Source organism: Paenibacillus tengchongensis (assembly GCF_008973665.1).
Taxonomy (GTDB): Bacteria; Bacillota; Bacilli; order Paenibacillales; family Paenibacillaceae; genus Paenibacillus_AQ; species Paenibacillus_AQ tengchongensis.
Window position 1 is genome coordinate 57672 of the sequence record NZ_WACP01000003.1, and the last position, 57671, is coordinate 115342.

Sequence of the window (57671 nt, forward strand, 5' to 3'; positions counted from 1 at the left end):
GCTCCGCAGCATCCGGCGGTTTCTCCTCTCCCGTGAAGGAGGCCTCCCAGGCCTGTGCAGCCGCGCCGCTGTAGGCGGCGGGGAAGCTGACGCCAAGCGCCATGCGGCTGGCGATCTCTTCCCGGAGCCGGCTGTTCTCGCGAGCCAGGAATTGGGCCAGCGGGCGCAGCTGCTCCAGGCTACCGGCTTCCGAGCCGAAGCAGAGGCTGTCCACGACGCCGGTAGCGGCCAGCAGGGAGACGGCGCCGAAGGCGAACCATTCTGCCGGTTGCACCGCGTAGGCGACCGGCAGCTCAATAACGAGGTCGGCGCCCATGTGCAGCGCCATCTCGGTGCGAGCCCGCTTGCTGACGGCGGCGGGCTCGCCGCGCTGGGTGAACGGCCCGCTCATGACGACGATGACGCTGTCAGCGCCGGATAAGCTTTTGGCCTCCCGGAAATGGTGGACATGCCCGTTGTGTAACGGGTTATATTCTGCGATAATGCCTAGTGTACTCAATGAATGCCTCACTCCGGTTTTGTCATCAGGACAGTTTTGTAGCTCTATCATAAATTGTCCGCGGATTTGAAACAATATCAAGGGAAAATGATTGACAAAGTCCGGTAATAATAGGTATAATAAATTTTGTTTGTTTGGAGTGATGATGTTGAAGATTCACTTTCGCAAGATAGCAAACGCCGACGGGCCTCTTCACTTCCATGAAACACTGGATGTAAGCGAGTTTGTCAAAGGGCGTAAGGATATTGTTGCCGTTGCACCGCTCTCAGTGGACCTTAATGCGCTGCCCGCGGATACCGATCAGGTGAACGTGGTGGGGAAGCTGACAGGAAGCGCGGACATGCTGTGTTCGCGTTGCCTAACCGAGGTTAAGACGAAGCTTGATATTCCTTTTGCTGAGACTTACCAGTGGCTGAAACAGCCCGCTCCTTCCGAGGAAGATGAAGATGAGGATATCATCTACATTGAGGATGAGACTGTGGAGCTCACTCCGTTCGTGGAGGAACATTTCGTACTGCACTTGCCGGATTCGGTATTGTGCAAGGCAGACTGTCTTGGTCTTTGTCACACATGCGGACAAAATTTGAACGAAGGCACCTGCAGTTGCGACAACACAGTGATCGATCCAAGATTCGCTGCGTTGAAAGGACTCTTTACCAAGCAAGACGACTGAGAACAAACTCCGCTGAAAGCGCGGGTTAACAAGAAACCAGGAGGTGTTAACACATGGCAGTACCTCAACGTAGAACGTCCAAGACACGCCGTGACAAACGTCGTACTCACTTCAAGCTCGCAGTTCCGGGCATGGTGAAATGCGAACAATGCGGCGAGCTGAAGCTTGCTCACCACGTATGCAAAGTTTGCGGAACGTACAAAGCAAGAGAGATCATCAAACAATAGTCTTCATACAGAAATACCACTTCATCTTTGGATGGGGTGGTATTTTTTTTGTATCCCTAAAAAGACGGCATTTCCTCCAATTCCGTGCGGCAGACCTTCTTTCGCCCGTCCAACCGCTCGCGGGAGGTAAAGGGCCTGTGGTACGTGGGCGGAACCACCCACCACGGAGGCGGAACGCCTGTCGTCTCCCTGTCCGGAAGGCTGGTCGGGGAGCGGATTGCAGGGCGGTGATTAATCCGGCAGCAGGATACGGCATGCGGTGCGGCTGCGCGAGAGATGGCAGCGGCGCCGTATTCCTTTTTGTACGGATAAAACCTTAAGTGAAAGGGGATTCTTACCGGATAACCCGGCCCTGTGTCGGACGGAAGAAAGACAAAGCTTTATTTTTGCGCCGCCATCCTTTATACTACATATTAGTACCTGGTTCTAAAACGGTGGTAAGCTATGATTGAGCTAATTAATGCTATTAATCCAAGATTATTTACAGCGGCCATTTCGATGGCCGATTGCTTTGTTGGCAACAGCCAGGAGGTGAGCCGCCATAGAGCGGATGTCCAAGAAAGAGCGTCAGCAGCAGCTGCTGCGAATCATCGACGGCAATCCGTTTGTGACTGACCGGGAATTGACCCGGCAGCTCAAGGTAAGCATCCAGACGATCCGGCTTGACCGCCTGGAGCTGGGGATTCCGGAGCTGCGCGAACGGATGAAGCAGATGGCGGAGCATACGTATGATCAGGTCCGCTCCCTGCCGGCGGATGAAGTGGTCGGCGAGATTGTCGATCTCCAGCTGGACAAGAGCGGAATTTCTATATTTGACATCCGCGAGGAGCATGTATTTTCCAGAAATGGAATTGCCCGCGGTCATTATGTATTCGGTCAGGCCAACTCGCTGGCGGTCGCGGTCATCAACGATGAAATCGCTCTGACGGCGTCGGCCGAGATCCGTTTTGTGCGCATGGTGCGGCTGGGAGAGAAATGCATTGCCAAAGCGCAGGTGCGCTCACTGGCCGGCCGGGGCGGCAAGGCGGAAGTGGATGTGTTCACTTACGTAGGGGAAGAGTTGGTGTTTCAGGGCCACTTTATCGTGTACCGGTCCGCAAACGAAGATCACAGCGAAGGAGGAATCCGCAGTGCTGATCGCCATTGATGCCATGGGCGGAGATCACGCGCCGGAGAGCAATGTGGAAGGCGCTCTTTCCGCAGCCGCGGAATGGAAGGATACACAGATTGTACTGGTGGGCGATGAAGCGCGGCTGACGCCGCTGCTGGCGAACAAGCCCTCCAATGTAACGGTGCGGCATGCATCCGAAGTCATTGGCGGGGATGAAGAGCCGGTAAAGGCTGTCCGCCGCAAGAAGGACTCATCGATGGTCGTCGCCGGGCGCATGGTGCGCGAGGGTGAGGCCGAAGCGATGATCTCCTCAGGCAACACCGGTGCGCTGATGACGACGGGACTGCTCGTCGTGGGCAGAATGGAAGGCATTGAGCGTCCGGCGCTGGCGCCCATGATTCCGACGCTTGACGATGTCGGCGTGCTCGCGCTCGATCTCGGGGCGAATATGGATGCAAAGCCCCAGCATCTGGCACAATACGCGCTGATGGGCAGCATCTACCGCAGCAAGGTGCACGGTATTGCCAGGCCCCGCGTCGGACTGCTGAATGTCGGCGCGGAGCCGGGCAAGGGCAATGAGCTGACGAAGGAGGCTTATCCGCTGCTTGAGGCCATGCAGGGCATCCATTTTGTCGGCAATGTCGAAGCGCGCGATGTGCTGACCGGAGCCTGCGATGTGCTGGTCTGCGACGGGTTTGCCGGCAATATTCTGCTGAAGACGCTGGAAGGAACGGCGGGAGCCATGTTCTCCCTGCTGAAGGAGCAGTTCTCCCGTTCCCTCAAAACAAAGCTGGGCGCAGCGATGCTGATGCCTGAGCTGAGAGCCCTGAAGGGTAAACTGGATTATAAGGAACACGGCGGCGCGCCGCTGCTCGGCCTTAGCGGGCTGGTCGTCAAAGGCCATGGTTCATCCGACGGCAATGCCGTCAAGAATGCGGTCAGACAGGCGCGGCTTGCGCTGCAGTCGGGTCTGGTCACCGGCATATCCAAGGAAATTAGCGGGAAGTGAGTGAAAATATGAACAGTCTGCGGCCCATCGGAATTATCGGGACCGGCAAATATGTGCCGGAAAGAATATTAACCAACAGCGATTTGGAAAAAATGGTGGAGACGAACGACGAATGGATCGTCAGCCGTACCGGGATCCGTGAACGGCATATCGCCGCCGAGCATGAGGCGACTTCGGACCTGGCTTATCAGGCTGCGATCAAAGCACTGGATTCGGCCGGCATGAAGGCCGAGGATCTGGAGCTGATCATCGTGGCGACGATTACTCCGGACACCTCGTTCCCGTCGACCGCCTGCATCCTGCAGGACAAGCTCGGCGCCAAAGGTGCAGCGGCATTCGATCTGTCTGCCGCATGCTCCGGCTTTGTATACAGTCTGGCTACAGCTACCAGCTTCCTGCAGACCGGAATGTACAACAATGCGCTGATCATCGGGGCGGATACCCTTTCGCGCATTACCGACTATACTGACCGTAACACCTGTGTGCTCTTCGGAGACGGAGCAGGAGCGGTTGTGCTCGGCGAGGTGCCGCAGGGCAGAGGCTTCAAGTCATTTGACCTCGGTGCGGAAGGCGCCGGCGGCAGCCTGCTGAAGCTGGAAGCGGGCGGCTCCCGCCTGCCGGCTTCTCAGCAGACTCTGGAAGAGAAGAAGCACTTCATTTATATGAACGGCCGCGAGGTGTTTAAATTCGCGGTGCGTGTAATGGGAACTGCTACGGAACGTGTGCTTGAAAAAGCAGGGCTGGACAAGACCGACATCGACCTGTTCGTACCGCACCAGGCGAATATCCGCATCATTCAATCGGCGATGCAGCGCCTGGAGCTGTCGGAGGACAAATGCGTGATCAATGTTGACCGTTATGCGAATACCTCGGCGGCATCGATTCCGCTGGCGCTTGTAGAAGCGGCGGAAGAGGGACGGATGAAGGAAGGCGACACCGTGCTGATGGTCGGCTTCGGCGGCGGTCTCACCTGGGGAGCTTCCGTTCTGGTTTGGTAAGGAAATACAGTGTCTGACAGAGATACAACGCCCGGGTGACGGAGACTTGTTGCGGCGCCCGGAGCGTTCAGGATAGGGGTTGCTGTGTATGGGTAAAATTGCATATATTTTTCCGGGCCAGGGTGCGCAAAGCGTCGGCATGGGTAAGGATGTGTATGACGCACTACCGGTGAGCCACGATGTGTTCGCCAAGGGCGACGAAGCGCTGGGCTTCGGGCTGAGCCGGCTGATCTTTGAGGGGCCTGACAGTGAGCTGAAGCAGACGGTGAACACCCAGCCAGCCCTCGTAACGGCTAGCGTCGCTTATTTGCAGGCGCTCGGTGATCAGGCGGGCAAGCCTGATTATGTCGCGGGCCACAGCCTGGGCGAATACAGCGCCCTGGTTGCTGCCGGCGTGCTGCGCTACGAGGATGCCGTCCGGCTGGTCCGCCTTCGCGGACAGTTCATGGAGGAAGCGGTGCCCGGCGGGCAGGGAGCCATGGCAGCTGTCCTTGGTGCCGACCGTGAAGCTCTATCCGCTCTGTGCCGGAATATTACGGAGAGCGGTCACTCGGTGGAGCTGGCGAATGTCAATTGTCCGGGACAGATCGTCGTTTCCGGGACGCTGCCGGGCGTAAATGCGGTGGTTGAACGCGTCAAGGAAGCTGGTGCCAAGCGGGCGATTCCGCTGGAGGTGAGCGGCCCGTTCCATTCTTCCTTAATGAAGGAAGCGGCTGAGCGGCTGGCAGTAGAGCTGGACAAGGTGGAGTTCAGCGCACCGTCTGTACCGGTGATCGCCAATGTTACCGCCGCGCCCGTAACCGATCCGGAAGAAATCCGCGCGCTGCTGGTCCGCCAAGTATATTCGCCTGTACTCTGGCAGGATACTGTGGAGTGGCTGATTGCCGCCGGCGTCGATACCTTCGTAGAGATCGGCTCCGGTGCCGTATTGACTGGCCTGGTGCGTAAGGTCGACAAGCATGTCAAGACGGTGACCATAAACAGTCTTGACAGTGTGCAAGCGGGCTGGTAACAGATATGGGCTGCTAGAGACAGCCCTGCGAATGAGCGAAAGGAGAGAGCGGGATGTTCTCAGCTTTAAAAGGCCAAACGGCCCTCGTCACCGGCGGTTCCCGCGGCATCGGCCGCAGTATTGCGTTGGCCCTGGCTGCACAGGGTGTGAAGGTGGCGGTGAATTATGCAGGAAGCGAGGCGGCTGCGCAGGAGACCGTGGCCCGCATCGCGGAGCTTGGCTCGGAGGGCATCGCGCTGAAGGGCAATGTCGGCAATTCTGCCGAAGCCGAAGCGTTGGTGAAGGAAGTGCTGAATACGTGGGGCAGAATTGATATTCTGGTCAACAATGCGGGCATTACCCGCGACAACCTCATTATGCGGATGAAGGAAGAAGAGTTCGACCAGGTGATTGAGACCAACCTCAAGGGCGTGTTCAACTGCCTGAAGGCCGCTACCCGTCCGATGATGAAGCAGCGCTACGGCCGCATCATCAACATTTCTTCGGTGGTCGGCATCACCGGCAATCCCGGACAGGCCAACTATTCGGCCGCCAAAGCCGGCATATTCGGCCTGACCAAGTCGGCTGCCCGGGAGCTGGCTTCCCGCGGCATTACTGTGAACTGTATTGCTCCAGGCTTCATTGATACCGATATGACCCGCGAATTGTCCGATGATGTCCGCAGCGAGCTGGTTAAGGGGATTCCCCTGGCCCGGCTTGGGCGTACGGAGGATATTGCCAACGCGGCTGTGTTCCTGGCCTCTGAAGGGGCCGCCTACATGACCGGCCAAACGCTACATGTGGACGGCGGAATGTACATGTAAGGCTAATAAGTGCCTGCAATGCTTAGGGGAAAAGGGGTATGGAGCGGGCCGGAAAGCGTTTTTGGCGCTCTATGGTATTTTGACTTCATATCTCGTATAATACCAAAAGAGGAGGTGAACCGGATGTCCGATGTATTGGAGCGTGTAAAACGCATTGTCATCGACCGTTTAGGTGCTGATGAAGCTGAGGTAACCTTAGAAGCGTCTTTCAAAGATGATTTAGGTGCTGATTCGCTGGATGTAGTTGAATTGGTAATGGAATTGGAAGATGAATTCGACATGGAAATCTCTGATGAAGATGCAGAGAAAATTACGACCGTGGGTGAAGTTGTGAAGTACATACAATCTCATACCTAGTGTCCTATGATTGGGAGTCCCGTTCCTGCTAGGGCGGGACTTCTCCTCATTTTCAGCGCCTTTTACCGGAACAGAGTTACCCGCTTGATCAACTTAATGGGGAAAATAACGGCAGCATAGTCCGATACCGGACGGCTGCTGTAGTTTATATAGATCGGCCACAGCTTTTGTTTACCGCTTTTTTATTGCAGTTACAGCTATCGATGAGGTGATAATGTTTGAGTCATAGAGTGGTTATTACAGGTATGGGAGTATTGACATCGCTGGGCAAAGACCTGGAGACGTTCTGGGACAGCCTGATGAGCGGCAAGTCCGGTGTATCGTCGATCGAAGCCTTTGATGTCAGCGAATATCCGACACAGATCGCCGCTTCGGTCAAGGATTTTGATCCGGAAGAGCTGTTCGGCCGCAAGGAAGCGCGCAAGATGGACCGCTTCGTGCAGTTTGCGCTGGCTGCAGGCCAGGAAGCGCTGCAGGACAGCGGGCTGGTGGTTGGAGAGAATGTCGAGGCCGAGCGTATCGGCGTATCGGTGGGCTCAGGCATCGGCGGGCTGGGAACCTGGGAGGATAATCATAACCTTCTGCTCGAGAAAGGCCCGAAACGTGTCAGCCCGTTCTTCATTCCGATGATGATCGCCAACATGGGCTCCGGCCAGCTGTCGATCAGCCTGGGAGCCAAGGGCCCGAACACCACGACGGTAACGGCCTGTGCCACAGGCAGCCATTCGATCGGTGAGTCGTTCCGGCTGATCCAGCGCGGCGACGCCGACGCAATGATCTGCGGCGGCTCGGAAGCGACGATCCGCCCGACCGGGATGGCCGGCTTCTGCGCGATGCGCGCGATGTCCACGCGCAACGACGAGCCGGAGAAAGCCAGCCGCCCGTTCGATACCGGCCGTGACGGCTTTGTCATGGGCGAGGGCGCCGGTATTCTGATTCTGGAATCGCTGGAGCATGCACAGCAGCGCGGTGCGAAGATTTATGCTGAAGTGATCGGCTACGGCCTGAGCGCTGACGCCCATCACATGACCGAGCCCGATCCTGACGGTGCGGCGCGCTGTATGAAGATGGCGATCCGCGACGCCGGAATTGCTCCGGAAGAGATCGACTACATCAATGCGCACGGTACTTCGACTCCTGTCGGCGACAAGTCGGAAACGGCTGCAGTGAAGAAGGCGCTGGGCGACCATGCCTACAAGGTTGCCGTAAGCTCCACGAAGTCCATGACCGGCCATTTGCTGGGCGCCGCCGGCGGTGTGGAAGCCATTATCTGCGGTCTTACGCTGCAGAAGGGAATGATTGCGCCAACGATCAATTTGGACAATCAGGACCCGGAATGCGATCTGGATTATGTGCCGAATGTGCCGCGGCAAGCGGAAGTTAACATTGCCATGTCCAACTCCTTCGGCTTCGGCGGGCATAACGCTACGGTAATTCTCAAAAAATTCAATCAGTAAGGGGAGAGTGCGGTGAAAGGAGACCTGAAGCAGCTACAAAACCACCTTCACATCCAATTTCACGATCCTGCTCTTCTGAAGCAAGCCTTTACCCACGCATCTTATGTCAACGAACACCGGTTCAATCAGCACCAGGACAACGAGCGGCTGGAATTTCTCGGCGATGCGGTCCTGGAGCTGACGGTGTCCGAGTATCTGTACAATTTGCTGCCGGACAGGCCGGAAGGCGAGCTGACCAAGCTGCGGGCCGCCATTGTGTGCGAGCCCTCGCTGGTCAAATTCGCGGAAAGCCTCGGCTTCGGCAAATATGTGCTGCTGGGCAAGGGGGAGGAACTCACGGGCGGACGTACCCGCCCGGCCTTGCTGGCCGATGTGTTCGAATCCTTCGTGGGAGCGCTTTACCTGGATCAGGGTCTGGAAACGGTGCGCAAATTTCTGGATGAGTATATTTTTCCGCTGGTGGAGACCGACGGCAAGCTGCAGATGCAGATCAGCGACTTCAAGACAGAGCTGCAAGAGCTGATTCAGCATCACGGGATGGGCACGCTGGAGTACCGGATTATCGAAGAACGGGGCCCTGCGCATGAACGGGAATTCGTCTCGGAGGTATACATGGGCAGCCGTTCGCTCGGCAAGGGCAACGGACGCTCCAAGAAAGAAGCAGAACAGCGGGCAGCAGCAGCAGCGCTGCTGCGTCTGAAAGAAGACGGAGCCTGAAGAAGAGGCATTCGTTATATAACGCATGCGGAGGAGAGCAGCAAGTGGTCTGAAGCGCCGGATGGTGCAGGCGGAGTCAGACCTTTGCTGCTCTTTTTCGGGACCGTTGTCGTTTGGCTTCGTCCGTCCCCGGAGGACTATTCTAGGGGTACGGACGCTGTGGTATAATGGGGCAGAGGTGAATAAACAGATATGTTTTTGAAACGGATCGAACTAGCCGGCTTTAAATCATTCGCCGATAAGACGGAGATGGAGTTTGTACGCGGCATTACGGCGGTAGTAGGCCCGAACGGCAGCGGCAAAAGCAATATTTCCGACGGAATCCGCTGGGTGCTGGGCGAGCAGAGTGCCAAGTCGCTGCGCGGCGGCAAGATGGAGGATATTATTTTTGCCGGCAGCGATGCGCGCAAAGCGGTCAACTACGGCGAAGTGTCGCTGACCCTCGACAACGAGGATCATGCCCTGCCGCTGGATTTCAGCGAAGTGACAGTGACGCGCCGTGTCCACCGCAGCGGGGACAGCGAATATTTAATCAACAAGCAGGCCTGCAGGCTGAAGGATATCACGGAATTGTTCATGGATACCGGGATTGGCCGTGAAGCCTATTCCATCATCGGACAAGGCCGGATTGAGGAGATCCTCAGTACCCGGTCCGAGGACCGGCGCGGTATTTTTGAAGAGGCCTCAGGTATTGTGAAATATAAATCGCGCAAAAGGGATGCCGGACGCAAGCTTGAGGAAACCGAGCAGAACCTGCTGCGCATTCATGATTTAATCAGCGAGCTGGAAGACCAGGTCGGTCCGCTTAAGGACCAGTCCGAGAAGGCCATCCGCTATAAAGCGCTGAGGGAACAGCTCAAGCAGCTGGAGATATCCGTCTATGTGCACCAGATTGAAGGGATACATACGGCTTGGCAGGAGGGCAACGCAAAGCTGGAGACCTTGAAGGTCGAACAGCTTGAGCTCTCGACGGTTGTCTCGGCGCATGACGCGAAGCTGGAGAGCGGCCGGGCGGAGCTGCGGACACTGGAGGAGCGGGTCGAGAAGCTGCAGGAGCAATTGCTGCGCTACAGCGAAGCTACGGAGAAGAGCGAAGGCTACGGCGAGGTCTTGAAGGAACGCAAGCGCAACCTGGAAAATAACCGCGAGCAGCTGTTGCTTACGCTCGGTTCGGTGGGCGAACGCTCCGAAGGCCGCCAGCGGGAGCTGGCGGAGCTGGAGCGGAAGCTGGAGGATTCGCGCAGGTCGCTGGAGACGCTGCGCAGCGAGCTTGCCGCCGAGGAAACGCGTCTCGAAGGCGTTAGCGGCGGGATCAGCCAGAGCAAGGAGGAGTCGCTGAAGAGCGGGCTGCTGGAGCTGATGAACCAGATGGCCCAGGCGCGCAATGAGATCCGTTATGCCGATCAGCAGAAGGAGAACCTGGAACGGCGTATGAGCCGCAGCAAGGAAGAGAGCGGCAAATGGACGGCCCGGCTGGCGGAGCTGTCGGCGGCCCGGAAAGGGCTGCAGGAGCGGATTGCCGTGCTCGGGCAGGAGATCGGTACGCTCCGCAACGCGTACATTACGGAAAGCGAACAGACCAGCAAACGCCAGAAGCTGCTGGAGGAGACGCAGACGGGCCTGCGCAAATGGGAGCAGAAGCGTGAGGCACAGGTGTCCCGCCATGAGACGATGAAGGAAATGCAGGATGATTTCGACGGGTTTATGCTGGGCGTCAAAGAAGTGCTCAAGGCCGCGCGCAAAGCGCAGCTCAGCGGGGTGCACGGCGCCGTCGCCGAGCTGATTGCGGTGCCGGAGAAGCTGGAGCTGGCCGTTGAAACGGCGCTCGGCGCTTCGCTGCAGCATGTGGTCATGGAGAACGAGGCCGTGTCCAGACAGGCGATCGCTTTTCTGAAGCAGCGCCAGCTCGGGCGCGCGACCTTCCTGCCGCTGGATGTCATCCGGCCGCGGCAGATTACCGGCAGCGACCGCAGCATGGTCGAAGGCGCCGACGGTTTTGTCGGCATCGGCTCCGATCTGGTCAGCTATGACGAGCGTTATGCCAGCATTGTCGGCAGCCTGCTCGGCAATCTGATTGTGGCCGAGACGCTGGAGCAGGCCAACCGGATCGCCGCCAGATGCCAGTACCGTTACCGTGTGGTCACGCTGGAAGGCGATATCGTCAACGCCGGCGGTTCGATGACCGGCGGCAGCCAGCACAAAAAGAACAACAGCCTGCTCAGCCGTAAGCGTCAGCTCGATCAGCTGGCTGGAGAGATTACAGATACCGAGCAGCAGATCGCCAAGCTGAAGCAGGGCATCGGACGGCTGCGCGACGAACAGAACAGCGCAGCCGAGAAGCTGGAGCAGCTGCGCCATGACGGGGACGAGAAACGCCTCGAAGAGCAGCGCGTCTCCGGCGATCTGAAGCAGCTGGACCAGGAGCTGCGCCATGTCCAGGAGCAGGTGGACGGCGCAGGCGCGGAGCACAGCGGCTTCGAGAGCGAGCTGCGCGCGCTGGAAGAAAGCCGGGCCCAGGCGGCCGGCGAGCTGGTGCGGCTGGAAGGGGAAGAGAAGGCCGCGCATGAGGCGATCCGCCAGGCGGAATCCGACCGCAAGGCCAGCGAATCGGCCAAGGAAGAGCTGCAGGGCAAGCTGACCGGGATGAAGGTCGCGGAGGGCAAGCTGGACCAGGAGATTTTCTCCCTGGAAGAGCAGCTCCGCCGGATGCGGAATGAAGCCGGCTCCCAGGAGAAGGAGCTGCGCCAGAGCCGCAGCCTGCTGATGACCATCGAGCAGGACCTGGAAGAGAATGCGCGTGAAGCTGTGAAGCAGCGGGAAGACCTGAACGGCTTCCGGCTGAAGAAGGATGAGACGGCAGGCGCGCTGGATCTGGCCCGCGCCGACCGGACGGCGCTGACACGCAAGCTAGAGCTGGCGGAAGGCGAGACCAAGGACCAGCGGCAGGCGCTGCGTGTGGTCGAGGACAAGCTGCGCGCAACCGAGGTGTCCGTCGGCCGGCTCGATGTCGAGCTGGACAATATCCTGCGCAAGCTGAGCGACGACTATGAGCTGAGCTATGAGCTGGCCAAGCAGCGCTATCCGGTGCCTGAGGACGTTCCGGCCGCGCAGCTGGAGGTGCAGCGCCTCAAGCGCAGCATCTCTGCGCTCGGCGAGGTGAACCTGGGCGCGATTGAAGAGTATCAGCGCGTTCATGAACGCTACACCTTCCTCAGCAGCCAGAAGGATGACCTGGTGGAAGCGAAGACAACGCTCTATCAAGTAATCCGCGAGATGGAGGACGAAATGTCCAAGCGCTTCAAGCAGACCTTCGATGCGATCCGCAAGGAATTTGGCACAGTATTCACCAAGCTGTTCGGCGGTGGCCGTGCCGATCTGATGCTGCTCGATCCGGAGCATATGCTTGATACAGGCATCGACATCGTCGCCCAGCCGCCGGGCAAGAAGCTGCAGAACCTGCAGCTGCTCTCCGGCGGCGAGCGCGCTTTGACCGCCATGGCGCTGCTGTTTGCCATTCTGCAGGTGAAGCCGGTGCCGTTCTGCGTGCTGGATGAAGTGGAAGCGGCGCTGGATGAAGCGAACGTTGTCCGCTTCGCCCAATACCTGCGCGAGTTCTCCGAGCAGACGCAGTTTATCGTTGTAACGCACCGCAAAGGCACGATGGAGGAAGCCGATGTGCTATACGGCGTGACGATGGAGGAAGGCGGCGTGTCCAAGCTCGTATCGGTCAAGCTGGAGGATGAGGAAGCGGAAATCGCCTGAGCCTGGTCCCGGGAGTTATTAAATGTTATTAATGAGGGAACGGGTGGGGGAAATCCGGTGCAGCCGGTGAGCCTCCATCCTGATCTTTGTGAATGTTAGGGTGTAAGAAACTATAGTGCAGCAAGCAGGTATGAAATAAGGGCAAAAGCTGCCTCTAATTACTGCGGGTTCCAGTGTGACCGGGGAATAGAGGCAAAAGCTACCTCTAATTTCACGGAAATTGCCTGTTATCCTGAATTCTGTAGATTTAGAGGTGGAAAATGCCACTAATCAACTGAAATGGTCTTTATGCTGAAATTAGTGGCAGAAAACACCTCTATTTAGGCAAAGGGTAACTGTGCAGTAATCAGGAGCGGGTCGGGTAGTATGCACCCGGATTACAGAGTATAGTTTGCACCAGAGTATAGCTGGCATCTGCATTCCAGAGTATAGTTTAAGACCTCAGTAAAGTTGGCACCATTCCAATATAGTTTGGACCACTGCATAGGCTGCACCCGCATTCCATTGCATACCCGCCGAGTTCCCGTCACTATAAAGCATGTTATATACCCATTAGGAGGAGCCCAATGAGTTTTTTTCGTAAATTGAAGGAAAGCATCTCCGGCAAGACGGAGAGTGTAACGAAGCAGTTCCGCGAAGGCCTGGAGAAGACGCGCAAAGGCTTTGTGGAGAAGGTCTCCGACCTGATTATCCGCCGCAAAAAGATCGATGAAGAATTCTACGAGGAGCTGGAGGAGATTCTGATCGGCGCCGATGTAGGCGTCAGTACGGTCATGAACCTCGTCGAAGATCTGCGCGCCGAAGTGAAGCAGCAGCGGATCGAGGATGCCGCCGAGCTGCGGCCGATTCTCTCGCGCAAGCTGATGGAGCTGCTGCGCGGCGATGACGACAACAGCCTGAAGGAGAACCCGGACGGCATTACGGTTATCCTGTTCGTAGGCGTCAACGGGGTCGGCAAGACGACGACCATCGGCAAGCTTGCCCACCGCTACAAGCAGCAGGGCAAGAAGGTGCTGCTCGCCGCCGGCGATACGTTCCGGGCCGGAGCGATCGAGCAGCTTGAGGTTTGGGGCCAGCGCGCCGGCGTGGATGTCATCAAGCAGCAAGCCGGCTCTGATCCGGCTGCGGTCATGTTCGATGCGGTGCAGGCAGCCAAGCAGCGCGGTGTCGATGTGCTGCTGTGCGATACGGCCGGCCGCCTGCAGAACAAGACCAATCTGATGGAAGAGCTGAACAAGATCTTCCGCGTCATCCAGCGCGAGATTCCAAGCGCACCGCATGAGGTGCTGATGGTGCTCGATGCAACGACAGGACAGAATGCGCTGACACAGGCCAAGCTGTTCGGCGAGAAGAGCGGCGTTACCGGTCTTGTGCTGACCAAGCTGGACGGTACGGCCAAGGGCGGCATCGTGGTGGCGATCCGCCAGGAAATGAACCTGCCGGTGAAGCTCGTCGGCCTCGGCGAGAAAATGGAGGATCTGCAGCCTTTCGATTCCGAACAATTCGTCCACGCTTTGTTTGCGGGAATGATTGCTGACGAGGAGAGCGGCGAAGAGCAGGGCTAAGCCTCCTTCGAGCTTCGAGCCTGTGCGGAACGGACAAAGCCTCTGTTACAACCAGAGCCAACAATATAACCAGCAGAGGCCGATTTCGCGTCAAGCGGACCGGCCGGCAAGCCCGCAGTGAACCAGGTTTCGCTGCGGGCTTTTTTCAATATTGTTTATACAATATCATTATATGAAAAATTCACAAAAGGAACCAGTACTGCTTGTCAGCCCGCGCGCATACAATCTTTGTGTGTGCAACAGCTTGCTCCGAAACCCCCGATTGCACCTCCGCGAGAAAGGAAGCGATTCCAAATATGTGGGATGGTTCATAAACTCCATTTTGCTGTTATATATATTGACATAAATAATTATGTTTACGTATTATGAAACTAGTTAAAGAACTTTTTCACGGTTCGTTTCCAAATAATATTTCTTTGTGGTCAGGTAAGTTCACACAATATGATCCGAAAGGAGTCGGGCTCATGTCCAAACTTGATCCTTTGCCCGGTCTCGCTCCGTATCCGCTGCAGCATTATTTTGATGAAATGTATGCTGACGAACGGAGTGTCCGGCCGCACTACACCCATGTGAACCGCATGTTTTCCGGGATGAGCCCCGAGGAGCTGCAGGGTAAGCACAAGCTGATGCAGCGCCGAATGATGGAAGAAGGAATTACCTTTACGCTGTACAATCCGGCTCAGGATCACCCGATGGAGCGCACGATTCCTTTCGATATGATTCCGCGGATCATCCCGAAGGGCGAATGGGAGATGCTTGAAGCCGGAATTATTCAGCGCATCACCGCCCTTAATCTGTTCATACACGATATCTATCACGAGCAATACATCGTCAAGGACGGGATTGTGCCGCGGCGCATGATAATCTCCAACTGTTACTTCCGCCCGGAAATGGCCGGGCTGCGCGTACCGGGCGGAGCGTACATTACGACCTCGGGGATCGATCTGATCCGCCACCGCGACGGGGAATATTACGTGTTGGAGGATAATCTCCGTACACCTTCAGGATTCTCCTATCTATTTAAAGGGCGTTCACTGATGAATCAGCTGTTCCCGGAGCTGGCCTTTGCCAGCTCCATCCGGGATGTGGACCACAGCCTGAACCGCTTCTTGTCTGTACTGCGCAGCCTGTCGCCTTCGCGGACGAAGGATCCGGTCATTGCGCTGCTTACGCCGGGAGAGTACAACTCCGCTTATTATGAGCATGCTTTTCTGGCCCAGCAAATGGGGATCTATCTGGTCGAAGGCCGCGATCTCGTCGTTCAGGATCATAAAATTTACCTCCGTGAAATGAACCGCCTGCGCAGGGTGGATGTGCTCTATCGCAGACTGGACGATGATTATATCGATCCGCTGGCCTTTCAGCCGAATTCGCTGCTGGGCGTGGCAGGACTGATGAATGCGTACCGTGCAGGCAACATCGCCATCGCAAATGCGCCGGGGACGGGAGTAGCCGATGATAAGGCCATGTATGTCTATGTGCCGGATATGATCCGCTACTATCTTAATGAGGAGCCGATTCTGGGCAATGTGCCGACCTATCTGCTCGGCAGGCGGGAGGAGCGGCAATATGTACTGGAGCATCTGGAGGAGATGGTTGTCAAAGAAACCTCATTATCCGGCGGATACGGGATGCTGATCGGCAGCGAAGCGACCAAGGAGGAGCTGGCGGATTTCCGGCTTAAAATATTGGCCGATCCCGAGCGGTATATCGCCCAGCCGATTATGATGCTGTCGCGGGCTCCGGTATTAACGGAAGGGTCCATGGCGCCGCGCCATATCGATCTGCGCGCCTTCGTGCTGATGGGCGCCGACCGCAAACCGCATGTCATCCCCGGGGGACTAACGCGTGTTGCTATGAAGGAAGGATCGCTGGTGGTCAATTCCTCCCAGGGCGGAGGCGTCAAGGATACGTGGGTAATGGCTTAGATTACAGAAGCTTCAACAGATCTGACGAGGCGGCTCAACGGCAACGGCAGCACAAAGTTTAAGCGAAGGGGTGGCGGAAATGCTGAATCGCAATGCGGAGGCTTTGTTTTGGATTGGACGGTATATCGAGCGGGCAGAGAATCATGCGCGGCTGATCGACGTGCACTATCATATCCAGCAGGAGGAGGATTATCAGGCAGAGGGCCATAAGTGGTCCCGACTGATCGATGCCCTGGGTGTCAGAAGCGAATATTTGCAGCAGTTTGAGAGCTTTGCCGAGCAGGACGTATTATCTTTTATCACGCTCGATCTCGGCAATGCCAACTCCCTGTTCTCCTGCGTGCATCAGGCGCGGAACAATCTGCGGACCCTGCGGCAGCATCTGCCAAGCGAACTGTGGGACATGGTGAACAGCTTCAATCTGTGGCTGGGAGATCAGTCGGTGGCGGATATAATGAGCGGACCGCATCAGTTCTACCGGCAGGTCAAGGAGCGGACGGCGATGTTCCTCGGGGCGGAGCAATCGGTGATGCTGCGGGGGAATGAGTGGCATTTTATCGAGAGCGGGCGGTTTCTGGAACGGGCGGAGAACACGGTGCGGATTCTGCAGGCGGCCATCATGTACTGTAAGGACAAAGAAACCCAGTCGGTGTATACCCAGCTCCAGGCTGTGCTGAAATCGGTCAGCGGCTATCAGGCGTTCCGGCGGTACTATGCGGATGCCATGTCCCCGGAGTGCATTCTCGAATTTATGATCACGAACAGCGCCTTCCCGCGTTCGATCCGCTTCTCGTTCCATAAGCTGGAGGAGCATCTGGCCCGCCTGGAGCTGGACAGCTCCGAGAAAGGCTCGGGTCATGAGAAGGTCATCCGTCAGGCGGGTAAGCTCAAAGCAGAGCTGGATTATATGGAAAAGGAAGAAATGTCCGGAGATGTCGTCGATGGACTCCTGCAATCCCTGATGCTGTCCTGCCAGCGGCTGGGAAAGACGATGGAGGGTGCTTTTTTTCACCGTGAAGGAGTACGCCTATGAAAATTCAGATCAACCACACCACCACCTATACCTATCCCGAACCGGTCACGGACAGTGTCAATGAAATCCGGCTGACGCCGCGCACCAACTACCGCCAATCCTGCTATCATCATGAGGTGGAGATCTCTCCGCCCGCCCACCTGCTGACCTACGAGGATTTCTTCGGCAACCGCGTCCATGCCTATTCGGTCAACAAGCCGCATACGGAAATGGTAATCCATACGAAGGCGACAGTGGTTACACTGGACAAAGCCCAAGGCGCCGATTTGCCGCGGCTTCCGCTGGAGGAGCAGATGGCGGTGCTGAACGACGAGAAATTCCAGAACCGCTATATTGAGTTCATTTTGCCCACCCGGTATACGGAAGTGACACCGGAGCTGGTGGAGTTCGCTTCGCAGCATCCTTTTGATGAGGCGGAAGATATGTATGAATGGACCAGGAAGCTCTCCTCGACGATCTATGAGCAGTTCACTTATGATCCTGAAGCTACCAGCGTCAATACCACGGTCAAAAAAGCGCTGAAGCTCAAACGCGGCGTTTGCCAGGATTACGCCCACCTGATGATTGCGGTCTGCCGCAGCGTCGGTCTGCCTTCCCGTTATGTGAGCGGTTATCACTTCGTAGGTGATCTCCAGGGCGGCAATGCCGATTTCGAGCAGGCTTCCCATGCCTGGGTGGAGACGCATATCCCCGGAACGGGCTGGCTGGGCTTTGACCCGACCAACAATATGGAGGTCAACTGGCGTTATGTCAAGCTAGGACATGGCCGGGATTATAAGGATATCGTGCCGGTCAAGGGCGTATACCGCGGCGTGGCGGGCACGCTGGACGTAAAGGTTGATGTCAGACGGCTGGATGCCTAGCGGGTGGACGATGCGGAGAGTGTATAGGCTGGATGAACTGCTCCTGGCGGAATATAAATTCTGGACCCCTGATTATAACCGGCAGGGAAATGGGTAATCTTGAAACAGACCCTAAAAATGGAGTATGTGGAAGGAGCGTGTACCTATGAGTCCAAATACAGCCAAAAAGCAGCGATATATCGGAAAAACAGCGATTATTACAGGTGCAGGCTCGGGAATCGGCAGAGCGACTGCCATCCAGATGGCCCGTGAAGGGGCAAATGTTGCCCTGTTCGATCTGGTGAACGAACGCACTGCCGTGCTGGCCCGGCAGCTGAATAAGCTGCGCGAGAATTGTGCGCTGGCCATCGATGTCGATACTTCGGATGCCGGGCGGATGGAGGAGGCGGTACGCCGGACGGTCGAGCACTTCGGCGGCATCGATGTCGTCTTCGCCAATGCGGGGATCAATGGCGTTGTCGGACCGATCGAGGAGCTGAGTGTCAGTGACTGGGAACGGACGCTGAACGTCAATCTGACCGGAACCTTCTTGACCCTGAAGTATACCATTCCCCATTTAAAAGCCAAAGGCAAGGGAAGCATCATCATTACGAGCTCCATCAACGGCAATTACAGATTTACCAGCTTCGGCTGGTCGCCTTACAGTACAACCAAGGCGGGGCAGGTTGCCTTTGCCAAGATGGCTGCACTGGAGTTGGCCAAATTCAAAATTCGCGTCAACGTCATCTGTCCGGGGGCCATCTCCACGAACATTGACGAGAGCACGGAGTTCAGCGAAGAAGTCGAAGACATTGTCATCCCGATTGAATTCCCGCAAGGGGCACAGCCGCTGGCTGACGGTCCGGGCAAGCCGGAGAATGTGGCCGATCTGGTCGCGTTCCTTGGCTCCGAGGAGTCCGTCCATATTACGGGAGCGCAGATTGTCATCGACGGTGCCGAATCGCTGCTGTCATAAGTTAATCGTCTAATTTTGTATCAGGAGCTGTACCGTCAGTCATCAACTGGCTGTTTGGGGCAGCTCCTTCGGCATTTCAGGAAGAATTCGCGCGGCTTATTTAAAAAAAGTACTTAGGCGTCGCTGCTGAAAATAAAACATCAGGAGTTTCTTATTCGGATTGAGGCTGTCCGCTTCATTGCATATAATGTAGGTACCACCCTTCGGGGAGATCGTTAAGGGAGGCCGCGATGAACGAGAGCACATTTGACGAACCATTATTTGCAAGCTTGAAGCCGGGCTTAACCTCGTTTTGTTACCGGATGCTAGGCTCCATGGACGATGCGGACGATGCCGTTCAGGAGACGAGTATTCGGGTCTGGCAGAGCGGGAGCACGTTCAGACAGGATTCCTCGTTCAAAACCTGGGTCTATCGGATTGCCTCCAACCTGTGCTTGGACAAGCTAAGACAATCCAAACGCCGTGCGCTTCCCGTTGACCTGTCCGACCCGGCCGTCGCCATCGTCGAGCCGCGCGACACGCTGCCGGACTCTGCCTGGATCTGGCCGTCTACCGACTTTGGCGGCAATCCGGAGGATCGGCTCGTCCGCAGAGATACCCTTCAACTGTGCTTCATCGCTCTCCTGCAGAGCTTGCCTCCGCGGCAGCGCGCGGTGCTAATTCTGAAGGATGTATTTGAATGGTCCTCCAGGCAGATCGCTGAAACGTTGGCGATGTCGCCTGCAGCGGTGAACAGCGCCTTGCAAAGAGCCCGAGTGACAATGGACCGGGCGCAGCTTCGCTCGGATGAGCTCAGCAGCATGGACGTTCAACCGGAGCGGCAGCTACTGTCCCGGTATGTGGAGGCCTTCGAGCAATTCGATATTGCCGCGCTCGTCGCGTTGTTCCACGAGGAGGGCTGCATGTCGATGCCGCCCTTTGAGATGTGGATCCGCGGCAAGGAGGATTTGTCCGCCTTCTATGCGCTTACTCGCTGGCATTGCGAAGGTTCGCGATTGGTGCCCACTACGGTTAATGGCGGTTATCCGGCGTTGGCCCAGTATATGCCGGACAAGGAGGGCTCTGGCCTGGTACCCTGGGGCATCCACGTCATCGAAACCAAAGAAAATCTAATTTTGCACGTTCAAAATTTCATTCATACGCCATTATTTTCGCGATTTGGGCTGCCTGAACGAATGGATCACCGGATCACATCATGAAGTGGAATCAAGCGTCCGAGCAGCGATCTTGAACAATTTCAAAGCCTATACCGAACGAAATGAATCATCGGGAAGAAGACGCCGGGGAAGATGCCCGGCGTCTTTCTTTTTGAACCCTAGTACGAGTGTACTCTCCATTAGCTTAACCTTGTGCCTCATCCATGTTCATACAGTTAATGGCCCACAGATGGCCGTCCAAGTCCACGAAGCCCCAATGATACATGGACCCGTAATCTTCAGGTTCAGCGTGCAATTTTCCGCCCAACGAGACCGCGGTATTCACGATTTCATCGACCTTTTCCCGGCTTTCGAAGGCCAATGCGATCGTCATCTGCGCATACTTACCCGTATCGACGGATTCCTTCTCCGTGAGCGTATTAAAGAATGCTTGATTAATCAGCATGAGCTGCAGGTTGACGCCGATCACGATGGCTACCGAATTTTCGTTATCGGGGAATTGCGGGTTGAGCTCGAATCCAAGTCCGGTGAAGAATGCTTTGGATTGTTCTACGTTTATTACAGGCAGGTTGAAGCTCGTGAATGCGGACGTTAATGCCATTTACTAAACACCTCTTCGTCAAAAATAGTTTGTATTCATTTATGCCTTCATTTATATAGACGACAGCCGATCCGGGAATTCATCGGTCTTATGGATTCGGAAGCGAAAATTTCGAAAAATAACTTGGTATTGAGTTCGGATCGCTGCCATTCCCGAACGCAATGGAAATGAATGATGAGCGCAGTGGCTATTTTGCCTGAAAAACAAACAAAACTATATACTGATTGATAAAAAACAAACAAAATGATATTATGTCTATAAATCAACTGAAAGTGGGTGTGATTATTGCCTGCGAAGAGCGAATCGCCCGGAATCCCCGACGCATTCTGGAATGCATCTATTAGTGAGGTGAAGCTGGGATACAGCACCGCAGAGCGGAACCGCTCGGTGTTCTATACATGCCTTGTTTGTGGCAAGGAATTTGAGAAGGGCGTTATATACAAGGATGGAGAGCAATTCTATGAAGCAGAGAAATTTGCCGGAATGCATATAAACGCGGAGCATGGAACCATGTTCCATTGGCTGCTGGGCCTGGATAAGAAGCTGACCGGACTTACGGCGCTGCAAAAAGGTCTGTTAAACGCTTTTGCCGGGGGACAAAGCGACAGTGAAGCGGCCCAAGCGCTGGGCATCGGCAGCACGTCAACCGTGCGCAATCACCGTTTCACGCTGCGGGAGAAGGTGAAGCAGGCGAAGCTGTTTCTGGCGGTGATGGAGCTTGCGGAAGAGAAGCTGCAGAAAGCGCCGCTGGTAGCCGCGATGCCGCTTCACCAGGAGATTCAAGTGGACGGGCAGCCGGTCGTCTCTGGGGAAGAGAACGCGGAAATTATCAGCAGCTATTTCAAACAAGGGCCGGATGGGCCGCTCTTGGAATTCCCCCGCAAGCACAAACGCAGAACCGCCATTCTGCACCAGCTCATCAAACGTTTCGTCCCTGGCCGCGAATATACGGAGAAGGAAGTCAATGCCATTCTGGAAGAGGCTAATCCCGATTATGTCACACTTCGCAGGTATTTAATTGATCATGGGCTGTTGGACCGCGAAGAGGATGGCAGCAGGTATTGGGTCCGCTCACAGGCCGGCTCTGGCCAAGACGGAAATATTAATGGAGGTATCGAAACTATGGATAAAAGCAAACGCAAGGAGCTCGGGTACAATTATGCCCATTCCCACCGCCCGATGGGCGTATACCGGATATATAACAGTGTGAACGGCAAGTCGCTGGTCGGCAGCAGTATGAATCTTGACGGGGCCTGGAACAAACACAAATTTATGCTGGATGCCGGGCTGCATGACAACAAAGCTTTGCAGGCTGACTGGAAGACCTATGGAGCCGATGCGGTTACTTTTGAAGTCCTGGAACAGATCAAGCCGGAAGAGGAGTTCATCGCCGAGGCCTCCGAAACGCTGAAATACCGGAAGCCGCTTGCCGAAATGGAGGAGAGATGGCTGGAGAAGCTGGCGCCTTACGGAGAGAACGGGTATCATAGACAGAAGTAAACGAAACAAGCGGCAACTTTTACTGCGATCGAAAGCGCAGTCGGGTCCGGGCGGATACAGAACTTAAGCACGGTGCAAAAATGCGGCAGGGCCTGCTGTATCTGCCACATCGCCATGTTACAATTGGAGAAACAGGGATGATTCTATCATGCATAGGGGGCATTGATCATGGCGATTTTATCCTGGCTGGCCGAACAGCGGATCCAGGAAGCAATGCGCAGCGGTGAATTTGCCGATCTGCCGGGCCAAGGTAAGCCGATGGAGCTGGAGGATCTCTCCGGCGTACCCGAAGAGCTGCGGATGTCCTTTAAGATACTCAAGAATGCCGGCCTGCTCCCGGAGGAGCTGATGCTCCGCCAGGAATGTGCCACGCTGGAGGAATTGCTGGCGGCTTGCCGCACTGATGGCAGCGGAATCGCGGCCAAGCGCACGGAGCTGGAATCAAAGCTGTCGCTCAAGCGGCTGCGGCTGCAGCAGCTGTTAAGTGAGCGGGGGCTGGACAGCAGCGCTGTCTATGCGGAATACAGCGATCAAATCCGCGGAAGGCTGCTCCCAGAGCAGGAATAAGGAGTGGAGCTCTCAGGCCGGAAACGGCTGCGGAGCTCTTTTTTAGAGGCTGTGTAAAATGAAAATGTGGATGTAAGCTTAGAGCAAGCTCTTCCGGCTCTTTCTTTATTCGGCATAGCTCCAAATCTGTGCTAAGTCTATTTACGTGTGATTACCTTCGACCAGAAGGATTATTTTATATTACTAATTACTACTGTTTGCCTTTTCTTTAGTACTGATCTCCATCCTGCTTGAAATCCATCGTTTCATCTGTTTTATCGCCCGGCAGAGGTCCGGATAGGGATTAACGTGTACCGCTTGAAATCTGCATTAATTTCGCCCATGATAATGAAAGCGGACAAGCGATGCCCGTGCAGGCATCAAATTGCAGGTCACGACTCAGAAACGAAAATTGGAGAACTCTACAGATGCAGCTTCCGATTACACAGGTGCTACCTGAACTGAAACAAATATTAAATAACGCTCCGGCGGCGGTGCTGATCGCCGAACCCGGAGCAGGCAAGACCACGGGAACGCCGCCGGCACTGCTAAACGAACCGTGGCTGGCGGGCAAAACGATATTGATGCTGGAGCCGCGGCGGCTCGCGGCCAGGTCGGCTGCGGCTTACATGGCGGCGGCGATGGGTGAAAGCGCAGGCCAGACGGTTGGCTACCGGATGCGGCAGGAGACGAAGGTCGGCAAGCATACGCGGATTGTCGTGGTGACGGAAGGGGTGCTTACCCGGATGCTGCAAAGCGACCCGTCGCTCGGAGATGTCGGCCTGATCATCTTCGACGAGTTCCATGAGCGCAGTCTGCATGCCGACCTGGGGCTTGCTCTGGCGCTGGAAGCGCAGGCGGTGCTGCGCGAGGATCTGCGTATTCTGATCATGTCGGCGACACTGGACGGTGAGCGCGTCTCGGAGCTGCTCGGCGGGGCGCCCGTGGTGAATTGCCCGGGCCGGACCTATCCGGTCGAGACGGTCTATCTGCCGCCGCGCAGCGATGCCGGGCCGGAGCAGGCGGCGGCTGCCGCCGTCCGCCGGGCGCTGGCGGAGAGAAGCGGGGATGTGCTGGTGTTCCTGCCCGGTGAACGGGAGATCCGCCGTACGGAAAGCGAGCTGTCCCGTTCCGCCCTGCCGCCGGGGACGGTGCTGCGCCCGCTCTACGGGCAGCTTCCCCAGCCGCTGCAGGACGCGGCGGTGGCGCCTGCGGTGCCGGGCGAACGCAAGGTGGTGCTGGCGACGTCCATCGCCGAGACCAGCCTGACCATCGAGGGCGTGCGTACCGTGGTCGACACGGGGCTCCGCCGGACGCAGGTGTTCTCGCCGCGTACCGGCATGCCGCACCTGGCCACCGTGCCGGTATCGAAGGCGTCGGCGGACCAGCGGCGCGGCCGGGCGGGCCGTACCGCCCCCGGCGTCTGCTACCGGCTGTGGAGCGAAGCAGAGCATGCCCGGCTTCCGGACCATAGTGTGCCGGAGATCATGGAGACCGATCTGGCGCAGCTCGCCCTGGAGCTGGCGCTATGGGGCGTGCGCGAGCCGGGCGCACTGCTCTGGCTTGATGCGCCGCCGGCCGCGCCGTACGCGCAGGCCACGGCGCTGCTGCGCCAGCTCGGCGCGCTCGGCGACGGCGGCGCGATCACGCCGCACGGCCGCCGCATGGCTGCGCTGGGCGCGCATCCGCGCGCCGCGCACATGCTGCTGCGCGCGGCGGAGCTTGGCCAGGCGCCGCTCGCCTGCCGGCTGGCGGCGCTGCTGCAGGAGCGGGACCTCTTCAAGGGTCCCGCGGCGCAGGACAGCGACCTCACGCGGCGCGTGGAGGCGCTGCTGCGGTACGAGCGCTCCGCCGCCGACACGGGCGGAGCTGACCCCGGGCTCCTGCGCGCAGCGGAGCGCGAGAGCCGGGCCCTGCAGGCGCAGCTGGGGCTTCAGCCCGCTGCGCCCGTGGACAGCAGCGCCGCAGGGCTGCTGCTGTCCTTCGCCTACCCCGACCGGGTCGGGCAGAAACGCGGCGACGGCGCGTTTCTGCTCTCCGGCGGCCGGGGGGTGGCCTTGCGGGAGGGGCAGCCGCTGGCGCGCGCGCCCTATATCGTGGCGGCCGGCGTGGATGACGCCGCCGGCCAGGGGCGGATTCTGCTGGCGGCGGAGCTGCCGGAAGCAGAATTGCTGAAGCACCACAAGGATGCATTGACTGAAGAACGCGAAGTGTACTGGGATGAGCAGAGCGGCAGCGTGCAGGCGCGCAGGCGGACCCGGTTCGGTGCCCTGATCCTCAAGGAGACGACGCATGAGCGGCCGACGGCGGAGGAGACGGAAGAGGTACTGCTAGCCGTCATTGCCGGAGAGGGGCTGCATCTGCTGCCCTGGGACAAAGGAGCAGTCCAACTGCGGCAGCGTATGGCGTTTATCGGCAAGCTGCGCGGGGATTGGCCGGACATGTCGGACGAAGCCTTAACGGCGGGGCTTGGCGAATGGCTGCGGCCATACATTCAGGGGATGCGCAACCTGAGGGATCTCCAGCGTGTACCGCTGGCCAGAGCGCTGGAAGGTATGCTCGACTGGCCGTCCCGCCAGGTGCTGGAGAAGGAAGCGCCTACGCATATCGCTGTTCCCAGCGGTTCCCGGGTAGCGCTGGATTATACCGACCCGAAGGCGCCGGTGCTCGCCGTCAGATTGCAGGAAATGTTCGGCGCTCTGGATACACCGCGGATTGGCGGCGGCAAAGTGCCGGTGCTGCTGCATCTGTTGTCCCCGGCCAGAAGACCGGTGCAGGTGACCTCCGATCTGGCCAGCTTTTGGCGCAGCACCTACTTTGAGGTCAAAAAGGATCTAAAGGGCCGGTATCCCAAACACTACTGGCCGGACAACCCGCTGGAGGCCGTTCCGACCAGCCGGGTGCGCCCGCCTAAGTAAGCCGCCTAAGTAAGCCGCCTAAGTAAGCCCGCCTAAGTAAGTCCGCCTGACGGTTCGGACACCTATTTAAGATGCGAAGGCTGAGGTGGGGGGATGGCACCGAAGGAGTAGCAGCGTCAGTCCGTAAGCTTACCGGCAGGGTTAGCTGCTATCGGATAAGTATAAGCTATTGGGACTGGAGGAGCGGCGCTATCCGTTTGAAGGCCTGCCGGCAGCAATCTGCTGATGGGCTAGTCTAATATTAATGGACTAGCCTAATGATGATTAGCCTAATGTTGTGGACTAGCCTAATGTTGGTGGACTAGCCTAATGTTGGTGGACTAGTCTAATGTTGGTGAACTAGTCTAATGTTGGTGAACTAGCCTAATGTTGGTGGACTATCCTAATATTGATGAATTAGCCTAATGCTAGTGGATTAGACTATTGTTGATGGACTAGCCTATACTGTTAGATTATTCTAATACCAACTCATCAGCATTAGCTGTTGCCGGCCGTCGTAGACTGCTAAAAGCAGCTAATGACAAGAATTCGGGGGCGGACAGCATCGCGCGTCCAACCTATCCGGCAGCAACATTTAACAGCATAAGGTTCAGGCGAAGTTCTTTTAGTGCACTACAAATAGTTCGATTTTTGTACACTAATTTTGCTGTTTTTACGGATAACTGATGGCTAATTCGATTATCGCCACTTAATTTGGACGATTTTGACGTAATAGTTTAGTTACAACCATATTAAGTGGCGGATATCCAACTAAGTTGGTGATAATCTGCGTATTGGCTGAATTAGGTGGCGATTTTCCAACTAATTGAGTTGGCAGTTAACTGATTACTTCCCGAATAGCGTAGTTATCAATAATTTCGCTGACTGGTGGCAGGCCGAAGTGAAGACACGCGGAGTTCACTTGCCTGCTTTACCGGTTTTCGTTATATCGGCTTAACCGGGCAAACCATCCAACCACCAAACCAACTAACCATCCACACAAATTTCCCGTCTAACCCCCTTCTCGTCTACCCCCTTCTCGTCTACCCGGCTTCGCTGTAGTCATTTGATTAAGTAATATCTCCTTCATCGCCATTGCGCTGTTTGATCCGTGCGGCAAAGGGTAATAAGTAGCGAACGACAATTACGAAGGAGGGCTTCAAGTGGCTAACAAAATAGTAGGTGTTTTTGCGAGTGAACAAGAAGCGACCAGAGCAATTGAAGAACTGCAGAGCAGGGGCGTTCCTACCGATGAAATCTCAGTCATAACACGCGACCGTGATGATATGCGAAATATATCTGAGGATACCGGAACATTGGCACCTGAAGGGGTAGCGACTGGCGCGGCTACAGGCGGCGTGGTCGGCGGTGTAGCCGGGCTGCTCGCCGGTATCGGTGCACTGGCCATTCCGGGCATTGGACCGATACTAGCGGCTGGACCAATCGTTGCTACGCTTACCGGCGCAGCTATCGGCGCGGGAGCGGGCGGACTCGTCGGCGGCCTGATCGGGCTCGGAATTCCGGAGGATGAAGCGAGGGAGTATGAGAGCTTTGTTGACCGGGGCGACATTCTCGTTCTCGTCGAAGAGAGCGGAAACGGCCGGGCCATCCATGACGTGTTCCGTAACTTTGGTTCACTGAACACTGACCGGTATAACACTGTCTATCCCGACATTCCTCCGGTGGACAGAGGTTCGGTCACTACGGAACAGCCAATGGGTTCCGGAACCTTGAACAGCCGCGGTACGGTAGACCCGACGGTGGATCCGGAGTTCTACAACCGCAACCGGCTGTAAGGAATCTTTCTCTTAGCAAATAATTAAAAAGAATATATAGAAGCGGCGCTCCGGCATGAACCGGGGCGCCGCTTTTACTTTATAAGAGTAAGAAAAAAAGTGTTATCCTGCCGGCGTAAGCTTAAGCTGACAGGCAGATAAATCGGATGCAAGTCAGAAATATATGAGGTTGCCGGAAAACGGCAGCCTCATTTTGTTGGTGCAGCTGTTATCCTATGATGCGACAAGCCAGTTAGGCGAGTGGGAAATACAATTTCCAAAATATATATTTACTTTTAAGCGTATATAAATTACTTTTAAAAGAAAACGGGTGGTGTATTAAAATGGAAGAGCTGCATCTTAACGCTGCGCTCCTGCGCAGCCGCGTGCCCAACCTAACGGCTGCAGCGAAAGCGATAGGGCTGCGTCCGGCAACCGTATCCAACCTTTGTACCGGCAAGATTCCGCTGGGCCGGGCGGAGGTCCGGACGCTGGCGGCGCTGGCTACGCTGGCCGGCTGTACAATGGATGAGCTTGTCCTTCGAGGACCTAGGATGGAGCTGCTGGAGACCGGGATCAAAGTACTCGATTTGCTTGCGCCAATCGTACGCGGGGGCATTACCGGGGTCGTCGCCAGGCCAATGACCGGCCAAATGGTCATGCTTGCGGAGCTGATGCTCCGGCTTCGCCGGAGTGGTGCGCACACCGTATTCTGGAAGCCTGCACTTGACGTGCCTGGGATTACAGACGTTGAGCAGGCGGCCGACGATGTTTGCGGCAGCAGCGATGACGTGATCCGGTGCGCTCAGCTGCTGGCCCCTCAACAAGATGTCGTACTTGGTGCCGACCGTGAAGCATCGCTTTCGGGCGAGTTATTCGAGCTTCAGGAACGCATGAAGTCTGCAGGGGCAAAATCCGTTACCATACTGCTTGTCGATGCCAGAGGAGTTGCCGCCGACGAGGATATCCCCTACGGTCCGCTGGATACCTATCTGAAGTTTGATACGGAGTTAGCGTCCCGCGCAATGTATCCCGCCATCAACCCGGTCAGTTCGACATCCGTCTTGCTTGAAGGCGCACAACTCGATCCGCTGCACATCCAGTTGCAGCAGTCGGCCAGGAAATTGATGCGCCGCTACAGGGAATTGCGCCCGGTCGTTGCGGCGCAGGGTGCAGAGCGGTTACCGGAGCCAGAGCTCAGGCTGTATCACAGGGGAGAACGGCTGGAGGCCTATTTGACACAGCCCTTCTTCGTCGCCGCCCCTTATACGGGCAGAGCCGGTTTGATCGTTCCGCTGGAATCATTGCTCGCGGATATTCGCTCCGTTTTGGCTGGGAATTTGGACACAACAGAACCGGACCGGCTGCTTTACATTGGCACGTTTAATGGGACTGTATCGAACAAGGAAGAAGGGGGCGGAGCGTAATGGTGATTTTAGCTGAAAGCTGGAAGCTTACCGGGGATCTGGCACAGGATCGGGAGACTTTTTTTGACACAGCCTTCCATAAATTCGCGGAGAGGTACCGCCTTGTGGAGCCGGAGGTTAGTGCTTTTGTTAAGGAGCAGGAGCGTGAGGCTCGCATCCTTAGAGAGTTGGAAACGCTGCGGAACCGTTTCATGGACCGGGAGAAACCGCCACTCTATGGCGTTCCGGTCGGCATTAAGGATTTGTTTCATGCCGATGGTTTACTTACCGGAGCGGGATCTGAATTGCCTTCGGAAGTATTGACGGCCGGCGAAGGGAGCCTGATTCACAGACTTCGTGAACAAGGCTGTTGGGTGGCAGGCAAGACAGTAACGGAGGAATTTGCATACGCAGGGCCGATTCCTACCCGGAATCCGTTTGCGCCGGATCGGACGCCGGGCGGTTCCAGCGCGGGGGCGGCCGCCTGTGTCGCGGCCGGCATGTGTCCTGTCGCGGTTGGCACCCAGACATTGCGGTCCGTAACGGCCCCTGCCTCCTTCTGCGGAGTCACAGGCTTTAAGCCGAGTTATGGCCGTATTCCGATGGACGGGGTGATACTGCTGGCGCCATCGTTCGATACCGCTGGAATCTTCACTGCGGATGCCGGTTCAATGGCTGCGGTTGCACCTTTTTTCATTTCTGAGTGGAAGGGGGCATGGCAGGGGAGGGAAGTGATTGATCCGGATCGCAAGCCTGTGCTTGGTATCCCTAATGGCATTTACATGAAGTTTATGACTGACGAGGTCCGGTTGGCATTCGAGAAGCAGGCAGCGACGCTCATTCAAGCAGGTTATAGCGTTCGGACCGTCGATATGCCTTGGACTGACGATTTCATCTACGGGGATGCCATGCTGCGTTTCGTTCAAGGCGAAATGGCCCGGGTGCATGAACCATGGTATGGAGAACACAAGGAACGGTACAGGGAAGTGATCCGGCAAGCCATCGAGCTGGGAAAAACTATCGGTGAGGAAGAGCTGGACCGCTATCGCAGAGGACAGCTATGCTTGCGTTCTGAGCTGGCGGAGATCCGGCGCGCACAAGGGATCGACCTTTGGATTTCACCGGCACAAGGGGACGTGGCTCCGCCCCATGGCGGACGTACAGGCTTTGCGGGCATGACTTCGATTTGGACGTATGCCGGGTTGCCGACAATCAGCCTGCCTGGAGGACAAGCAGAAGGGCTGCCGCTCGGCTTCCAGTGTATCGCTGAATTCGGACAGGACGAATTCCTGCTGCACCATGCTCAGGGGATAGCACAATTCATATAACGGAGTCTAATCAGCCACCGGCAGACAGCTCCATAGCGTGCCGGTGGCCATATTACGCTACGGAAACGATAACGAATAACAAGCCAGCGATAAATAGGAGTTAGCACAGATTTCCCATCGCATTTTCCAACCTGATAGCTGGAACCCTACCTTTAACCAACTTATACGAAAACAAGCCACTACAAAACAAACCTCTATTAAATCAAACTTCTATTATCCTAATCTCAACATATGAAAAATTCACAACAGAAAACACATCATCCCTCCACGTACCTACATACCCATACAACATACCTCTCCGAACCTATTTACAACAATCAGTCGAAAAAGGATGCAATAAGAGTTCTTTCAGGTTGTGAAAGTTGGAAAATAGTGCTTATATTAAAATGTAATAGATTTTAACAAATTCAAGTGCATAGGCCGGCGGCCTTGCAGGAGGTGCTTCGTAGGTGGCGTTCATGATTGCGCAAAGAGCTTTCATTAAAGTGTATTTGATTACAATGGTGGAGCAGCATAAAGGTTATGGTTATCAGATGCTGGAGGACTTGCGGAGGGATTTTAAAGCTCACGGCTATTCTCCGCCCCAGAGTGAGATTTACCGGGCGCTGCACGAACTGGTCCAGGAGGGGATTCTCTACCGTACCAAACAGCTGAAGGGCAACGACCCCAAGGTGGATTTTCAGGAAATCGTTCTTTATCATTTCACTGCAGAGGGCGAGGAGAAAGCCAGATTGTATAAAAAGCAGGTAAAGACAGACCTTGACCGCTGTCTTGGCATCCTTAATAAAGCGGTCAAGGATAACTACTGAATTCAGGAATCCTGTTCCTCTCTATCCTTTCCAGGCGGCGTCACCGGCGAGCTGGCGCTGCCGTAATCCTCAGCTGCTTCCCAGGCGCCGGCGTCGTCGAACCGTCCGCTGTTCTCCTGGCGGCCTTCGCCTGCCCCGGATGGAGGCCGGGTCATTACCTGCTCTTCGACCGGCCGGTCGCCTCCTGCGGCATTGCGGTCCGGTACATGGTTTACAGCATAAGGAGTATACGGAATAGCTTCAAGCCGTTCGTAAGGAATCTCCTCCTTGCTGATTACACAAATCCCGTAAGTGCCATCCTCTATCCGCTGAAGCGCGGCTTCGATTTCTTCACGCTCATCATTCAGCGAAGCATTGATCGCAAGATCGCGGCTGCGCTCAAAGGTTTCGGTACCGACGTCGGCCGGGTGATTGTCAGCGGCGGATAATTCTCCGGTAGAGACTCTTAGCGAGTCGCCCAGCAGGCTGTCTTCCTCGCCGTTTTGCGTAAAGTGCGCTTCCAGTTCAGCTTTACGTTCCTCCAGTGCCTTTTTTAGTTCTGCAACCTGTTCATCGGTCAAATGGTTCATGGTGTCATCGTCCTTTCTGCTTCCAGCGGGAGTATTATTGCTGCGTATTTTAACCTTACCCTATTCAAACGGCGGGAAATCAGCGGACCTTAAGTCCCGCAGAGTGCAACTTTTGTGATATTTTCAGGTCGCTTTCCCCCTGTTATAATGATTACTATTGGAGACACAGCATAATTTGGAGGTTACTTAGATGGACGAACATATGAGACGGCGGCTCGACAAGCAGAGAAAACTGTTCAGCCAGCTTGGCATTAATCTGGACGCACTTACGATTCACGAGAAGGAATTTAATGTGAAGCTCCGCGGTTATGATGCAGAGGAAGTCGATACATTTCTGGACACGGTCATCAAGGATTACGAACGCTTTTATGCAACGATTGCCGATTTGATGGACAAGTGGCAGGAGCAGCAGATAGAGCTGCGCGATCTGAAGGCCGAAGCCAAGACGGCGGCGCAGACGCCGGTCATTACCCACCGGGGCATCGACCCCAAGGATCTGGAGGAAGTGATTATCCGGCTGGAGAGCAATGTGCGCCAGTTGAAGGAGAAGATTCAGCACACCGAGAGCTACTTGTAAGAGGACAACCAGCAACCTAATTGGAGGTTTGAACCTTGTTGCCTAATGCCAAAACTTGGGGCCTCAAAATACGGGGTAAAATTGCCCTGGGTTACGTTGTAATTCTGCTGATGCTCGGTCTGTTTCTGATTGTGGTCTCCGGCCGCATTACCGATCTGGAGGAGGAGACCCGATTCCTCAGCACCCATGACATTCAGGTTCATGAGCTGTCGTATGTGCTGGAGAAGAATGTGCTGGATATGGAGACAGGCCAGCGCGGTTATGCCCTAACCGGCCTGAACGACTACCTGGAGCCTTATACTTCCGGATTGGTCGAATGGAAGCTTAACTATTCAAAGCTGAGCGAGCTGATCAGGGACAATCCGGAGCAGCTGCAGAACCTCAATAATATCAGGGATAGTATTGAATCATGGATCAATGAGGCGGGACAGCCGGTAATCGAACTCAAGCGCAGCGGCCAGAATGCAGCGGTCGCGGCGTATTTCCATAACGATCAGGGGAAGCCGATACTTGATCTGGTCCGCTCCCAATCGGAATACTTCCGGGGAATTGAGCGTGATTTAACAGAAGCGCGGATCGGGAGCTTAGAACGCAGTAATAACAGACTTCTGATTACAATGTATATTCTGTGGTCTATGGTAGCCGTTCTCGCAGCCATCATTACATATCTTATCGCATCAAGCATTGTGAAACCGCTCCGCAATGTGATTAACGTGATTAACGGCATCGCCTCCGGTGGAAGTATGGCCGAGCGGATCACGGTGCGGACCATGGACGAAATTTACGAGCTGGCCGAGTGTACGAACGGTCTCCTTGAATCGGTGCAGCGGCAGCAGTGGCAAAGCGAGCAGCTGGCCCAAATGTCCATGGCGCTGCAGGAAACGCAAGACCTCGCCTCGTTATGCCGGACTTTTGTCAACAAGCTTGCAGTGATGCTGGAGATTCAATATGCCGCGATCTATGTGGCAGATAAGGATGGGCGCTACAACCGGATCTATTCTTACGCCGGAAGTGAGCTATATGAGGTAAAGGTGGGCCTGGAAGGCTTTATGCCGGGCGAAGGGGTGATCGGCCAATGCATTCTGGACAAGAGCATTAAGCGGCTCGAGGATTTACCTGCGGATTATATCAGCATTAACTCCGGGCTCGGCCGTACCGCACCGCGGTCGGCGGTAGCCGCACCTCTCGTATTTGAGAATATTGCTTTGGCAGCGGTGGAAGCGGCTTCGATCACCCGCTGGAGCCCCTATCATATGGAGCTGTTCACCAAGCTGCTGGAGCTTATGGCCATCGCGCTGCATACCACATTGAACCGGATTGAAATTCATCAGCTCTACGGGGAATCACAGGTAATGAATGAGGAGCTGCAGGTGCAATCGGAAGAACTGCAGGTGCAAGCCGAGGAGCTGCAGGGACATACCAAGGAACTGCTGGAGCTGAACAGCGAGCTTGATGAACGCAGGGAATCGGCTGAGAAAGTGGCCCAGGAGCTCGAACAGTATAACGTGGAGCTGGAACGGAGTTCCCGCTACAAGACGGAGTTTCTGGCCAATATGTCGCATGAACTCCGCACACCGCTGAACAGCATGCTGATTCTGTCGCAATTGCTGGCCGAGAACCGCAACGGGAATCTAAATGAGGAAGAACAGGAATACGCGACGGTAATTCACAACTCGGGCAGCGATCTGCTGGCAATGATTAACGACATCCTTGACCTTTCCAAGGTTGAAGCCGGAAAAATGCTGGTAGAAATGGATGCTGTCAATCTTACGGAGCTGCCGGCTATGCTGAAAAGCTATTTCGGCAAAACAGCGGAGCAGCGGAAGCTGCATTTTGCAGTGCGGATCGGGGAAGGCGTGCCGGACCTGTTCTTCACTGATGAAATGCGTCTGCACCAGATTCTGCGTAATCTGCTCTCCAATGCCTTTAAATTTACGGAAAAAGGCGAAGTAGAGGTGGACATTTCATACCTCTCATCCTACGGTGACGGGGAGTACCGGAGCAGCGGACCGGTTCTGGCTTTTGCCGTCAAGGACACCGGCATCGGAATTTCCGAAAGCAGCCGCAAGCTGATCTTCGAAGCGTTCCGCCAGGCGGATGGTTCGACAGCGCGCAAATTCGGCGGTACCGGACTCGGCTTATCCATTTCCTTGCAGCTGGCCAGGCTGCTGGACGGGCATATCGCCCTGGAGAGCCGGGAAGGCACCGGCAGCACCTTTACGCTTTATCTTCCTTGCCGTACTTCGGAAGAGAGTGAAGCAAGCCCCGGTTCAGAAGCCTTACAGGCTCAGGCCGCAGCCTCCAGCGAGGACGGCCGGACCGGACCGGAGAAGGGCAGGCAGGCAGATTTATCTGCGCACGAGAAAGACCGAGCACGGCTGCAAGGCAGAACCGTTCTGATCGTGGATGACGATTCACGCAATATTTTTGCCATACAGCAAGGGCTTGAGCCATACGGGATGAACATTTTAACGGCGCAGACCGGGTTTGAATGCCTGCAGATTGTCCGGGAACAGCCGGATGTGGACATCGTTCTGCTGGATATTATGATGCCCAACCTGGACGGGTATGACACACTGTCGATTATCCGCGAGGAGCTGCTGCTGCCCGATCTCCCGATCATTGCGATCTCCGCCAAGACCATGAAGGAAGAACGGGAGAAATGTCTTGCTGCCGGCGCGAATGATTTTCTCAGCAAGCCTGTCGCCATCCGGGAAGTGGTCACCCGCATGGGCCGGCTGCTTAGCAGCACTTGACAGTGATAGGATAGCCAGGAGATAGCAAGGGGGATGGCGATCATCTCCCTTTTTGCTGTACGAATGATTTAATATAGAATAAAATCCGGCAATCCCTTGCAATATCTATAATACCTAGTATAATACTTGGTATATAAGGATTAAGGAGTCGGTTCTCATGTCAGTCGATGATTATCTGGATCTTCTAAACTATGCCAAAGCTATACAGGATGAACAGTGGCAAGCTGACATCATTGAGAAGTTAAAGAATTATAATGCACTCACGGAGAATACGAAATGGGACGATATGCACCGGCTGTGGACCCGTTTCGATCAGGTTAACCGGACATTGCTGGAGCTGTTCGAACGGCTGCGGGAAGAAGAGGATAACGAAGACAGCGGGCAGTGGAAGGAACAGATTTGGGAGCTTAAGCTGGAGCGGATTACGCTGGCCAAACAAATTCAGGAGCGGTACATCAAGATCAAATAACGTTTTTGGGCATAAAAAAATGGCATGCAGTTGTCTGCTCTGCCATGACTTGCGAATAACCCGTCAAGGTGAATTTAGCGGATTCACTTTAACGAAACACCTAATTACTTAGACATTTGCATTCCTTCACGCATCATGGTCATGCACTGGGTCATCATTTCGTCGCAGTCCTGCATCTTCTTCATCATCATGTCCATATCCATGTCCATCATGTTCATTTCGGCCATCTTGTCCATGCACATCTTCATACAGTTCATCTTGGCCATCATGTCTTCCATGCACATGTTCATCATCATTTCCATACACATCTTTTCCATGGGTTGTCCACCTTTCATAATTAGAATAGATTACTTTTTGAATTTACTATATTTACCTGGATGCTTCAACAGAAAATAAGCCATTTTCAATAAAAATATTCATTTTTGTCACAAATATGGATATTCAGACCTTGCTTATGAGCTTAATCTGATTACTAAACATTTCACACGTTGGAATAAATACAGCAGAAAGCGCCCCATTTCAATCCCTTTAAGGGCATAATGGGGCGCTTTTGCGCAAATTGCTTATGGCCGCTGTCATTTCAAAGCCTCAAGCTCAATCCACTCTGAGGACCAATTGCTGATCTCGCCGAGAATAGGAGCCAGGGCATTGCCTTTGTCAGTCAACGAATATTCAATGCGCACGGGAGTTTCCGGGTAGACGGTACGCTGAATGATGCCTTCCTGCTCCATTTCCTTCAGACGGTCGGACAAGACTTTGCCGCTGAGACTCTTCAGACAGCCTTCGATTTCCCCGAAGCGGCGCGGGCCCTGCATCAGCACAAATACAATCAGAGCTACCCAGCGTTTGCTGAGCACGTCGACCGCTCTTTCAAAACGCGGACACATTTCAAACTCATTCATTTAAACACCACCTCTGCATTCATTATATCATAAACTTACAATAAGTAATTAAAAATATTTATCTATATTTTATAACTTGACGAAGTTATATTACAATGATAAACTAACTTACAAATAGTTACTTGATGTTGAGATGATTAATTTTTAGATATATTCGGATAGGACGGTGCACAAATGATCAGACCTGATATTGTAAATATACTGCAGCAAAAGATCAAACGGATTACAATGGACAACTCCGGGGTCATCCTGGTAGGACCGATAACGTTGCCGGTTAATCTGGACGGGGAGACCGTTACGTTTAAATGGTACAGCTGGCTGAAGACAGAGGATGCGGAGCTCCTGCAGGGCGACTCGCCGGAAGCTACAGAGCTGCTGATTTCGCGGCTGTCCTCCATGCAGCTTGCCGACGGCCAGCAATCCAGCGTTCTGGTCTACGGTGATTTTGAGTATGCCGACAATGCGCTGGTGCGGATGCACAGCATTTGCCATACCGGCGATATCTTCGGCAGCAAGCGCTGCGATTGCGGCTTCCAGCTGCGCCAATCCATGCGGATGATGGTGCAGAACGGCTCAGGAGCGCTGTTCTATCTGGCTAATCATGAAGGCCGGGGCATTGGACTGTTCAGCAAGGCCATGGCCTATCTGCTGCAGGAAGAGGGCTATGACACCGTGGAGGCCAACCTGGAGCTTGGCTTTGCCGATGATTCCCGTGATTATACGGATGCTATCGCAGTTCTCCGCAGTCTCCGCCACAAACCGGTAACGCTGATTACGAACAACCCGAAGAAGCTTGAAGCCTTGAAGGCTGCCGGCATGAATACAGGCAAGCGTGTCCCGTTATGGGGAGATGTATCGGCATTTAACGAGAAGTATCTGCGGACCAAGGTGGCCCGTTCGGGGCATCTGGAAGCAGCTAAAGGTACGGAGTTTTTTGCCATCTAAATTCGCTATTTAAAATAGGGATTGTTCCATAAAACCCCTGCAAAGAAGGTGAGTATGCCCGGCAGTATAGGGCTGCACTTTGCGGGGGTGTTTTTGCGCCCTGAATGCCGGCGGGAATGCTTAAGATCAAAATGGGTAGTCCTTTGGCCGCCCGTGCATTATAATGGAGAACTGAGCCCCAATTCCAAGTCTAGCGAGGTATATTATGAATGCGATTGAAGTGCAGGACTTGCGTAAGACATTCAAAGTCCAAAAGAACCGCGAGGGCCTCAAAGGGGCCTTCGCTGATTTGTTTAAACGGCAATATTCCGAAGTCACTGCGGTAAAGGATATTCACTTTACGATTCCGCAAGGGGAAATTTGCGGGTACATCGGCGAGAACGGCGCCGGTAAATCCACCACGATCAAGATGCTGACCGGCATCCTGGTCCCGACCTCGGGAAGCGTGAAGGTCGGCGGTTATGTGCCTTACCTGGAGCGCGAACGGTTTGTACAGGAGATCGGCGTCGTATTCGGGCAGCGCAGCCAGCTGTGGTGGGATATCGGAGTGATCGAATCCTTCCAGCTGCTGCGCAAGGTCTACCGGGTTCCGGAGCAGGATTTCCGCAAGCGGCTGGATGAGCTGGTGGAGCGTCTCGCGCTGCAAGACCTGCTGAACCGGCCGGTGCGCAAGCTGAGCCTGGGCCAGCGGATGCGCTGCGAGCTGGTGGCGGCCTTGCTGCATAATCCGGCGATTCTGTTCCTGGACGAGCCGACGATTGGTCTGGATATTGTGGTCAAGTCGGAGATCCGCGACTTCCTCCGCGATATGAACCGTGAGCACGGCACGACCATTCTGCTGACAACCCATGATCTGCAGGATATTGAAGCGCTCTGCTCGCGGGTCATTATGCTGGATGACGGCCGGATTATTTATGACGGCGGACTGGAGGAGCTCAAGCAGCGCTGGGGCACCGGAGTCGAGGTGCAGTTCCAGTTCGGCACACCGACCAAATTGCCGCAGCTGGAGCAGTGGTCGGCCGAAATGCCGGTCAGCTGGACGGCGGAGAACGAGCTGGGCGCGAAGGTGTGGATTCCCCGGGACCTGAACGTGTCCGATCTGCTGGCCAAGGTGGTCGGCAAAGCGGATATTACCGACATCAAAATCATCGAAACCAACACGGACGACATCGTCCGCAGCATCTATCAGTCCGGCTCGGCGGAGAAGCCTGCGGAACAGACCGCTGCTGATCAGGACGGGAAAGAGGCCGTCCATGTCTGATTCCTTGATGGCCCCGGCAGGGGGAGGATCCGCTGCAGGCCCGCAGAAGAGCGGGCGGGGACTGCTGCTGGGCGCTTATTTCGATTTTATCCGCATCCGCTTTCTGACCATGCTGGCTTACCGCGTCAATTACTATTCGGGGATTCTGATTTATACGCTGAACATCGGGGTCAACTACTTTACCTGGAAAGCGATCTACGGGGGCGGCGAGTCACTAGGGGGCTTTACAGGCGCACAGATGACCACGTATGTCGCCGTCTCCTGGATGGCGCGGGCTTTTTACTTCAACAATCTGGACCGGGAGATTTCGACCGACATCCGGGACGGCAGCATCGCGATCCAGTTCATCCGTCCGTATAACTATGTGCTGGTCAAAATGATGCAGGGCCTCGGCGAAGGGCTCTTCCGCTTCCTGATGCTGATGATTCCCGGCATGGCCATTGCCATGCTGCTCTTTCCGGTACAGCTGCCGACGGAGCTTTCGTCCTGGGCGGGCTTTTTAACGATGCTCTTTTTCAGTTTCCTGATCAATTCACAGATTAATGTCCTTACCGGGCTGTCCGCCTTCTTCGTTGAGAACAATGAGGGGGTTATGCGGATGAAGCGGGTGATCGTCGATCTCTTCTCCGGCCTGATCGTGCCGATCAGCCTGTTCCCGGGCTGGCTTTCGAAGGTGCTGGAGGTGCTGCCGTTCCAGGCGATCACTTATCTGCCGGGCTCCGTCTTCACGGGCAGAGTGCAGGGAACGGGAATTTGGAGTGTCCTCGGGATTCAAGTGATCTGGTTCCTGATTCTGCTGCTTCCGATCATCGCTTTATACCGCGCGGCCCGCAAGCGGCTGTTCGTACAAGGGGGTTAAGGAAGGATGTATTATCTTGGACTGCTGGGTGAATATTTGAAAAATTATATGAAGACCCGCCTGACCTACCGCGCGGATTTCTGGGTGGAGATTGTCTCCGACCTGTTGTTTCAGGCCGTGAACTTCATCTTTATTCTTGTCATCTTTATGCATACGGACAGTCTGGGCGGCTGGAGCCAGAACGAAGTCATCTTCGTTTACGGGTTCTTCATGGTGCCGTACGGCATCTTTGGCTGCTTCATTAACCTGTGGGGGTTCAGTGAGCGCTACATTGTCAAAGGCGAGATGGACCGCGTGCTGACCCGGCCGGCGCATAATCTGTTTCAGATTTTCCTGGAAAATGTGGACCCGCCGGCGCTGGCCGGCTCGCTGATCGGCATAGTGGTGATGATCATCAGCGGAGGCAATCTCGGTCTGTCCCTGGAATGGTGGACCCTTCCGGCGCTTGTGCTGCTGAGCGTCAGCGCCGTGGCGATTTATACGGGCATTTATACGGCGCTGACCTCTTTGTCGTTCTACTCCGACGCTCCTACGGGAATTCTGCCGCTGATGTACAACATCCAGAGCTATGGGCGTTATCCGGTGACGATCTATAACCGGGCGATTCAGGTGCTGCTGACCTGGGTGATTCCATTTGCTTTTGTCGGCGTGTATCCGGCAGCGCTCTTCCTGGAGCGCGAGGAGATGCGGAGCATGGCGCTCCTTACGCCGGCTGTAGGCGCCGTCTTCTTGACGGTTGGCCTATTGTCCTGGAACCATGGCGTGCGAAAGTACAAGGGAGCCGGATCGTAAGCATTAAGCCTACTGTTAGTAAAAATAAATGCATAGCTGGCTACTGGCAGGCGGGCATATGCCCGCCTGTTTGTTTATATCCAGTCTCGTTAAAAGAATGTAAAATTCGTATTTGGAGATAGGCAACGGCCTTTGAAGCCCTCATAATAGGCATGAGGAGGAGGGGATACAACTTGTATATCATAGGAATTGATTTAGGCGGAACCAACATTAAAGCGGGACTGTACACAGAGGCCTACAGCCCGGTTGCAGAGCTGTCGATCCCGACGGAGGCGGCAGAGGGTCCGGAGCATGTGTTGGCGCGGATCCGGCAGGCGGTGGGCCTGCTGCTGGAGCAAAGCGGTGCGGGCGTGCAGGAGATCCGCTGCATGGGACTGGGCATACCGGGTCTGCTTGATCCGGATACGGGAATGTCGCATTTCTCGCCCAACTTTCCGGGCTGGGAAGAGGTGCAGGTGGTCCATGAAATGAACCGCCACTATCCGTTCCCGGCTTACATCGACAACGATGTGAGGGTCAATCTGTACGGGGAGTGGCAGTTCGGTGCAGGCAGAGGGGCGGACAACCTGGTGCTGCTGACCCTGGGAACCGGGCTGGGATCAGGAATTATACATAACGGCAAGGTGCTGTACGGGACGACCTTCAGCGCAGGCGAGATCGGGCACATGAATATGTACCACAGCGGGCGGCCCTGCCGCTGCGGCAGCTCCGGCTGCCTGGGGCGGTATGTTTCAGCCGTCGGCATGACGGTTACGTTCAAGGAGAAGCTGGCCGCTGGCAGGGAGAGTATCATTAAGGAGTGGACCCGGGGCGATGAGCAGGCGATCACGGCGAAGCTGATCTCCGAAGCCTATGATGCGGGCGACGCTTTGGCGGTGGAAGTAATGGAGGAGACCGGGACGCTGCTGGGCTTCGGCCTTGCGAATGTGATCAATCTGCTCAACCCGCAGCTGATCGTCATCGGGGGCGGGATGGCGGCCGCCGGTGAACGGCTGCTGCGCAGTGTACGGGAAACGGTGAACGGACATGCACTGAAGCTTTCGGGCGGTGCTTGCCGCATTGTTCAGGCGGAGCTGGGCGGCCGGGCAGGTACCGTCGGCGCGGCTTATTACGCCAGCATGCGGCTTGGCGCGGAGAGCTGAGGAATTTTACGCACTTGATGGAAGCATGCTATGTTATAAGCACTTAGACGAACCGGCAGGAGGCTCCAGATGAAACGAGACATACAGCATGTGCCGTACGGCTATGAACCGCCGAAGCAGGAGCGCAAGGGAACGCTTGTGTTCTATGATTCTTTTGAAGACATCACGGACCAGGAGCTGGAAGCGGCGGCAAGAACCGCCGCAGCGCGGAAATTCGTCAAGCTGGTGCTTTATCCCTTGCACGAGGAGACGGTCCGGCGGATGACGAAGCAGCCGGTGCAGGCTTATTACAAACGGGAGGACCGTCTCCATGAATGGCGCAGGGAGCACGGCAGCCCGCTGATTACGATTGAGAGTCTGGAAGGCAAGCGGAAGAAGTACACGCCGCTGGATTCGGCGCTGCGCCATATCAGCGAAGTATATCCTGCGCCGTATTTTCTGTACCTGACGCCGGAAATGGCCAATCTGTTCGCTTCTTATTCGTCTTTTGAAGGCTGGATCGTCAAGATCCGGCTGATTCTCTCCGCAGCGCCGGAGCAGCTTCATCCCCGTCTGGAGCGGTACAGCCACCGCTGGGATGTGGCCGAATCTTAAGGACGGCTCAGGTTGAAACCGGGCAGCAGCCAGATCGTTACGGTAATAGGAGCACGACTGGCATCAAGCTGTCACAGCAAGAAAAAGGCCACCCCGGAGTACCCGGGAATGGCCTTTTTTTGCAGCACTATTTATTTGCGATCACAATCCGAAATGGTTACGAATCTGCCAGAATTGCCCCTCAACACTCAAACTCGCGGTTCTTTCCAGGGTTTTGATCCCATGCTGAATACAGGCATTTCTAATCCTGCGGGAGAAATCAATCATACTTTGATTCCCCTTAATGATGCTTTCCGCCGGATTGGCCGTCAGGTTGATGACATCCAGTATCATCCGGTGGTCTTCCCGGTAGTAATAGAGCCTTTTAATTTCTTCATCAGAGGTGTAGAGACAGATCATCCGCTCTTTAGGGATAAAGGGCAGAATCCGCTCAGGCATAATGCCTAAGTCGATGATAATTGGCGTTTCTCCAGGCATTCTCAGTAAATCGATAACGAAAAACTCCATCATTTCTTCCGCAATCTGCAGCAGCCATTCAGCCAATACACATGCTTTAATTGTTCCTGCAGGTAGTTGTCATTTACTTTCACTCTATGCCCTCCTCAAAATGTTAGTTTTGAGGGAGACGGCGGATTCGGATCGGTTTTTTATAATTGTGGAAATGCACCTTGGAATCCTCCTTTCCGAAGGGTAAGTATAGGATTCCAGCAATTGGAGGCCAATTCCTCTTTTCGATGCACAACTTTTTCCTGTTATTATATTGCAGTTGGAAGGATGAGTACGGGGATCTGGTACCATCGCGGGCAACGGACTCCAATGACCTAATTTTATTGTTCCGGCCGGTATGCTGAATCCTTACGGACACCAGCGCTTTTATTTTATGATGAGCGCATACATTGAGGGCTTGGGGAAGAATAACGTCATCTGGGTCCGTACGGCGGGCAAGCGAGGGCTTTTGGCAAAAATAACGTCTCCTCGGTCCGTCAGCGGCGAGTGGTGCTGTCCAAGGTTGGTGTGGCCCTTCGCGTGCGGAAAGAAGCCGGGGCCATTCGTGTACCTGCTCCGGCCTCAGCACAGGAAAGCCCGACTTAACTCGCCAGGCTTAATGGCTGTTTCTCCCGGACGCAGCTTTACGCCGGTGCAGAACCATTCTCCACTGGTAATGGATAAAGCAGCCGATGCAGAAACCAAAGATGGCGACAGTGGCAGCGACGGCAACCATGGCGGTGAAAATATATGCGGCGGTGGTCCAGCCTGCCAGAAAGCTGATGAGACCTCCGGCAAGGCAGAAGACAGCGATGCTTTGGTTAAACTGCTGCTGTTCCCAGTCTTCAAGGATATAAGCGGAGCGCTCCTTGCGTAAGAATGGTGCGCCCGCTTTGATCACGGGATTATAACCAAAGATCAGGCCTGAGAGTCCGGCAGCCAGCGGGAAGGCCAGAAGCAGGTGCCAGCCGGTAACCCAGGCAAGCAGGACTGAACCGACAATAAATCCCTGATTAAGCTTGACTAAAGGGCGGGGGATCGCTTTATTTAATGGTTGTGTGCCCATTCAAAACACACCTTTCTTATTGGATTAATATAAGTATAATCCATCTTTACAATTGTAACAATTGGTTTTCCTTGCCGTTCTAAACATTGATGTTGTTTAATTAAAATTTTACTATTTTAGGATTGACACATTTCCGATTTTTGTGGTTTTATTATGTAGACCGATTGTTATAAAAGTAAAGGAAGTGTCGGGTGTGTCGAACAAGCACAATGCACGCGAGGCGATCGTGGACAGTGCATCCCGGTTATTTTTTACACAAGGCTACCATGCTACGGGATTGAATCAGATCATTAAAGACAGCGATTCGCCCAAAGGGTCTCTTTATTACTATTTTCCCCATGGAAAGGAGGAACTGGCGGTAACCTGCATCAAGCGTACCAGCGATGTGGTCGCCGAGAAGCTGAAGACAGAGGTGGATAAAGCGGGCAGCGCCGCCGCCGGGGTGCAGGAATTCATTCTGGGCATGGCGCGGGAAGCCGTGGAATCCTCCTTTGAGGGCGTGGTTCCCTTCAGCTTCTGGCTGGCGGTGGAAACCTCCTGTATCAGCGAAGAGCTGCGAACGGCGTCGCAAGCGGTATTTCACGATTGGCAGGAAGTGATTGTACAGCGTTTGATGGCCGAAGGCGAGGAGCAGCTTAAAGCAGAGGCCAAAGCATCGGCGGCGATCTCGCTCTTTGAGGGGGCGCTGATCCAGGCGCTAACCCGGCGCAGCGAACAGCCGCTGCTGGCGGCTGCCGAATGTGTACCGGCCGTACTCGGCTAGAGGCGAGATTGCGGAAATTCGAAAGACCCTGAAAGAATTAGAAAGACAGAAATTAGAGAGAGAACATTACCCAATATCAGGAGGATATGAGAGTGGAAGCAACGATGCAAGGCAAGAAACAGGCAACTCCAAACGAACAACGAAAGCTGAAGGCATTGCCGATACTGGTGTCCCTGCTGCTCGCAGGCTTTATCGGCATGTTCAGTGAAACGGCGCTGAATGTGGCGCTGTCCGATCTGATGACGGTGCTGCAGATTACGCCGACGACGGCACAATGGCTGACAACGGCCTATCTGCTGACCCTCGGGATTCTGGTGCCGATTTCCGGGCTCCTGCTGCAATGGTTTACAACGAGACAGCTCTTCATTACAGCAGTGTCTTTCTCGATTGTAGGAACGCTTCTTGCGGCGATAGCACCGAGCTTTGAATTTCTGCTGACGGCCCGTGTCGTTCAGGCCATCGGCACCGCACTGCTGCTGCCGCTGATGTTCAACACGATTCTGGTCATTATTCCGGCCGAACGCAGAGGCGCGGCGATGGGTCTGATCGGTCTGGTCATTATGGTGGCCCCGGCGGTCGGTCCGACCATTGCCGGACTGCTGATCGAGAACCTGAGCTGGCACTGGATCTTCTGGCTGTCGCTGCCGTTCCTGGCGGCTGCCCTGATCTGTGGAATTCTCTTTATGCAGAATGTATCGAAGGTCACCAAGCCGAAAATTGATGCCTTGTCCGTCTTATTGTCCAGCCTTGGCTTCGGCGGCATCGTCTTTGGCTTCAGCAGCGCCGGCGAAGAGGGCGGCTGGGGCAGCGAGAAGGTCATTATCGCTATTGCTGTCGGCGTTATTGCCCTGGTACTGTTTGTGATCCGCCAGATGAACATGAAGCAGCCGATGATCAATCTGCGCGCCTTCCGTTATCCGATGTTCACTGTCGGCGTGATTATGATCTTCATCTGTATGATGGTCATCCTGTCGTCGATGCTGATTCTGCCGATGTATCTGCAGCAGGGTCAGGGATACACTGCCTTCAAAGCGGGTCTGCTTCTTCTGCCGGGCGGCATTATCAACGGTCTGATGTCTCCGATCATGGGTCGTCTGTTCGATAAATACGGTCCGAAGTGGCTGGTCATTCCAGGCCTGATCGTGGTGGGCGCATCCCTGTGGTTCTTCTCCAGCATTACAGCAACTTCAACGGTGGTCTTCGTCATTGTGCTGCACAGCACGCTGATGATTGGCGTCTCGATGATTATGATGCCTGCACAGACCAACGGGATTAACCAGTTGCCGATGGAATTCTATCCGGACGGCACGGCGATCATGAACACGCTGCAGCAGGTAGCGGGCGCGATCGGTACGGCGCTGGCGGTCAGTATCATGACTTCCGGCACTGAGAGCTATCTGAAGACGGCGGCGAATCCGGCCGATCCGGCGAATGCGATTGCGGCGTTCACGCACGGCGTACAGAACGCTTTCATCTTCGGTATGATTATGGCTGTCATCGGCCTGGCCGTATCGTTCTTCCTGAAGCGGGTTGTGGTCAGCCACAAGTCGCAAATGCCAATGCACTAAGCGGAGTTTATGGAGCAATCAGCAATTATAACGGATTAAATCACAGCCCATCCTTGACGGATGGGCTGTTTGTTTTACTGCCGGAAGAGGAAGCTTTTTACAAATGAAAAGAGATCGTGTATATTAATACATAGATTTACGAGGTATAGGGAGGTAGCGCAATGAAGGTCAGCAAGGAATTGCTGAAGGGAAGCACCGGCACGCTCATTCTGACGCTGCTGCAGGAGAAGCCGCTATACGGTTATGAGCTGATCAAGCTGCTGGAGCAGCGGTCGGGCGGGATTTTCTCGCTTAAGGAAGGAACACTCTACCCGATTCTGCATGCGATGGAGACGGAGCGCTGGGTGGAGGCGTACTGGCAGGAGGTTGACGGGCGCAGGCGCAAATATTACCGGATTCAGGACGAAGGCCGGCTCAAGCTGCAAGAGAAGAAATCGGAGTGGCTGCTGTTCAGGGGTGCGGTCGATGCCGTACTGGGGGAGGGATAACATGTTTTGGCGCAAAAACGTAATGATACGTAAAAAACGTAATTCAGGGCGGTGAGCACACATCCGGTGACCATCAAGCGGCGGAGCGCTATCTGGACGAGGTGTGCATCCACATCCGGGCCAGGGAAATGCACGGTGAAATCCGCAGCGAGCTGGCGGGACATCTGGAAGACCGGGTGAGCGAGTGGGAGCAAGACGGCAAGACGCGCCAGGAAGCGGAGACGATGGCAGTCAGCCAGATGGGTGATCCCGTGGCGTTGGGCAAGGAGCTGAATAAAGCGCACCGGCCGCGGATGCCGTGGAAGCTGCTCGGTGCGGTGCTGGGGCTGGCGGCCATCAGCCTGCTCGGGATGGGCTCGCTGCAGGCCGGCGGAATGCCGGTTGGCGTTGCACTGATGCCGCTGCAGAGGCAGGCGGTGTTTATCCTGATCGGCATGGCGCTGATGCTGGCAGGTTATTTTGCCGATTACCGCAAACTTCTGAAGGGGTCATGGTGGATATACGGCGCCGCGCTGTTCATGATTGCTTTTGTCGGACGCTATGGATTGATGATTAACGGACAGCGCTCCTACTGGATATTGGTGCCGCTGGGCTTCAGCTTTGACGCTGTTTCTCTAAGCCTGTATATGCTGGTCCTTGCCCTGGCCGGGATTCTCATCATGGAGAAGTCAGCGGGCAGACTCGGTAAGCGGCGGAACATCCTCCGGGAAGCGGCAGTCCTGCTGATTCCGTTGCCGTTCTACGTGCTGGCCGGCGGTCTGCCGGAATTGGCACTTTATCTGGTCAGCGCTCTTGCGCTCTATACCTGGTTTACTGGTAGGTGGCTGCGTTCGTGTATTGCCGTAACGGTGCTGGCGCTCGGCAGCCTGCCTTATCTATGGAAGCAGGTTCATTTCCGGGACCGGCTGCTGGGAGCCGTTGACTATAATATCAACCCGGATTCCAGCGGATATATGTACAGAATGCTTCACGAAACGATGCAGTCAGCCGGTTGGTGGGGACACGGGTTCGGCGCGGTTGCTGACAAGATTCCTTTTTCCTACAGCGACATGCTGCCTGCGTATATGATTCATACCTTCGGATGGGCGGGAGGGCTGGTGCTGGCCGGTGCCGTGTTCGCTTTCTTTGCGGTCCTCCGCTTATGCTACCGTACTGTCCGCGATCCTTACGGCAAGGCTCTGATGCTGTCGCTGTCGCTCCTGCTTGCCGTACAGATGGTATACGGGCTCTCGGTCTTAAGCGGCAAAATGTTTATTGCGAGCCTGTCGTTCCCTTTCCTGAGCTACGGCGGCCATGTTCTATTGGAATTTGCCGTGCTGGGCCTGATCATGGGGATCTATCGGCGCAAAGATATCACTCCGGCCATGCAGCTTGCGCCCGCCGCTAAAGGATAATAGACCGGTAAATACTGGACGGATTGTCCGCTGAAAACGTATACTGGTGGCAAAAGGCTTCATGCGGAGAGGAGGCGCACGGGACTTGTTACGAAGAAGGCAGGTTGGCATCAGAGCTATGGCAGCTCTGCTGGCGGTTATTTGGGGACTTGGCTCCTTGTCTCCATCCGCTGAGGGCAGCGCAGCAAATGCCGCAAGCGGCGGGCAACAGCCGGCAACAGCCGCAGACGCAACAATGATAAAGAAGAACAATCTGCCGAAGGGGTTTGTCTATCTGGATGAGGTCATTCCTGCTGCACAGTTTGAAATCCGGTATTACACGGCGAACAATTTCGTAGGCGCTAGGATCGACGGTTACAAGGCGCCGCTGGCGATTTTCTCGAAGGAAGCGGCTGCGGCGCTGAAGAAGGTCAGCGATGATCTGGCGCAGAAAGGCTACATTCTGCATATCTACGACGCATACCGTCCGCAGAAAGCGGTCAATCATTTTCTCCGCTGGTCGCAGGATGCATCCGATGTAAAGACGAAGCAGCAATATTATCCCCGGCTTGACAAACGCAATCTGTTCAAGCTGGGCTTCATTGCCAAGAAATCGGGTCACTCCCGGGGCAGCACGGTTGATTTGACGCTGGCGGACAAGAAGACGGGTGAACTGGTGGACATGGGCAGTCCGTTCGATTTCTTCGGCGAGATATCGTATTACAATACGACGCTCGTCAGCGCCAGGCAGCATGCGAACCGGAAGGTGCTGAAGGATGCGATGGAGAAGCGGGGCTTCAAGTATTACAGCAAGGAATGGTGGCATTTTACGCTCATGAAGGAGCCGTATCCAAGCACTTATTTTAATTTTAATGTAGAGTGAAATTTTTACCCGGTCTGTCCGGAAATTTTACAAGAAGAGGTTTATCCCGGCCATAAGAACGAATATAGTTGAATGTGTAAAGTGACTATACGTTGAGACTTGCGTGCATAATAAGGTAAATACAGGAGAGGTGGAATTGACTTGAAGAAGACAATCTCAGCCATGATCCTCGTCATACTGATATTTGCAGCGGGAATGGGGATAGATAGGGTGCCGCTGGCAGCCGCGGCCAAGGCGACCAGCGTTATTCTGAATGGACAGGCGGTTTCACTGGGAGCGTCCGACGTGTACATGAGCAGCGGTACGGTGATGCTTCCCTTACGGGAACTGGCGGAGGCGCTGAAATATAAGGCTTCCTACCAGGCGGCTACCGGATTGGTGCAGCTGACCCGGCTGCAGGAGAAGGTAGAGTTCAATGCCGGCGGCAGCGAGATTGTGCTGAACGGCAAAGACAAAGCAGTGTTCAAGGGCGCGGCGGAATTCCGGCAAGGCCGCCTCTATGTACCGCTGCCGTTCTTCAATGCGCTGGGTCTCATCACAAGCTATGATCCGCAGGCCGATCAAGCCGTAATCTATTCACCGGAAGTGCTGGCGGCTGCCATTACCGGGCTGCTGGCGGCCGGGAATGTTCAGGACCTGGCCAGCCGCTATTTCGGTCCTGCATCCGGAGAGAAGCTGTCCTTGCTGCAGGTTCAGCAGAGCTGGGAGCGGCTTGCCGGCCAGGCCGGCAAATATTTCGGAATTAAAGCGGTGGAGAGCAAGCGGAACGAAGGCGGTATGGAGATTAAGAGCGTACTCAGCTTTGCGAGTGGCGAGGCTTCGCTGAAGCTGGTCGTGGATTCCTCCGGTGCCGTGACTGCCCTTGAGCTGCAGCCGGCTCCGGCGAGTCCGGCAGGCGCTGCTGCAGCCCAATAAAGCCTACGGATTAAAGGAAAAGCCGCTTGCAGAAAGCGGCTTTTTTGGGCATAGAGCACAGAATAGTCAGCGGAACATCAGCAGGCGCTCCAGCGGGCCAAAGACAGCCTGAATGACCAAAGCCAGCTGAAACTGGTCGTGGAACACATATAGCACCTCCGATATAATTATTAAGAAGACGATGCTTCCTGTGACCAGGAGGAACGTCTTCTTTTTTCGCTTATTGCAGGCCGGGCTAGCGACAAGCAGACCAGAGTGGCGACTGGAAGAATGCCCGGTTTTTCTGATCGGTTCGATACATTGCATAAGCTGTTCGTTCTGAACGGTACAAAGCCGCCCGGGCAGAGAGTCCGGGCGGCTTGAACAAAATATTATTTTAGATAAGGTGAATCTTGACATTGTTGTTTGGGTTTACAGATCAGCTCTGCGTTTCTTGAGCACCCGGGAGGGGCCTCCGGCAGGATAAGCCTTGCCGAGAAGCTCGGAGGCGACAATCCCCAGCAGCACGAGGGCTGCACCGGCGTAGCCTTGCTGGGACAGCTGCTCACCGGCGAACCAGTAGCCGAAGAATGCGGCGAACACCGGCTCCAGTGCGAAGATCAGACCGGTGCGGGTAGGCGTTGTATACTTCTGCGCGATAGGCTGCAGGATGAAGCCGCAGCCGCTGCACAGGATGCCCAGTGCCAGAATGGCAATCCAGCCCGGCAGCGTGGAAGGCAGAACGGGAGTTTCGAAGAAGAATGAAAGCACCAGTGCAAAGCCCGCTGCGAAGCCGAGCTGCAGAATTCCGAGCTGCAGCGAATCGCAAGTCTTGACCGCCTTGGCCGTAAACAGGATCTGCAGGGCATAAAAAACAGCCGAGAGGACGCACAGCAAATCGCCCGGCGCAAAGGTCAGCGAGGCATTCAGCGTAAGCAGTCCGATTCCCGTAATGGCGAGCAGGGCGCCGAAGACTTGCGGCGGAGCGATTCTTTTCTTGAAGACGAGGCGGTCCAGCAGCGGTACGAACACGACCGTCAAGGCTACCAGAAACCCGGCGTTCGACGTGCTGGTGGTCTTAAGCCCGAAGGTAATGCAGGTAAACACTCCGAGCAGCAGGAATCCGAGCAGTGCGCCGTATTTCAGCGTAGCAGCGTTGAGGCCACGCAGCCGTTTGCGGAACAGCAGGGAGGCGAGAATAAACGCCAGGCCGAAGCGGAGTGCGATCAGATTAAATTCGCCAAGCGTCCCAAGACCCATTTTCATGAAAATATAGGAAGAACCCCAGAACAAAGTTACGATCAGGAGCATTAGTTCAGCCTTATGCGGCTTCATGCATTCATCATCCTTCTTCTTGTCAGCTGAGTATAGTATAATATGCGTTATTCCATAAGTTAACTGAATGTTTGTCATAGGATACATGAGAGTAATTCATGCAAAAGAGGGGGCTGGAACGGTTTGAGCATCAGTAAATATGAAGTGTTTCTGAAGGTAGTGGAGCTGGGAAGCCTGACCAAGGCTGCCGAGGTGCTGGGCTTTACCCAGTCAGGGATCAGTCATACGATCAGCGCCCTCGAATCGGAGTTCGGGTTCGCCCTGCTGGTCCGCAGCCGCTCCGGCGTCAAGCTCACGGTCAACGGGGAACAGGTGCTGCAGCCGATCCGTGAGATTTTGAACTGGAATGAGCAGCTTAAGCAGCGGGTGGCCGAAATCCACGGCCTGGAGACGGGAACGATCACTATCGGCACCTTCACGAGTGTCTCTGTGCACTGGTTGCCGGGGATGATCAAGGAATTCCGGGCGGAGTATCCGTATATCGAGTTTAAGCTGATGGAGGGCACGTATCTGGAAATTGAGCAGTGGATTGAAGCGGGAGTGGTGGATTGCGGCTTCATCTCGCTTCCCACACGCGAAAGCTTCGAGGTCATTCCGCTGAAGCGGGACCGGATGCTGGCCATTGTTGCCAAGGATCATCCGTTAAGCGAAGCCCCGTATATGCCGCTTGCGCAGCTTGCTTATGAAGACTTCATCATTCAGAAGGCCGGCTCCGACTATGATGCCCGCCGCGTGCTGGACAAAGCGGGGATCAAGCCCAATATCCGCTTCTCCGCCGGAGACGATTATGCGATTATGGCGATGGTGGAGAACGGGCTGGGCATCAGTATTTTGCCGGAGCTCGTGATTACACGCCAGAGTCACAACATCGCCATTCTGGAGCTGGAGGAACGCAGCTTCCGTTCGCTGGGCATTGCCGTGGGTTCGCTGCGTTATGCGTCCCCGGCCACACGGAGATTTCTGCGCCATGTGCAGGATTGGCTGAACAAGCACAATTAGAAAAGGCAGCTCAAGGTCCAGGCCTTAAACTGCCGCTGTATAATGTATCGGTTATACACTGCTACTGAATAGGGTCCAGCCTCTTCAGCAGACCGGCGTATTGCGAGAGCAGCACCTCATCATCAACCCGGGAACCGGAGGCGTAATATTCGATCCTTCCGCTGCCGGAGCCAAGGGATGTCCTTCCTCCGAGAATAGCTTTCAGGTTGCGCGCCGTTCCGGTATTGCCGGAAATAAACTGCGTCTGCGGCGGGAAGAGCTGCCGGAGAACGGGAATGAAATAGGGGAAGTGGGTGCAGCCCAGCACAACTGTTCCGTACTTGCACAGTTCCAGTCCGGCGAACTGCTCCCGAAGATAAGGACGGACGCTTTCTTCACGGAAATCAAAGCGCTCAGCCAGGCGGACCAGGCCGGGAAGGGCGAGACTGTCGACGATATCCCGGGAATCCAGGCGCTTGACGAGGTTATGATATTTGTCCTCCTGCAAGGTCAGCGGGGTGGCGAGCACCAGCACCTTCTTGGGAGTGCCTTCGACCTGCCGCACAGCAGGCTTGACGGCAGGCTCAATGCCGAGTATAGGATAGTCGTATTGCATGCGGAGCTCTTGTACAGCAATGCTGGTCGCGGTGTTGCAGGCAATAACCAGGGCTTCGGCCCCTTGGCTGAAAATAAACCGCACAGCTTCGGCGATATATTGTTTCACCTCTTCTTTGGGCTTCTCCCCATAGGGAACATGGGCGCTGTCGGCATAAAACAGATAGTCTTCATCCGGCAGCAATTTCAGGGCCTGGTGGAGTACGGTCAATCCGCCGATCCCCGAATCAAAGAATCCGATCTTCAAAGTGCACACCATTCTTTCGTGAATTTACTTGTCTTTGGCTTTTAATTGTTTTATTTTATCATTCACAGGTTGACGGATGGAAGGGTACATGAGAGAATGTACGCGTGTACATTAAAATATTGGGCGTACCCACTGGGCTTGCCGGGTGTGCAGCAAGAGAGGTGATCCGTTATCGCCAGTCGCAAAGAGGTGGCTGAGCGGGCCGGCGTATCCGAAGCCACGGTATCGCGTGTGCTGAATAATGTCGGCCCGATGAAAGAGGAGACCCGCCGGCGTGTGCTGGCCGCCGCCGGCGAGCTCGGGTATACGCCCAGCTCGCTGGCCCGCAGCTTTGCCCGGCGGCGCAGCGGCAATCTGGGCGTTATTATGCCTAACCTGCCCAAAGCGCGGTTATTCTCCGCCTATTATTTCTCGGAAATTCTCAGCGGGATCGGCAGTAAAGCCAGGGAAGAAGGCTATGATCTCCTGGTAATCTTCCGCGATTCGGATGAGCCGCCCGATTATTGCGGACTCTTCCGGATGCGGAAAGTCGATGCCTGCATCATACTGGGTACCAAGGAAGAGCCGGGAGAGCTGGCCGCTCTGCGGCTGCTCCATGAAGAAGGCCATCCCTACTGCCTGATCAACCAGCATTTCGCCGCCGAAGGGTTCCATGAGGTCGATGCCGACCATGTTGCCGGCGCCCGGCAGGCGACTGAGCATTTGCTGGAGCAGGGCCTTCGCCGGATCGCCTTCCTGAACGGCCCGGCAGCCTACTCGAACAGCCGGGACCGCCTATGCGGTTATGAAAGCGCACTCGCAGCCGCCGGTCTGCTGCCTGATCCGGCGCTGCTGCTGGAGGGCAACTTCAGCCGCCGCAGCGGATATGAGGCGGCGAAGACGGTAGCTGCGCAGCTTGAGCGCATTGAAGGGCTGGTGGTCGCCAACGACCGGATGGCGATCGGCTTACAGCAGGGGCTGCGGGAGCTGGGCATTACGCCGGAGCGCATGCCGGCCATCGTCGGCTACGACGACTCCGATGCCGCAGAACTGACGGTGCCTGCGCTTAGCAGCGTCAGGGTCCCGTTCTTTGACCTGGGAGCGATTGCCGCCGCCCGGGTGCTGGAGCTGCCGGAGTTGGATGCGGACAAATGCCGGAATCAGGCGATTTCGGTCAAGCTGCCGACCCGGCTGATTGTCCGTGCCTCATCGATCAAAACGAAGGAGGAGTAAGATGAATAAGCTGCGAATCGGAATGATCGGATACAAATTTATGGGAAAGGCCCACAGCAATGCCTACCGCAGTCTGCCGATGTTCTTCCCGGAGGCACTGAAGCCGGAGATGAAGGCTATCTGCGGTCGTAACGGTGAAGCGGTAAGACAGGCTGCGGCGCAGCTCGGCTGGGAGGAGGCGGTGACCGATTGGCGCGAGCTGGTGGCCCGCGAGGATATCGACCTGATCGATATCAATGCGCCCAGCGACGCCCATAAGGAGATCGCCCTGGCAGCGGCACGGGCGGGCAAGCATATCTTCTGCGAGAAGCCGCTGGCGCTGAGCCTGGCGGATTCCCGCGAGATGCTGGAGGCAGCCGAAGCTGCCGGAATTCTGCATATGATCGGCTTCAATTACCGCTTCTCCCCGGCGGTTAAGCTGGCCAAGCGGCTGGTGGACAGCGGCCGGCTCGGGAAGATCTATCACTTCCGCGCCTGGTTCCTGCAGGACTGGATTCTCGATCCTGAATTCCCGCTGGTCTGGCGGCTGCAGAAGGATGTGGCCGGCTCGGGTTCACTGGGTGACCTGGGGGCGCATCTGATCGACCTGGCCCACTTTCTGGTCGGCGATATCTCGGAGGTGATCGGGATGAGCGAGACCTTCGTCAAGGAGCGGCCGCTCGCGGCCGAGATGACAGGCCTCAGCGCCAAGGCCGGAGCCGGAGGGCCGCGGGGACCGGTAACGGTCGACGATGCGACGCTGTTTATGGCCCGGTTCAAGGACGGGGCGCTGGGCAGCTTTGAGGCGACCCGCTTCGCAGCCGGACACCGCTCCACCAACGCTTTTGAGATTAACGGCAGCCTGGGCAGCGTGCGCTTTGACTTTGAGCGGATGAATGAGCTGGAGGTCTACTTCACCTCGGATGAAGAGGACGTGCAGGGCTTCCGGCGGGTGCTCGCCACTGACCCGGTTCATGACTATGCTGCAGCATGGTGGCCGCCGGGGCATACGATCGGCTTCGAGCATACGTTTATCCACGAAATGCTGGAGCTTTCAAACGCAGTAGAAACAGGGCGGCAGCCGGTGCCGAATTTCCGCGACGGGGTGAAATGCCAGGCGGTGCTGGAAGCGGTGGAGCGTTCCGCTGCAGAACGGCGCTGGATAGAGGTTCACTAAGCAAGCATGCAGGAAACCATAATTGATTCATGCAGAGGAGCGAATGGACGATGAACAAAGCATTGATTGTCTGGGGCGGTTGGGACGGACATGAGCCGGAGCAGGTGGCCGGCATATTCGCCGGTCTGCTCCGCGGAGCGGGCTTCGAGGTAGAGGTGGCCGATACGCTGGAGGCGTTCGCCGACCGGGAGAAGCTGCTGGGACTGGACCTGATTGTCCCGGTATGGACCATGGGGCAGATTGAACAGCGGCTGGTCGATAATGTATCGGCGGCCGTGCAGAATGGAACCGGGCTCGCAGGCTGTCACGGCGGTATGTGCGACGCCTTCCGCAACAATGTTGACTGGCAGTTCATGACGGGCGGGCAATGGGTGGCGCATCCGGGGAATGACGGAGTGAACTACACAGTCGAAATCCGCCACAGCTCCAGCCCGCTGGTGGATGGCATCGGCGACTTCACTGTTTGCACGGAGCAATATTATCTGCATGTCGACCCGGCGGTGGAGGTGCTGGCCACCACCCGCTTCCCGGTCATTCAAGGACCGCATTCCTTCAATAAAGCGGCTGATATGCCGGTCATTTGGACTAAACGCTGGGGTTACGGCCGCGTGTACTATAATTCGCTGGGCCATCATGCCGACATTGTCGCACTGCCGCAGGTGAAGGAGCTGATGCGCCGCGGCCTGCTGTGGGCGGCGGAAGGCAAACAGAATGCGCCAGCGCTGCAGGGGCTTGCCGGAGCCGCCGGATATACAGGCATGGCAGACAGTCAATAAAGAGACAGGAGGTGAATCTCGAATGGAGAAAGTGAAGGTAGGCATCATCGGCTGCGGCAAAATCAGCGGCATCTACATGGAAAACTGCCGTAAATTTGAAATTCTGTCCCTGTACGCCTGTGCGGATATCGATCCGGAACGGGCGCGCGGACAGGCGGAGCAATACGGTATTCCCCATGTGTATACGGTGGAAGAGCTGCTCAGTGATCCCGATATTGAAATCGTCATCAACCTGACGATTCCTGCCGCCCACGCGGATATCAGCCGGCGGGCGCTGGAGGCGGGCAAGCATGTGTATGTGGAGAAGCCGCTGACCGTTACCCGGGAAGAAGGGCAAGCGGTTCTGCAGCTAGCGGCGGAACGGGGCCTGCTGGTGGGCAGCGCGCCCGAGACGTTCCTGGGCGCGGGCATCCAGACCGCCTTGAAGCTGCTGGAGGATGGCCAAATCGGCCGCCCCGTTGCGGCTACGGCTTTCATGATGGCCCGGGGGCATGAGCACTGGCATCCGGACCCGGAATTCTATTATGCTGCGGGCGGCGGGCCGCTGTTCGATATGGGGCCGTATTATTTGACGGCGCTGATCCAGCTGCTCGGACCGGTTGCGCAAGTGGCTGGCATGACCGGCAAGGCGCTGGAGCAACGCGTCATCAGCAGCGAGAAGAAGGCCGGGCAGCTCATTCCGGTCGAAGTGCCGACGCATGTCGCCGGCACGCTGCAATTCGCCGGCGGCGCCATTGCCACGCTCATTACCAGCTTCGATATCTTCGGTGGAACCGATCTGCCGCCGATCGAGATTTACGGGACGGAAGGGACGCTGCGTGTACCCGACCCGAATACCTTCGGCGGTCCGGTGCTTTACCGCCGCACCGGGGAGAACAGCTGGAGCGAGCAGCCGCTGCTGCCCGGCTATGATCAGAATACGCGGGGCATCGGCCCGGCGGATATGGCCTATGCCATCCGCAAGGGACGGCAGCACCGCGCCAGCGGCGAGCTCGCGTACCATGTGCTGGAGGCGATGTGGGCCTTGTATGATTCCGCCGATGCGCAGGCCTTTTACCGGATGAAGAGCACCTGCAGCCGCCCTGCACCGCTGCCGGACGGACTGGCTCCTTATACACTGGATTGATCGGCCATAATTAACGGACGATCTGCGCCTTTGTGCAACCTATCTCCTGCTTCCTTCGTTTGGAAATTAAGCAACTGAAGGAAGGTGGGTCTATGATGGCGTTGCGCAAAGGCGCATTTGTGTTATTGGCAGTGCTGCTGCTTGGCGGCTGCAGCGGAGAAGGAAGTCCCGCGCTCCAGGCTCCCGGCGCCGCCGGGGCAGGCGAATTTCAGCCGGACGAATCGCAGCCGGACGAATCGCAGCATGACGAATCGCAGCCGGATGAATTTCAGCCGGACGAATCTCAACCGGACGAATCGCAGCCGGACGAGTCCAATTCCGGCAAATTCCCGGCTACGCCGGAAGATGTTATAGCCTATCTGCAGGCACAGAAGCTCCGGAACGGGGATATCTATCTGGAGAATGCGAAGGTGCATATAAATATTGTCGGGCTAACTCCGGAGATCATGTCCGGTTTTGCTGCGAAATATACAGGGGATACCTATGAGCTGCACAACGTGGAGTTTACGGCAGCGGAGCTGATCGCCGTCCAGCAGGAATTGGCGGACTCCGGACTGATGGCCCGGTTGAAGCTTTACGGATCTACTGTCGATATTATCCGTAACCGGCTTGTCATTGATTTGCCGGATGATGCTCTGGAAGCGGCGGAGGCAGAGATCGGGGAACACTTGGGCTCCGATATGCTTCTGTTTGCGCCGACGGCGCTTGGTGAACCGCATGTTACCGGAACCATCGTAGAGATTGCTTCCGGTAGCAGAGAACAGGCGCAGATCCTGATCCAAGAGCCTGGTCAGCCCGAACCGACCTATTGGTTCTCGTTCGATGAGTACTCCAAGATCTATGAGGCTGAC

54 protein-coding genes and 1 pseudogene (2 of these 55 cut by a window edge) are annotated in these 57671 nt (G+C 55.6%); 46 read left to right on the top strand and 9 right to left on the bottom strand.

All coding sequences use genetic code 11. The annotated features are described in order from the left end of the window. Positions 1-499, bottom strand: partial view of a nucleotidyltransferase gene (locus F1381_RS05985; RefSeq protein WP_151733923.1) — the beginning only. The gene continues 740 nt to the left of window position 1, outside the view; 499 of the gene's 1239 nt are visible here — the first part of the coding sequence; it begins with the start codon at positions 497-499; the stop codon falls past the left edge of the window. A 142-nt stretch (positions 500-641) separates the two neighbouring features. Here F1381_RS05985 and F1381_RS05990 point away from each other — a divergent pair, with 142 nt between their 5' ends. The 18 genes and pseudogenes from F1381_RS05990 (at position 642) to F1381_RS06075 (ending at position 20168) form a co-directional block, all read left to right on the top strand. Continuing rightward, on the top strand, positions 642-1172 hold the full coding sequence (locus tag F1381_RS05990) for a YceD family protein (protein WP_246187922.1): 531 nt from the start codon (positions 642-644) through the stop codon (positions 1170-1172). A gap of 53 nt (positions 1173-1225) precedes the next feature. After that, complete coding sequence (gene rpmF / locus F1381_RS05995) at positions 1226-1399, top strand: 50S ribosomal protein L32 (RefSeq protein WP_026263995.1); 174 nt, start codon at positions 1226-1228, stop codon at positions 1397-1399. Positions 1400-1465: 66 nt separating this feature from the next. Then, positions 1466-1630, top strand: a pseudogene (locus tag F1381_RS06000) (phytoene desaturase family protein); the annotation flags it as partial. 319 nt (positions 1631-1949) lie between these two features. Continuing rightward, positions 1950-2546, top strand: coding sequence for a transcription factor FapR (gene fapR, locus F1381_RS06005; protein ID WP_151733924.1), 597 nt, complete (start codon positions 1950-1952; stop codon positions 2544-2546). Then, positions 2530-3519: a phosphate acyltransferase PlsX gene (gene plsX, locus F1381_RS06010; RefSeq protein ID WP_151733925.1), complete on the top strand. Its 990-nt coding sequence runs from the start codon at positions 2530-2532 to the stop codon at positions 3517-3519. Before fapR ends, plsX begins: the two co-directional genes overlap by 17 nt. Before the next feature lie 8 nt (positions 3520-3527). Beyond that, a complete protein-coding gene (locus tag F1381_RS06015) occupies positions 3528-4517 on the top strand; it encodes a beta-ketoacyl-ACP synthase III (protein WP_151734228.1) in 990 nt (329 codons plus the stop codon). 88 nt (positions 4518-4605) lie between these two features. Continuing rightward, positions 4606-5529 carry an ACP S-malonyltransferase gene (fabD, locus tag F1381_RS06020; RefSeq protein ID WP_151733926.1) on the top strand — a complete coding sequence of 308 codons (924 nt, stop codon included), beginning with the start codon at positions 4606-4608 and terminating at the stop codon, positions 5527-5529. A 53-nt stretch (positions 5530-5582) separates the two neighbouring features. Then, positions 5583-6332 carry a 3-oxoacyl-[acyl-carrier-protein] reductase gene (fabG, locus tag F1381_RS06025; protein ID WP_151733927.1) on the top strand — a complete coding sequence of 250 codons (750 nt, stop codon included), beginning with the start codon at positions 5583-5585 and terminating at the stop codon, positions 6330-6332. Between the two features lie 123 nt (positions 6333-6455). Beyond that, positions 6456-6689 (top strand): acyl carrier protein, encoded by a 234-nt coding sequence (locus F1381_RS06030; RefSeq protein ID WP_019911228.1) that lies wholly within the window; start codon positions 6456-6458, stop codon positions 6687-6689. Between the two features lie 218 nt (positions 6690-6907). Continuing rightward, on the top strand, positions 6908-8146 hold the full coding sequence (gene fabF, locus F1381_RS06035) for a beta-ketoacyl-ACP synthase II (RefSeq protein WP_151733928.1): 1239 nt from the start codon (positions 6908-6910) through the stop codon (positions 8144-8146). 12 nt (positions 8147-8158) lie between these two features. Further along, positions 8159-8863 (top strand): ribonuclease III, encoded by a 705-nt coding sequence (gene rnc / locus F1381_RS06040; RefSeq protein WP_151733929.1) that lies wholly within the window; start codon positions 8159-8161, stop codon positions 8861-8863. A gap of 192 nt (positions 8864-9055) precedes the next feature. Beyond that, positions 9056-12625, top strand: coding sequence for a chromosome segregation protein SMC (gene smc / locus F1381_RS06045; protein ID WP_151733930.1), 3570 nt, complete (start codon positions 9056-9058; stop codon positions 12623-12625). Between the two features lie 566 nt (positions 12626-13191). Further along, the gene (gene ftsY, locus F1381_RS06050; protein ID WP_151733931.1) at positions 13192-14190 is read left to right on the top strand and encodes a signal recognition particle-docking protein FtsY; all 999 of its coding nucleotides are present in this window, start codon (positions 13192-13194) and stop codon (positions 14188-14190) included. A 464-nt stretch (positions 14191-14654) separates the two neighbouring features. Beyond that, positions 14655-16118, top strand: coding sequence for a circularly permuted type 2 ATP-grasp protein (locus F1381_RS06055; protein WP_151733932.1), 1464 nt, complete (start codon positions 14655-14657; stop codon positions 16116-16118). A 79-nt stretch (positions 16119-16197) separates the two neighbouring features. After that, positions 16198-17151 carry an alpha-E domain-containing protein gene (locus F1381_RS06060; protein ID WP_151733933.1) on the top strand — a complete coding sequence of 318 codons (954 nt, stop codon included), beginning with the start codon at positions 16198-16200 and terminating at the stop codon, positions 17149-17151. Continuing rightward, positions 17148-18014 carry a transglutaminase family protein gene (locus F1381_RS06065; protein WP_151733934.1) on the top strand — a complete coding sequence of 289 codons (867 nt, stop codon included), beginning with the start codon at positions 17148-17150 and terminating at the stop codon, positions 18012-18014. Before F1381_RS06060 ends, F1381_RS06065 begins: the two co-directional genes overlap by 4 nt. A gap of 145 nt (positions 18015-18159) precedes the next feature. Beyond that, positions 18160-18969, top strand: a complete 810-nt coding sequence (locus tag F1381_RS06070) for an SDR family oxidoreductase (protein ID WP_151733935.1) — start codon at positions 18160-18162, stop codon at positions 18967-18969. A gap of 230 nt (positions 18970-19199) precedes the next feature. Beyond that, positions 19200-20168 (top strand): sigma-70 family RNA polymerase sigma factor, encoded by a 969-nt coding sequence (locus tag F1381_RS06075; RefSeq protein WP_151733936.1) that lies wholly within the window; start codon positions 19200-19202, stop codon positions 20166-20168. A 142-nt stretch (positions 20169-20310) separates the two neighbouring features. Here the strand turns inward: F1381_RS06075 and F1381_RS06080 are convergent, their stop codons facing one another. After that, positions 20311-20727 carry a VOC family protein gene (locus F1381_RS06080; protein ID WP_151733937.1) on the bottom strand — a complete coding sequence of 139 codons (417 nt, stop codon included), beginning with the start codon at positions 20725-20727 and terminating at the stop codon, positions 20311-20313. A 510-nt stretch (positions 20728-21237) separates the two neighbouring features. Between F1381_RS06080 and F1381_RS06085 the strand changes: the two genes are divergently transcribed. From F1381_RS06085 to F1381_RS06115, 7 genes are all read left to right on the top strand, one after another. Further along, positions 21238-22227 carry a DUF2087 domain-containing protein gene (locus tag F1381_RS06085; RefSeq protein WP_246187923.1) on the top strand — a complete coding sequence of 330 codons (990 nt, stop codon included), beginning with the start codon at positions 21238-21240 and terminating at the stop codon, positions 22225-22227. A 168-nt stretch (positions 22228-22395) separates the two neighbouring features. Then, on the top strand, positions 22396-22794 hold the full coding sequence (locus F1381_RS06090; RefSeq protein ID WP_151733939.1) for a DnaJ family domain-containing protein: 399 nt from the start codon (positions 22396-22398) through the stop codon (positions 22792-22794). Between the two features lie 407 nt (positions 22795-23201). Continuing rightward, positions 23202-25691, top strand: a complete 2490-nt coding sequence (gene hrpB, locus F1381_RS06095; RefSeq protein WP_151733940.1) for an ATP-dependent helicase HrpB — start codon at positions 23202-23204, stop codon at positions 25689-25691. 1142 nt (positions 25692-26833) lie between these two features. Continuing rightward, on the top strand, positions 26834-27466 hold the full coding sequence (locus tag F1381_RS06100; RefSeq protein WP_151733941.1) for a general stress protein: 633 nt from the start codon (positions 26834-26836) through the stop codon (positions 27464-27466). A 323-nt stretch (positions 27467-27789) separates the two neighbouring features. Continuing rightward, the gene (locus F1381_RS06105) at positions 27790-28872 is read left to right on the top strand and encodes a P-loop NTPase family protein (RefSeq protein ID WP_151733942.1); all 1083 of its coding nucleotides are present in this window, start codon (positions 27790-27792) and stop codon (positions 28870-28872) included. Further along, on the top strand, positions 28872-30179 hold the full coding sequence (locus tag F1381_RS06110) for an amidase (protein ID WP_151733943.1): 1308 nt from the start codon (positions 28872-28874) through the stop codon (positions 30177-30179). The genes F1381_RS06105 and F1381_RS06110 overlap by 1 nt, the downstream gene beginning before the upstream one ends. 449 nt (positions 30180-30628) lie before the next feature. Further along, positions 30629-30988, top strand: coding sequence for a replication termination protein (locus tag F1381_RS06115; protein ID WP_151733944.1), 360 nt, complete (start codon positions 30629-30631; stop codon positions 30986-30988). Between the two features lie 2 nt (positions 30989-30990). Here the strand turns inward: F1381_RS06115 and F1381_RS06120 are convergent, their stop codons facing one another. After that, positions 30991-31557, bottom strand: a complete 567-nt coding sequence (locus tag F1381_RS06120) for a TraR/DksA C4-type zinc finger protein (RefSeq protein WP_151733945.1) — start codon at positions 31555-31557, stop codon at positions 30991-30993. 190 nt (positions 31558-31747) lie between these two features. Between F1381_RS06120 and F1381_RS06125 the strand changes: the two genes are divergently transcribed. From F1381_RS06125 to F1381_RS06135, 3 genes are all read left to right on the top strand, one after another. Then, entirely contained in the window at positions 31748-32134 is a 387-nt protein-coding gene (locus F1381_RS06125) for a DivIVA domain-containing protein (protein ID WP_151733946.1), read from the top strand. A 38-nt stretch (positions 32135-32172) separates the two neighbouring features. After that, positions 32173-34890 (top strand): CHASE3 domain-containing protein, encoded by a 2718-nt coding sequence (locus tag F1381_RS06130; RefSeq protein ID WP_151733947.1) that lies wholly within the window; start codon positions 32173-32175, stop codon positions 34888-34890. 157 nt (positions 34891-35047) lie between these two features. Further along, the gene (locus F1381_RS06135) at positions 35048-35359 is read left to right on the top strand and encodes a hypothetical protein (protein ID WP_151733948.1); all 312 of its coding nucleotides are present in this window, start codon (positions 35048-35050) and stop codon (positions 35357-35359) included. A gap of 104 nt (positions 35360-35463) precedes the next feature. On the opposite strand, the gene F1381_RS06140 is transcribed toward F1381_RS06135, so the two are convergent. Together F1381_RS06140 and catR are read right to left on the bottom strand one after the other, a co-directional pair. Further along, entirely contained in the window at positions 35464-35676 is a 213-nt protein-coding gene (locus F1381_RS06140) for a hypothetical protein (protein ID WP_151733949.1), read from the bottom strand. Positions 35677-35934: 258 nt separating this feature from the next. After that, on the bottom strand, positions 35935-36261 hold the full coding sequence (gene catR, locus F1381_RS06145) for a catDE operon transcriptional regulator CatR (RefSeq protein WP_151733950.1): 327 nt from the start codon (positions 36259-36261) through the stop codon (positions 35935-35937). A gap of 174 nt (positions 36262-36435) precedes the next feature. Between catR and F1381_RS06150 the strand changes: the two genes are divergently transcribed. The 6 genes from F1381_RS06150 (at position 36436) to F1381_RS06175 (ending at position 41854) form a co-directional block, all read left to right on the top strand. Then, the gene (locus F1381_RS06150) at positions 36436-37206 is read left to right on the top strand and encodes a GTP cyclohydrolase II (protein WP_151733951.1); all 771 of its coding nucleotides are present in this window, start codon (positions 36436-36438) and stop codon (positions 37204-37206) included. 205 nt (positions 37207-37411) lie between these two features. Beyond that, entirely contained in the window at positions 37412-38467 is a 1056-nt protein-coding gene (locus tag F1381_RS06155) for an ABC transporter ATP-binding protein (RefSeq protein WP_151733952.1), read from the top strand. Between the two features lie 64 nt (positions 38468-38531). Then, positions 38532-39326, top strand: a complete 795-nt coding sequence (locus F1381_RS06160; RefSeq protein WP_151734229.1) for an ABC transporter permease — start codon at positions 38532-38534, stop codon at positions 39324-39326. A 6-nt stretch (positions 39327-39332) separates the two neighbouring features. Beyond that, positions 39333-40118 (top strand): ABC transporter permease, encoded by a 786-nt coding sequence (locus F1381_RS06165; RefSeq protein WP_151733953.1) that lies wholly within the window; start codon positions 39333-39335, stop codon positions 40116-40118. Between the two features lie 173 nt (positions 40119-40291). Further along, a complete protein-coding gene (locus F1381_RS06170; protein WP_246187924.1) occupies positions 40292-41260 on the top strand; it encodes an ROK family protein in 969 nt (322 codons plus the stop codon). A gap of 69 nt (positions 41261-41329) precedes the next feature. Then, entirely contained in the window at positions 41330-41854 is a 525-nt protein-coding gene (locus F1381_RS06175; protein ID WP_151733955.1) for a hypothetical protein, read from the top strand. A 141-nt stretch (positions 41855-41995) separates the two neighbouring features. Here the strand turns inward: F1381_RS06175 and F1381_RS06180 are convergent, their stop codons facing one another. Together F1381_RS06180 and F1381_RS06185 are read right to left on the bottom strand one after the other, a co-directional pair. Continuing rightward, positions 41996-42397, bottom strand: coding sequence for a hypothetical protein (locus F1381_RS06180; RefSeq protein ID WP_151733956.1), 402 nt, complete (start codon positions 42395-42397; stop codon positions 41996-41998). Between the two features lie 559 nt (positions 42398-42956). Beyond that, positions 42957-43406: a DUF4395 domain-containing protein gene (locus F1381_RS06185; RefSeq protein ID WP_151733957.1), complete on the bottom strand. Its 450-nt coding sequence runs from the start codon at positions 43404-43406 to the stop codon at positions 42957-42959. 193 nt (positions 43407-43599) lie between these two features. On the opposite strand from F1381_RS06185, the gene F1381_RS06190 reads away from it, so the two are divergent. The 6 genes from F1381_RS06190 (at position 43600) to F1381_RS06215 (ending at position 49396) form a co-directional block, all read left to right on the top strand. Further along, positions 43600-44169 carry a TetR/AcrR family transcriptional regulator gene (locus F1381_RS06190; RefSeq protein WP_151733958.1) on the top strand — a complete coding sequence of 190 codons (570 nt, stop codon included), beginning with the start codon at positions 43600-43602 and terminating at the stop codon, positions 44167-44169. Between the two features lie 104 nt (positions 44170-44273). Further along, positions 44274-45737 carry a DHA2 family efflux MFS transporter permease subunit gene (locus F1381_RS06195; RefSeq protein ID WP_425495252.1) on the top strand — a complete coding sequence of 488 codons (1464 nt, stop codon included), beginning with the start codon at positions 44274-44276 and terminating at the stop codon, positions 45735-45737. Between the two features lie 161 nt (positions 45738-45898). After that, entirely contained in the window at positions 45899-46225 is a 327-nt protein-coding gene (locus F1381_RS06200; RefSeq protein WP_151733960.1) for a PadR family transcriptional regulator, read from the top strand. Positions 46226-46326: 101 nt separating this feature from the next. Further along, positions 46327-47619, top strand: coding sequence for an FtsW/RodA/SpoVE family cell cycle protein (locus F1381_RS06205; protein ID WP_151733961.1), 1293 nt, complete (start codon positions 46327-46329; stop codon positions 47617-47619). A gap of 85 nt (positions 47620-47704) precedes the next feature. Beyond that, positions 47705-48481 carry a M15 family metallopeptidase gene (locus F1381_RS06210; protein WP_222850422.1) on the top strand — a complete coding sequence of 259 codons (777 nt, stop codon included), beginning with the start codon at positions 47705-47707 and terminating at the stop codon, positions 48479-48481. Between the two features lie 141 nt (positions 48482-48622). Then, positions 48623-49396, top strand: a complete 774-nt coding sequence (locus F1381_RS06215; protein WP_151733962.1) for a copper amine oxidase N-terminal domain-containing protein — start codon at positions 48623-48625, stop codon at positions 49394-49396. Between the two features lie 411 nt (positions 49397-49807). Here F1381_RS06215 and F1381_RS06220 read toward each other — a convergent pair whose 3' ends face one another. Further along, positions 49808-50710 (bottom strand): DMT family transporter, encoded by a 903-nt coding sequence (locus F1381_RS06220; protein ID WP_151733963.1) that lies wholly within the window; start codon positions 50708-50710, stop codon positions 49808-49810. A 123-nt stretch (positions 50711-50833) separates the two neighbouring features. Here F1381_RS06220 and F1381_RS06225 point away from each other — a divergent pair, with 123 nt between their 5' ends. Beyond that, positions 50834-51709 (top strand): LysR family transcriptional regulator, encoded by an 876-nt coding sequence (locus F1381_RS06225; RefSeq protein ID WP_151733964.1) that lies wholly within the window; start codon positions 50834-50836, stop codon positions 51707-51709. A gap of 61 nt (positions 51710-51770) precedes the next feature. On the opposite strand, the gene murI is transcribed toward F1381_RS06225, so the two are convergent. Then, positions 51771-52550, bottom strand: coding sequence for a glutamate racemase (gene murI, locus F1381_RS06230; protein ID WP_151733965.1), 780 nt, complete (start codon positions 52548-52550; stop codon positions 51771-51773). A gap of 189 nt (positions 52551-52739) precedes the next feature. Between murI and F1381_RS06235 the strand changes: the two genes are divergently transcribed. From F1381_RS06235 to F1381_RS06255, 5 genes are all read left to right on the top strand, one after another. Next, on the top strand, positions 52740-53762 hold the full coding sequence (locus F1381_RS06235; RefSeq protein ID WP_246187925.1) for a LacI family DNA-binding transcriptional regulator: 1023 nt from the start codon (positions 52740-52742) through the stop codon (positions 53760-53762). A gap of 1 nt (position 53763) precedes the next feature. Continuing rightward, on the top strand, positions 53764-54918 hold the full coding sequence (locus F1381_RS06240) for a Gfo/Idh/MocA family protein (protein WP_151733966.1): 1155 nt from the start codon (positions 53764-53766) through the stop codon (positions 54916-54918). A 50-nt stretch (positions 54919-54968) separates the two neighbouring features. Next, complete coding sequence (locus tag F1381_RS06245) at positions 54969-55694, top strand: ThuA domain-containing protein (RefSeq protein ID WP_151733967.1); 726 nt, start codon at positions 54969-54971, stop codon at positions 55692-55694. A gap of 22 nt (positions 55695-55716) precedes the next feature. Continuing rightward, positions 55717-56820, top strand: coding sequence for a Gfo/Idh/MocA family protein (locus F1381_RS06250; RefSeq protein ID WP_151733968.1), 1104 nt, complete (start codon positions 55717-55719; stop codon positions 56818-56820). Positions 56821-56915: 95 nt separating this feature from the next. Beyond that, positions 56916-57671 carry the 5' portion of a DUF3221 domain-containing protein gene (locus F1381_RS06255; protein ID WP_187355218.1) on the top strand. 126 nt of this gene lie beyond the right edge of the window, so 756 of the gene's 882 nt are visible here — the first part of the coding sequence; its start codon is at positions 56916-56918; the stop codon falls past the right edge of the window.

Bases quoted from the DNA above. Each gene is read 5' to 3' on its own strand.
- F1381_RS05990 (WP_246187922.1), top strand. From the start codon at position 642: ATGATGTTGAAGATTCACTTTCGCAAGATAGCAAACGCCGACGGGCCT.
- rpmF (WP_026263995.1), top strand. From the start codon at position 1,226: ATGGCAGTACCTCAACGTAGAACGTCCAAGACACGCCGTGACAAACGT.
- fapR (WP_151733924.1), top strand. From the start codon at position 1,950: ATGTCCAAGAAAGAGCGTCAGCAGCAGCTGCTGCGAATCATCGACGGC.
- F1381_RS06015 (WP_151734228.1), top strand. From the start codon at position 3,528: ATGAACAGTCTGCGGCCCATCGGAATTATCGGGACCGGCAAATATGTG.
- fabD (WP_151733926.1), top strand. From the start codon at position 4,606: ATGGGTAAAATTGCATATATTTTTCCGGGCCAGGGTGCGCAAAGCGTC.
- fabG (WP_151733927.1), top strand. From the start codon at position 5,583: ATGTTCTCAGCTTTAAAAGGCCAAACGGCCCTCGTCACCGGCGGTTCC.
- F1381_RS06030 (WP_019911228.1), top strand. From the start codon at position 6,456: ATGTCCGATGTATTGGAGCGTGTAAAACGCATTGTCATCGACCGTTTA.
- smc (WP_151733930.1), top strand. From the start codon at position 9,056: ATGTTTTTGAAACGGATCGAACTAGCCGGCTTTAAATCATTCGCCGAT.
- ftsY (WP_151733931.1), top strand. From the start codon at position 13,192: ATGAGTTTTTTTCGTAAATTGAAGGAAAGCATCTCCGGCAAGACGGAG.
- F1381_RS06055 (WP_151733932.1), top strand. From the start codon at position 14,655: ATGTCCAAACTTGATCCTTTGCCCGGTCTCGCTCCGTATCCGCTGCAG.
- F1381_RS06060 (WP_151733933.1), top strand. From the start codon at position 16,198: ATGCTGAATCGCAATGCGGAGGCTTTGTTTTGGATTGGACGGTATATC.
- F1381_RS06065 (WP_151733934.1), top strand. From the start codon at position 17,148: ATGAAAATTCAGATCAACCACACCACCACCTATACCTATCCCGAACCG.
- F1381_RS06070 (WP_151733935.1), top strand. From the start codon at position 18,160: ATGAGTCCAAATACAGCCAAAAAGCAGCGATATATCGGAAAAACAGCG.
- F1381_RS06075 (WP_151733936.1), top strand. From the start codon at position 19,200: ATGAACGAGAGCACATTTGACGAACCATTATTTGCAAGCTTGAAGCCG.
- F1381_RS06080 (WP_151733937.1), bottom strand. From the start codon at position 20,727: ATGGCATTAACGTCCGCATTCACGAGCTTCAACCTGCCTGTAATAAAC.
- F1381_RS06085 (WP_246187923.1), top strand. From the start codon at position 21,238: ATGTTCCATTGGCTGCTGGGCCTGGATAAGAAGCTGACCGGACTTACG.
- F1381_RS06090 (WP_151733939.1), top strand. From the start codon at position 22,396: ATGGCGATTTTATCCTGGCTGGCCGAACAGCGGATCCAGGAAGCAATG.
- hrpB (WP_151733940.1), top strand. From the start codon at position 23,202: ATGCAGCTTCCGATTACACAGGTGCTACCTGAACTGAAACAAATATTA.
- F1381_RS06105 (WP_151733942.1), top strand. From the start codon at position 27,790: ATGGAAGAGCTGCATCTTAACGCTGCGCTCCTGCGCAGCCGCGTGCCC.
- F1381_RS06110 (WP_151733943.1), top strand. From the start codon at position 28,872: ATGGTGATTTTAGCTGAAAGCTGGAAGCTTACCGGGGATCTGGCACAG.
- F1381_RS06120 (WP_151733945.1), bottom strand. From the start codon at position 31,557: ATGAACCATTTGACCGATGAACAGGTTGCAGAACTAAAAAAGGCACTG.
- F1381_RS06125 (WP_151733946.1), top strand. From the start codon at position 31,748: ATGGACGAACATATGAGACGGCGGCTCGACAAGCAGAGAAAACTGTTC.
- F1381_RS06135 (WP_151733948.1), top strand. From the start codon at position 35,048: ATGTCAGTCGATGATTATCTGGATCTTCTAAACTATGCCAAAGCTATA.
- F1381_RS06140 (WP_151733949.1), bottom strand. From the start codon at position 35,676: ATGGAAAAGATGTGTATGGAAATGATGATGAACATGTGCATGGAAGAC.
- catR (WP_151733950.1), bottom strand. From the start codon at position 36,261: ATGAATGAGTTTGAAATGTGTCCGCGTTTTGAAAGAGCGGTCGACGTG.
- F1381_RS06150 (WP_151733951.1), top strand. From the start codon at position 36,436: ATGATCAGACCTGATATTGTAAATATACTGCAGCAAAAGATCAAACGG.
- F1381_RS06155 (WP_151733952.1), top strand. From the start codon at position 37,412: ATGAATGCGATTGAAGTGCAGGACTTGCGTAAGACATTCAAAGTCCAA.
- F1381_RS06165 (WP_151733953.1), top strand. From the start codon at position 39,333: ATGTATTATCTTGGACTGCTGGGTGAATATTTGAAAAATTATATGAAG.
- F1381_RS06175 (WP_151733955.1), top strand. From the start codon at position 41,330: ATGAAACGAGACATACAGCATGTGCCGTACGGCTATGAACCGCCGAAG.
- F1381_RS06185 (WP_151733957.1), bottom strand. From the start codon at position 43,406: ATGGGCACACAACCATTAAATAAAGCGATCCCCCGCCCTTTAGTCAAG.
- F1381_RS06195 (WP_425495252.1), top strand. From the start codon at position 44,274: ATGCAAGGCAAGAAACAGGCAACTCCAAACGAACAACGAAAGCTGAAG.
- F1381_RS06200 (WP_151733960.1), top strand. From the start codon at position 45,899: ATGAAGGTCAGCAAGGAATTGCTGAAGGGAAGCACCGGCACGCTCATT.
- F1381_RS06220 (WP_151733963.1), bottom strand. From the start codon at position 50,710: ATGAAGCCGCATAAGGCTGAACTAATGCTCCTGATCGTAACTTTGTTC.
- F1381_RS06240 (WP_151733966.1), top strand. From the start codon at position 53,764: ATGAATAAGCTGCGAATCGGAATGATCGGATACAAATTTATGGGAAAG.
- F1381_RS06245 (WP_151733967.1), top strand. From the start codon at position 54,969: ATGAACAAAGCATTGATTGTCTGGGGCGGTTGGGACGGACATGAGCCG.
- F1381_RS06250 (WP_151733968.1), top strand. From the start codon at position 55,717: ATGGAGAAAGTGAAGGTAGGCATCATCGGCTGCGGCAAAATCAGCGGC.